The sequence below is a fragment of the Pseudomonas sp. St316 genome (assembly GCF_018325905.1).
Taxonomy (GTDB): Bacteria; Pseudomonadota; Gammaproteobacteria; order Pseudomonadales; family Pseudomonadaceae; genus Aquipseudomonas.
Genome location: NZ_AP021901.1, coordinates 4684879 through 4742549 on the forward strand (window position 1 = coordinate 4684879; position 57671 = coordinate 4742549).

At 61.6% G+C, this 57671-nt stretch carries 49 protein-coding genes (2 of these 49 only partly in view); 14 read left to right on the plus strand and 35 right to left on the minus strand.

The window, feature by feature from the left end; all coding sequences use genetic code 11:
• The 20 genes from KI237_RS20855 to KI237_RS20950 form a co-directional block, all read right to left on the minus strand.
• Positions 1–1094, minus strand: the 5' portion of a protein-coding gene (locus tag KI237_RS20855) for a winged helix-turn-helix domain-containing protein (protein WP_212796860.1). 166 nt of this gene lie to the left of the window's left edge; only the first 1094 of its 1260 coding nucleotides appear in the window; the start codon lies at positions 1092–1094; its stop codon lies beyond the left edge, outside the window.
• Positions 1095–1447: 353 nt separating this feature from the next.
• Positions 1448–2500 (minus strand): hypothetical protein, encoded by a 1053-nt coding sequence (locus tag KI237_RS20860; protein ID WP_212796861.1) that lies wholly within the window; start codon positions 2498–2500, stop codon positions 1448–1450.
• A gap of 150 nt (positions 2501–2650) precedes the next feature.
• Positions 2651–2911, minus strand: a complete 261-nt coding sequence (locus KI237_RS20865; protein WP_212796862.1) for a phosphopantetheine-binding protein — start codon at positions 2909–2911, stop codon at positions 2651–2653.
• A 59-nt stretch (positions 2912–2970) separates the two neighbouring features.
• Entirely contained in the window at positions 2971–3930 is a 960-nt protein-coding gene (locus tag KI237_RS20870; RefSeq protein ID WP_249410653.1) for an IpaD/SipD/SspD family type III secretion system needle tip protein, read from the minus strand.
• A 151-nt stretch (positions 3931–4081) separates the two neighbouring features.
• Positions 4082–5188 carry an IpaC/SipC family type III secretion system effector gene (locus KI237_RS20875; protein WP_212796864.1) on the minus strand — a complete coding sequence of 369 codons (1107 nt, stop codon included), beginning with the start codon at positions 5186–5188 and terminating at the stop codon, positions 4082–4084.
• 25 nt (positions 5189–5213) lie between these two features.
• A complete protein-coding gene (gene sctE / locus KI237_RS20880) occupies positions 5214–6983 on the minus strand; it encodes a type III secretion system translocon subunit SseC family protein (protein ID WP_212796865.1) in 1770 nt (589 codons plus the stop codon).
• A gap of 2 nt (positions 6984–6985) precedes the next feature.
• Positions 6986–7468 (minus strand): type III secretion system translocator chaperone SicA, encoded by a 483-nt coding sequence (gene sicA / locus KI237_RS20885; RefSeq protein ID WP_212796866.1) that lies wholly within the window; start codon positions 7466–7468, stop codon positions 6986–6988.
• 185 nt (positions 7469–7653) lie between these two features.
• A complete protein-coding gene (locus KI237_RS20890) occupies positions 7654–8688 on the minus strand; it encodes an EscU/YscU/HrcU family type III secretion system export apparatus switch protein (RefSeq protein WP_212796868.1) in 1035 nt (344 codons plus the stop codon).
• On the minus strand, positions 8663–9466 hold the full coding sequence (gene sctT / locus KI237_RS20895) for a type III secretion system export apparatus subunit SctT (protein WP_212796869.1): 804 nt from the start codon (positions 9464–9466) through the stop codon (positions 8663–8665). The genes KI237_RS20890 and sctT overlap by 26 nt, the downstream gene beginning before the upstream one ends.
• A 4-nt stretch (positions 9467–9470) precedes the next feature.
• A complete protein-coding gene (locus tag KI237_RS20900) occupies positions 9471–9725 on the minus strand; it encodes an EscS/YscS/HrcS family type III secretion system export apparatus protein (RefSeq protein ID WP_212796871.1) in 255 nt (84 codons plus the stop codon).
• An 8-nt stretch (positions 9726–9733) separates the two neighbouring features.
• Positions 9734–10393: an EscR/YscR/HrcR family type III secretion system export apparatus protein gene (locus tag KI237_RS20905; RefSeq protein ID WP_212796872.1), complete on the minus strand. Its 660-nt coding sequence runs from the start codon at positions 10391–10393 to the stop codon at positions 9734–9736.
• Positions 10386–11309, minus strand: a complete 924-nt coding sequence (locus KI237_RS20910) for a FliM/FliN family flagellar motor switch protein (protein WP_212796873.1) — start codon at positions 11307–11309, stop codon at positions 10386–10388. Before KI237_RS20910 ends, KI237_RS20905 begins: the two co-directional genes overlap by 8 nt.
• The gene (locus KI237_RS20915; protein ID WP_212796874.1) at positions 11306–12199 is read right to left on the minus strand and encodes a SpaN/EivJ family type III secretion system needle length determinant; all 894 of its coding nucleotides are present in this window, start codon (positions 12197–12199) and stop codon (positions 11306–11308) included. The genes KI237_RS20910 and KI237_RS20915 overlap by 4 nt, the downstream gene beginning before the upstream one ends.
• Positions 12196–12651: a SpaM family type III secretion system protein gene (locus KI237_RS20920; RefSeq protein ID WP_212796875.1), complete on the minus strand. Its 456-nt coding sequence runs from the start codon at positions 12649–12651 to the stop codon at positions 12196–12198. Before KI237_RS20920 ends, KI237_RS20915 begins: the two co-directional genes overlap by 4 nt.
• Positions 12635–13921 carry a type III secretion system ATPase SctN gene (gene sctN / locus KI237_RS20925; RefSeq protein ID WP_212796876.1) on the minus strand — a complete coding sequence of 429 codons (1287 nt, stop codon included), beginning with the start codon at positions 13919–13921 and terminating at the stop codon, positions 12635–12637. Before sctN ends, KI237_RS20920 begins: the two co-directional genes overlap by 17 nt.
• The gene (locus KI237_RS20930) at positions 13918–14325 is read right to left on the minus strand and encodes an InvB/SpaK family type III secretion system chaperone (RefSeq protein ID WP_212796877.1); all 408 of its coding nucleotides are present in this window, start codon (positions 14323–14325) and stop codon (positions 13918–13920) included. Before KI237_RS20930 ends, sctN begins: the two co-directional genes overlap by 4 nt.
• Positions 14326–14338: 13 nt before the next feature.
• Positions 14339–16390, minus strand: coding sequence for an EscV/YscV/HrcV family type III secretion system export apparatus protein (locus KI237_RS20935; RefSeq protein ID WP_212796878.1), 2052 nt, complete (start codon positions 16388–16390; stop codon positions 14339–14341).
• Between the two features lie 23 nt (positions 16391–16413).
• The gene (gene sctW / locus KI237_RS20940; protein ID WP_212796879.1) at positions 16414–17520 is read right to left on the minus strand and encodes a type III secretion system gatekeeper subunit SctW; all 1107 of its coding nucleotides are present in this window, start codon (positions 17518–17520) and stop codon (positions 16414–16416) included.
• Positions 17517–19124 carry a type III secretion system outer membrane ring subunit SctC gene (gene sctC / locus KI237_RS20945; protein ID WP_502937134.1) on the minus strand — a complete coding sequence of 536 codons (1608 nt, stop codon included), beginning with the start codon at positions 19122–19124 and terminating at the stop codon, positions 17517–17519. Before sctC ends, sctW begins: the two co-directional genes overlap by 4 nt.
• Positions 19125–19170: 46 nt before the next feature.
• Positions 19171–19902: a helix-turn-helix domain-containing protein gene (locus KI237_RS20950; protein ID WP_212796881.1), complete on the minus strand. Its 732-nt coding sequence runs from the start codon at positions 19900–19902 to the stop codon at positions 19171–19173.
• 245 nt (positions 19903–20147) lie between these two features.
• Here KI237_RS20950 and KI237_RS20955 point away from each other — a divergent pair, with 245 nt between their 5' ends.
• The 9 genes from KI237_RS20955 (at position 20148) to cobA (ending at position 32194) form a co-directional block, all read left to right on the plus strand.
• Positions 20148–21359, plus strand: a complete 1212-nt coding sequence (locus KI237_RS20955; RefSeq protein WP_212796882.1) for a CmpA/NrtA family ABC transporter substrate-binding protein — start codon at positions 20148–20150, stop codon at positions 21357–21359.
• Positions 21360–21373: 14 nt separating this feature from the next.
• Positions 21374–21949, plus strand: coding sequence for an ANTAR domain-containing response regulator (locus tag KI237_RS20960; protein ID WP_003199539.1), 576 nt, complete (start codon positions 21374–21376; stop codon positions 21947–21949).
• 57 nt (positions 21950–22006) lie between these two features.
• Entirely contained in the window at positions 22007–22132 is a 126-nt protein-coding gene (locus KI237_RS20965) for an ANTAR domain-containing protein (RefSeq protein WP_502937067.1), read from the plus strand.
• 470 nt (positions 22133–22602) lie between these two features.
• Positions 22603–23814, plus strand: coding sequence for a nitrate/nitrite transporter (locus tag KI237_RS20970; RefSeq protein WP_212796883.1), 1212 nt, complete (start codon positions 22603–22605; stop codon positions 23812–23814).
• 9 nt (positions 23815–23823) lie between these two features.
• Positions 23824–25494, plus strand: coding sequence for a bifunctional protein-serine/threonine kinase/phosphatase (locus KI237_RS20975; RefSeq protein WP_212796884.1), 1671 nt, complete (start codon positions 23824–23826; stop codon positions 25492–25494).
• Positions 25495–25943: 449 nt separating this feature from the next.
• Entirely contained in the window at positions 25944–28397 is a 2454-nt protein-coding gene (gene nirB / locus KI237_RS20980) for a nitrite reductase large subunit NirB (RefSeq protein ID WP_212796885.1), read from the plus strand.
• Positions 28394–28711 (plus strand): nitrite reductase small subunit NirD, encoded by a 318-nt coding sequence (nirD, locus tag KI237_RS20985; RefSeq protein WP_212796886.1) that lies wholly within the window; start codon positions 28394–28396, stop codon positions 28709–28711. Before nirB ends, nirD begins: the two co-directional genes overlap by 4 nt.
• On the plus strand, positions 28711–31428 hold the full coding sequence (locus KI237_RS20990) for a nitrate reductase (protein WP_212796887.1): 2718 nt from the start codon (positions 28711–28713) through the stop codon (positions 31426–31428). The genes nirD and KI237_RS20990 overlap by 1 nt, the downstream gene beginning before the upstream one ends.
• Positions 31429–31438: 10 nt before the next feature.
• Positions 31439–32194: a uroporphyrinogen-III C-methyltransferase gene (gene cobA / locus KI237_RS20995; protein ID WP_212796888.1), complete on the plus strand. Its 756-nt coding sequence runs from the start codon at positions 31439–31441 to the stop codon at positions 32192–32194.
• A 675-nt stretch (positions 32195–32869) separates the two neighbouring features.
• Here the strand turns inward: cobA and KI237_RS21000 are convergent.
• From KI237_RS21000 to ppsA, 8 genes are all read right to left on the minus strand, one after another.
• Positions 32870–33904, minus strand: a complete 1035-nt coding sequence (locus KI237_RS21000; protein WP_212796889.1) for an OmpA family protein — start codon at positions 33902–33904, stop codon at positions 32870–32872.
• Between the two features lie 108 nt (positions 33905–34012).
• Positions 34013–34603, minus strand: coding sequence for an RNA polymerase sigma factor SigX (gene sigX / locus KI237_RS21005; protein WP_025212681.1), 591 nt, complete (start codon positions 34601–34603; stop codon positions 34013–34015).
• A gap of 91 nt (positions 34604–34694) precedes the next feature.
• The gene (locus KI237_RS21010; RefSeq protein ID WP_003199523.1) at positions 34695–35519 is read right to left on the minus strand and encodes a mechanosensitive ion channel family protein; all 825 of its coding nucleotides are present in this window, start codon (positions 35517–35519) and stop codon (positions 34695–34697) included.
• A 2-nt stretch (positions 35520–35521) separates the two neighbouring features.
• Positions 35522–35767, minus strand: a complete 246-nt coding sequence (locus KI237_RS21015; protein WP_212796890.1) for a CrfX protein — start codon at positions 35765–35767, stop codon at positions 35522–35524.
• 63 nt (positions 35768–35830) lie between these two features.
• Positions 35831–36826, minus strand: coding sequence for a divalent cation transporter CmaX (cmaX, locus tag KI237_RS21020; protein WP_212796891.1), 996 nt, complete (start codon positions 36824–36826; stop codon positions 35831–35833).
• Positions 36827–36851: 25 nt separating this feature from the next.
• Positions 36852–37343, minus strand: a complete 492-nt coding sequence (gene rraA, locus KI237_RS21025) for a ribonuclease E activity regulator RraA (protein WP_003199517.1) — start codon at positions 37341–37343, stop codon at positions 36852–36854.
• A gap of 126 nt (positions 37344–37469) precedes the next feature.
• A complete protein-coding gene (locus KI237_RS21030) occupies positions 37470–38459 on the minus strand; it encodes an alpha/beta fold hydrolase (RefSeq protein ID WP_212796892.1) in 990 nt (329 codons plus the stop codon).
• 220 nt (positions 38460–38679) lie between these two features.
• Positions 38680–41055 carry a phosphoenolpyruvate synthase gene (gene ppsA / locus KI237_RS21035; RefSeq protein ID WP_212796893.1) on the minus strand — a complete coding sequence of 792 codons (2376 nt, stop codon included), beginning with the start codon at positions 41053–41055 and terminating at the stop codon, positions 38680–38682.
• Between the two features lie 184 nt (positions 41056–41239).
• Here ppsA and ppsR point away from each other — a divergent pair, with 184 nt between their 5' ends.
• Positions 41240–42058 (plus strand): posphoenolpyruvate synthetase regulatory kinase/phosphorylase PpsR, encoded by an 819-nt coding sequence (gene ppsR / locus KI237_RS21040; protein WP_003199510.1) that lies wholly within the window; start codon positions 41240–41242, stop codon positions 42056–42058.
• A gap of 132 nt (positions 42059–42190) precedes the next feature.
• Here the strand turns inward: ppsR and KI237_RS21045 are convergent, their stop codons facing one another.
• Positions 42191–43036 carry a type 1 glutamine amidotransferase domain-containing protein gene (locus KI237_RS21045; protein WP_212796894.1) on the minus strand — a complete coding sequence of 282 codons (846 nt, stop codon included), beginning with the start codon at positions 43034–43036 and terminating at the stop codon, positions 42191–42193.
• A 103-nt stretch (positions 43037–43139) separates the two neighbouring features.
• On the opposite strand from KI237_RS21045, the gene KI237_RS21050 reads away from it, so the two are divergent.
• Positions 43140–44087: a LysR family transcriptional regulator gene (locus tag KI237_RS21050; RefSeq protein WP_212796895.1), complete on the plus strand. Its 948-nt coding sequence runs from the start codon at positions 43140–43142 to the stop codon at positions 44085–44087.
• A gap of 53 nt (positions 44088–44140) precedes the next feature.
• Here KI237_RS21050 and KI237_RS21055 read toward each other — a convergent pair whose 3' ends face one another.
• The 4 genes from KI237_RS21055 to KI237_RS21070 form a co-directional block, all read right to left on the minus strand.
• Entirely contained in the window at positions 44141–44368 is a 228-nt protein-coding gene (locus tag KI237_RS21055; protein WP_212796896.1) for an MbtH family protein, read from the minus strand.
• Between the two features lie 84 nt (positions 44369–44452).
• On the minus strand, positions 44453–45865 hold the full coding sequence (locus KI237_RS21060) for an aspartate aminotransferase family protein (RefSeq protein WP_212796897.1): 1413 nt from the start codon (positions 45863–45865) through the stop codon (positions 44453–44455).
• A 103-nt stretch (positions 45866–45968) separates the two neighbouring features.
• Complete coding sequence (locus KI237_RS21065) at positions 45969–47300, minus strand: ATP-binding protein (RefSeq protein ID WP_212796898.1); 1332 nt, start codon at positions 47298–47300, stop codon at positions 45969–45971.
• The gene (locus KI237_RS21070; protein ID WP_212796899.1) at positions 47297–47977 is read right to left on the minus strand and encodes a response regulator; all 681 of its coding nucleotides are present in this window, start codon (positions 47975–47977) and stop codon (positions 47297–47299) included. Before KI237_RS21070 ends, KI237_RS21065 begins: the two co-directional genes overlap by 4 nt.
• Positions 47978–48153: 176 nt before the next feature.
• Here KI237_RS21070 and dsbD point away from each other — a divergent pair, with 176 nt between their 5' ends.
• From dsbD to dsbG, 3 genes are read left to right on the plus strand one after another with little or no spacing between them, the layout of a single operon-like run.
• Positions 48154–49881 (plus strand): protein-disulfide reductase DsbD, encoded by a 1728-nt coding sequence (dsbD, locus tag KI237_RS21075; RefSeq protein WP_212796900.1) that lies wholly within the window; start codon positions 48154–48156, stop codon positions 49879–49881.
• Positions 49881–50750 (plus strand): TlpA family protein disulfide reductase, encoded by an 870-nt coding sequence (locus KI237_RS21080; protein WP_212796901.1) that lies wholly within the window; start codon positions 49881–49883, stop codon positions 50748–50750. The genes dsbD and KI237_RS21080 overlap by 1 nt, the downstream gene beginning before the upstream one ends.
• Positions 50726–51493: a thiol:disulfide interchange protein DsbG gene (gene dsbG, locus KI237_RS21085; RefSeq protein ID WP_212796902.1), complete on the plus strand. Its 768-nt coding sequence runs from the start codon at positions 50726–50728 to the stop codon at positions 51491–51493. The genes KI237_RS21080 and dsbG overlap by 25 nt, the downstream gene beginning before the upstream one ends.
• A 164-nt stretch (positions 51494–51657) precedes the next feature.
• Here dsbG and KI237_RS21090 read toward each other — a convergent pair whose 3' ends face one another.
• A complete protein-coding gene (locus KI237_RS21090) occupies positions 51658–52464 on the minus strand; it encodes an alpha/beta fold hydrolase (protein ID WP_212796903.1) in 807 nt (268 codons plus the stop codon).
• Positions 52465–52660: 196 nt separating this feature from the next.
• Positions 52661–57671, minus strand: partial view of a non-ribosomal peptide synthetase gene (locus tag KI237_RS21095; RefSeq protein WP_212796904.1) — the final stretch only. It continues 7976 nt past the right edge of the window; only the last 5011 of its 12987 coding nucleotides appear in the window; its start codon lies off the right edge, out of view; its stop codon occupies positions 52661–52663.

A 57671-nucleotide genomic window follows, 5' to 3' on the forward strand; every position in this document is an offset into this window, starting at 1 on the left:
ACATCGGCCGGATCGGCCGACAACAAGCAGCGCCGAAACAACACCTGCGCCGCCTGCTCGCAGCCGCGCAAACTGGTCAGCAACGCCAAACGTGTCAGTGCCGCAATGCTGCCGGGGTCCAGCGCCAAGGCATTGGAAACTGCCGAATGCGCCTCCTCGATGGCACGTTCCGTGTCACCCAGGCCCATCATCGCCTGCCCCAGCCAAACATCCGCCAAACCGCACCAGGGCGGCGCATAGCCGGCATCGAGTTTCAAACACTGCCTGAACAGCACCAGGGCATCGCGCAGGCTTTGTACCGTGTGCTGCTGCACACTGCACAGCCCATTGAGATACGCCACCGCCACGGCATAAGACCCACAACGCTCACCGACCGGCCGCAGCCCAGGCACGCGCTGGGCCACCAGACACGTCAACTCGCCCAGCGCTTCCCCAGCGTCACAGGCATCCAACGTTTGCCCATGCACCAGGGCCTGGTCACGACCACGAATCAGTTCCACCGACCAATGTCGCTGCTCGCCCGCGCCGATAAAACGCCCGCTCAAACAGTAATCCGCCGACAACTGCCCGACCAACGCGCGTACATCGCTCGACACACAATGAGCCGCAATCAATCCCGTTGGCATGACATGCAACGCCTCGCCGAACGCCATGGACAATTGACGGATCATCACATCCTGCAGATCCAGCGCCGCCGTCTCGTCCAGGTTACGAAAGGGCAACACCGCCAGCGAGGGCCCCACGGTTCTCGCCTGGTTCGGTGCATCAAGCTCAACCACCGGACAGGTGAATCGATAACCCTGGCCATACACCGTGGCAATGAAATCCTTGTGCTCCTTGAACAACTTGCGCAGTGCGTAGATACAACGGGTCAACGACTCCTCCGCGGTATCCATTCGCGGCCAGACCTGGTCCAGCAGATAATCCTTACTCACGACCACGCCCGCCGATTTCAGCAACAGGCGCAGTACGTGCAGTTCTTTAGGTGGTACATGAACTCCTTGTCCATCTCGCAGCAGCGTTCCATCGCTTTGCAATAGCCAGTGGTCAAAAACGAATGACTTCACCGGCGTTTGATCAGTGGCACTGTCCATACTCTGGGATTTCTCTATAGAAAGTTACTGAAGCGCGATTGAGCCTGCCGGGTGGGCAGGCTCGGGATGGCGAGCTGCGTGACTATAGGAATTTGATTAAGAACATGCCGTAGGAAAACCAACTTATGCGGAGACGAAAATACAACCAGCGCCGTAGGATATTTTCCACCCCTTATAACAGCCTTACTTCCTCCAACCGATTAAACCTTGTCACTCCAAAGCAACAACATAAGGATTATCCACCTGCCCCAAGTTCGAAATCCCCTTGATAGATCCTATGCTATCGCCTACCGGCACGTAATACTGCCCATTATTTCTACCCAAAATTATATCATTCATGTCTTTGCCTTTTCTCAAGCCTTCAAGAACCTCATCAAGTTCGAATGATCTCGCGGTATTGAGCGGATGTTCGGCCTTATTAACCCATACATGCAAATGCAGTGTCGCGGTTTTTTCAGCAACAGGAAAATGAAAAAAAGCTTAATCTTATCACTTTCACCTTCCACACCATAAAAACCCGATAAATTATCAAGCACATCCTTCTTTAATTTTTCCAGCATAGGCACATCACTTGCGTCGAGATCTAAAATTGACGAAAGGTACTTAACGCCAGTCCCTGACTCTATCTCATACAACGTCCGACCATTATCAAAGCAATTATCCTTCTGGGCATTATCCTGCCAAGCGGATCGCTGCAGCCCCAGCGTCTCGGCAAACGCCAAATTTTGATTGGGATGAAGAGCCCAAACACCCAGAGTAATACCTGACTTCCTTTCTTTTAAAACCAGAGGCTCCTCTGAGTACTCCTTGAAATCTATATATGGCAGATTTGGATAGATCAGAAAACCATTTGAACTGGCATCGTACGGGGCAAAATAAGAAAATCGGCCTTGTTGAATTTCATACCCTGAAAGATCCCTGCAGGGCACCCTATCAAGAAGCTCCCTCAAAAACTGTGTTACGCCCGTGACACAATGGTAAGTATCCTTTAACTGGCGAAGATTCTCCGCATCAAAAACCAAAAGATTACAAGCAGGCGTTTGATACTTCACGGCGCCCACACCAGAATAAAATCTAAACTTACCGTAGCTGTCGCTTTCGTCCGAGATAAACAACCCTGACGTAAGCCTGTACTCTCCAGAAGCGTCTCTATGCGCAAATACTGTGGTAGCACGCGAATCAAACTTGCCCGCCATTTCATCAATAGAAGCGTCCACTCCCAATTTGTCGAGATTGTGCTGCAATACGCTTGAAGAGTTAGCCGTCCTGGCAAGATATGTTTGAATCACTCCTCTACCCTGAAGGACGTCGATACTTTGACGACGAATGGCATCCACGACCGAAGGGTTACTTATCTGAAATCCCATCAACTCAGCCTTACATAAAGATATAAGTTCAAACAACACCAAGCCGACATCCGAGGAAAATCGCCCCCCAGGTTTCACTGATCACTCGCGGCGAGTTTCGAATGCAATACTTACAACTCCCTATACGAACTTACAGCAACACCCGGCCACTGATGAATTTCACCTCGACATGCCCGCCCCCCTACAATATCACTTCAGAGCATTCTGACTCTCGACAAGCGAATTAACAATATCAGCCACAGATCTCCACTGCGCCACTTGTCGCGAAGACAACTCTACATTAAAGGTCTCATCGATCATCATGACAATCTCCACTACATCTACCGAATCAGCACACAAGTCTTCAACCAAGCGGGAACATCCACTTATACTTCGACTCGCTGAAAAATAACCGGACAGCAACTTTATTATTTGAAACTCAACACACCCTTCAACAGCAGGCAGACTCATTTCTTACCCAACCTTTAAAAAACCAACCAAAAACACCACTCCACCACACACTCAAACCATTAAAAACTCAACATCGCCCGCAACATGTCCGCAAACTGATTCAAATGCGCCGACAACGTCTTATTGAAGTTGTCATGGTACGAATTGGCATTCGAATACTTCTGCGTCAATGATTGCAGCATGTTCTTCAGGCGATCTTCCTGCGCATTGAAGCCGGTTTGCCATTGGTTGTATTGGGCGGTGTTCCAAGTCACAGTCCCACCGCTCGACGGCAGGCTGTTTTTCATGATTGTCAGCGGGCCCAGGTCGATGACGACGCACCAGGTGCCGTCGGCGTTCTCTTTGAGGCAACTGTCAGGCAGGCCCAGTGCCTTGCGCCACTTCTCAGCCTCTTCCTTGTTGGCGCCAGGATCGCCGGGTTTCGGAAAAAGAACCGAGGCCGACTTGGGATGGGTGTACTTGGCGATCAGGTTAGTCAAGGCGGCGCGCAACGCGCCTGCATTCAACTTGACATCCTTACCGTCGTTCGCGCCATTGACCCAGTCCTTCATCTTCGCGGTAATTTCAGCATTGAAATCGGCAAAGAAGTCTGTATAGGCCCCGATGATGTGCTCATAACCCGCGAGGTAACCGTTCTTGATCATGTCGATCAGTTCGAGCAACTTTTCGAAGAAGTCGTTCGAGGAATTGATCCCGGCCTCCAGCGCATCTGCTACTTCGGGCGGCGGCCCCTGGTCTATGACGTTCTTGAGGCTGCGCAATATTTGATCTTGTTCATCATTGAGCTGACGAAGCCGACTGTCGTCCAGCAGCGTGGTGTTCATGCTGTGGCTCATCACCGCACAACACTGACGGGCGCGCTGGACCCACATTTGCGCGCGGTCACGCTTGGCGTGGATCTGCTCAAGCAGGTCCGGAATAAGCTGTTGCACCAGGGACTCGGTACTCATGCCCTCCAGTGGCTTGGCGTTGAACGGGGCCCGGAGCATATTGGCGAGGCTGCGATTCAGTGCGCTCATGGACCGGTCCAGCAGCTGCGTCAGCGAACCGACCGTTTGAACCTCAACGGGTCTTTGCTCAGCCAAGGGCGTGTCGATCGTGGCGTCAACGCTTGGCAGCAAGACAACGGGCGCCTGTACGAATCTCGTGATTTCCATACGGTTTTCTTCCTTAAGCTGTCAGGGCGCGGATGACATCACTGCGCGATTGAAAAAGCTGCATGACCATCTCCATCAGTTTTTGCAGCAACGCGGCATCGGCCGAGTCTTTTTGCGCAACCTCATCCCCCAGGCTCTTCTGGCTGTTCTGCGCACTTTGTAGCAGCACTTCTTTTTCCCGCGCGGCGTATTCGCCCAGGCGCACCATGCTCGACACCACCTGGCTCAGGTTCATCGACATGGCACTGAGCGCGCGGCCGATTTCCAGTTTCCTTTCAATGCCCTTACTGCCCATTTGGCTCAGCCAGTCGGAGGTCTGCCCGACGTTCTGGGCCCTGAGGATTTCAGCGTCGAACCAGGCCTGCTCCTTGGGCGTCAACGTCGAGCCATTGGGCGTGAAGTCGACCGTTGTTTGGCGACCTAAATCATCGAAGGTGTTGATCTTGTAGGTGGCTTGCGGGTCCCAGGCATCACGGTTGCGATCTGCTTTGAGGTCGCGTTCGAGGTTGCCAGCGTCCATCGCATTACGCTTGTGCAGGTCAATGTCCGCATGCTTCAACTTCTGCCCCTGAAAGGTCTTGAGCAGGGCGAATCCGGCGATGGCACCGGATACCACGGCGCCGGTGATGGCGCTGTTCAGCGCAGCTTTACCAGACTCGACAATCGCCGCGCCTTGAGCCTTGGCCGCATCGGCGGCCATGACGCTGAAGTGACCGCGCAGTTGCGCGTTGGTCACTCGGGCGATGTTCAACGCAATGATCGCGGCCACCAGGACGTTGGCGTGCTTCTCCCAGGCGCCGGGGTCAAAGATCAAGTCGTTGCGCACGTCATCGCTGAGCATCATCAAGGCGTCACCAAAGTCCTGCCAGTCCGACTCAGTGGGTAGGTAGGCGTTGATTTGGCTTTCGAGTTCCGCGGCCGAGGGTGCAGTGATGCCGTCGTTCTTGAGTACTTGCTTGGCGATGCTGCCGTCGGAAATCCGAGAGGCCGGAAGGGATTTGACCTTGAGATCCTTTGCGAACTGCTCTTGAGCGACTAATTCGCTCAACCCTGGGTCGTTGGTCAAATCGTGGCCAATGCCAACCGGGGTGAATCTGATTGGGGCGTGAATAGCATTCATCGTGGATACCTGTCCTCAGGGATGTTCAAACATGCCGAACCATTTGCAGGCCGACGGAATGGCTGCGTTGCATGTCGGCAAACAGCTGCTCGATCTGGCGGGTGCGTTCGTGCATGACCTGGCCGTAGTTCTCAACCACCTGGGTCAGGTACTTGCTGATCTCTTCGCTGATGGCCATGCGCCCCCGCACGTCAGCCAGGTGCACGGCGGCCTGGGCGGTATGCTGGCCGCTTTTTATTTGCAACCCGCCCTGCACCGCCACGTTGCCAAACTCAGTGACAGCCTGGACGATCTCCAGGTTGGCGGCGTAACGGGCCAGGGATACGGCATCGGCGCCGTTGGTCACAAAGCCGCGCAGTTGCGTGAGCGCTTGGGTCAACGTCTTGCCAACAGACGCTGCGACCTGCTTGGCGGCTTGCATCGCGACCGGCGCCACCTGGGAGGCCACTGAAGCCAGGTTCGAGGCGATGGCGCTGATCATCGGGCCGATCACCGACGCCCCGACGATGACCACCAGGGCAACGGCCGCCAGCGTCGAGATAATCCCCTGGATCATGCCGGCGATCTGCGCGATGTCCTTGGCCGTTTCAGGGTCGACACCGAGGTCTATCAGCATCTGCGTGTAGATCTCGGTGAACAGCTTGATGGCCTCCTGCATGACCTTGGTCAGCGGTTTCATCGCTTCGGCCATGAACGAAACGCCGGTTTTTTCCTGGACCACCGCATCGGCGATCATCACCCCCGCGCCAATCACTCCCACCACGACAAGCACTGGGTTGGCAGTCAGTACCCCGGCAACGATGGTCGCAGCGGTCAGGATTGCGCCGACGATCTTGCCGATGCAGCCCATGGTTTTCTGCAAAGCCTCGGCCTTGCGGACTTCCTCCAGGTATTTATCCGATTCGCGCTTCATGTGTTCCTGAAGCTTGGCCTGCAACTCCTGGAACAGCTCCTGACTGAGCTCTTCCTTGTTCTGCGCCGCCTCGCCGAGCAACTCGATGATCTTCAAGCGATTGAGCAACGCCAGCGCGCTGCTGTTGAGGGCTTTTTCGTCGGTTTCCTTGAGGGCGGGGCCGCTGCTGCCGGACACCACCACTTTGGCAACCACGCCACTGAGCGCTGTGGCACAGCCATTGGCGAGCGCGACCAGTTTGAGGTGAGCCTCGGTCGCCGTGCCGAAGGCATGGGTATGGCTCGCCAGTTCGCCTTTGAGCTGGTCGCGCCGGGCCAGCTCCTGGGCATATTCCGGCGACTCGGGGTCCAGTTGCGCCAGGCGCGCTTCGCTTTCGTCCAGCAGGCCCTGGACCCGCTGGACTCGTTCACGCAGCTCTTGGAGGCGTTCCTGGCTGCCGCCGACCTGGCCCTCGGCAGCCTCCAAGGCCTGGACGGCCGAGGCGTATTCAGCCGAGAGGTTCTCATAGCCCTGCTGCTTGGCACTGGCCATGCTCTGCAGCATCGCCAAGCGGTTTTTCAGCTTCTTGACGTCGACCTCACCGATCAGCTCACTGATCATCGCCATCAACAGCGTGAACAGGTCACCGTTGGTTTGCTGTTTGTTGCCATCGGCACGCGGCGCCGGCGCGTGCAGCACGGGCCGGCCAGTAGCGGCGGGGGACGGGCCATTCTGATCGTCGTACTTCACCGACATCAGGTCCGCCAGGGCTCGCTTGCCGGCCTCCTGGAAATCGGCGGTCCTGGCGGCCTTGCTGGCCGCCGCACCGTATTTCTCAAAGGCCTCGCTGCGACTCATTACCCCCTGGAATGCGGGGTTTGGGGTGCTTCTGATTTCACTCATGTTCAGTCCTCCGAACAGTGCTGTTCCATGTGGGCCAAGGTGTCGAGATACACGTTGGCCTGCTCGCGCAGATCGTCTTGCGTGGCTTGCTCAAGTACGTATTCGAAACACAACCGGGCCTTGCCGATCTTGCCCAGGGCCAGATGGCACTGGCCGGTGTACAACATCGGTCGGTAGTCCTCCTTGCCTTGGGCGAACGCGATGGCATACAGGTCGATGGCCTTTTGGTGGTTTTGCTTGAGCTGGTGCACCGCAGCCAGTCCCATCCAGTAATGGCTGTTGTAGAAGTCGTAGATGCACAGGAAATGGAAGAACTTCTCCGCATCGTCCAGCCGCCCTTGTTCATAGAACTCAAAGGCAAAGGCATAGAGGCTGTCCATGTGCTCGTCACCGATGCCCTGCACATCTTTCAATGGGGCACCGCCGAGAACTGCGTCGACGACGTCCAAGGCCACCTGCTCGTCTTGTTTGTTATTGCGACTCATCAGCCACACTCCTGAAAAAACGTCAGCGTCGCTGACCGGTGCCATTGAGCCAAAAGCGTTGCGGGGCACGCTGCCAAATTGCGCTCATGCTGTGATGCCGGCGCCAACACCTCCCAGATCGACAAGATGGCTTTTGTGGCGAGGGGGTGTGCCTGACTTAGGGATCAACGGGAGGCTTACAGGCTTCATGCCTGTTCGACCTGCTCTAGCCAGATCAGCAGGCGCAGCACTTGCTCGATTTCCTGTACCTGGAGGAAGCTGTAGCGCTGGTGGGTCTTGAAGATGCGCCGGGCCAAGGCGATGTCGTTGATCACCGGCACCCCCACCTCCTTGGCGTACGCCCGTACAGCCAGGGCGCGCTGGTTGGTTTCCATCAGGGAAATGAACGGCAGCACGGTGATTTCCGGGCGGAAATACACGCCAATGGCAATGTGGGTGGGATTGGCGATGATCATGCGCGAGCTGCGCACATCGGACTTGACCTGCTCCGACAGCAGTTCCATGTGCAAGTCCCGTCGGCGGCCCTTGATCTGCGGGTTGCCGTCCTGCTCCTTGTGTTCGCGCTTGACCGAGTCCTTGTCCATCATCTGGTCTTTCATGAACAACCAGTACTCGCTGAGCGCATCGAGTACGACGATCAGCAGGACGCAGGCCAGGAACGCCAGCACCAGCACCAGCAACAAATGCCCCCAGATCGCGAACAGGTCCGGTGCCTGGGCGAACAGTTGGGCAAACAACAACTGGCGCTGGGTGATCCAGACCACCCACAGCGCCATGGCGAAGCTGCCCAAGTACAACAGCGCCTTGAACGTGTCCTTGACGGTGCGCAGGCTGAACAGTTTCTTGAAGCCGTTAACCGGGTTCAACGCCCCGAAATTGAGCTTCAACGCTTCGCTGGCCAAGGCGAAGCCGCTTTGCAGCAAGGCCGGCAAGGCACTGGTCAGTACGCACACCAGCAACAAGGGCAGCAACGCCTTGAGGCCGATCTGCACCAGCATCGCCGAATACGCTTGCAGTTCGGTGTCGAAGTTGCTGGCGATGATGCGCCGGTACACCGCCATGATCTCGCCCAGCGAGCTGTTGAAAACCATGTAGCCGATGCCGCACAAAGTCAGGCAGGTGATGACCAGGTCCTTGGCCTTGAACGTCTGCCCTTTGCGCGCGGCATCGCGCAGGCGCTTGGCGGTGGGTTTTTCAGTCTTTGAGGCGCTGGATGACATCACGTCCCTCCCCGTCGCCCAGATACGGCGCCAACCCTTCGGACATCCTGCCCATGCGCAGGACTTCATCTGGCAGGTGCACGCCGAAATACAGCATCAACACCACCAATGCCACCAGGCTCTTGACCGTCAGCGACACCGAGAAAGCGTTCATCTGCGGCGCATAGCGCGAGAGCAAACCGAGCAACGCCTCGCTGATCAACAACGCCGCCACCACCGGCGCACTGATGACCAGCGTCTTGCTCACCAACGCATCCAGCAACCCCATGATGACCGGCCAATGTGCCTCGCAGCCGTGGGTCGGCGCGCAGATGCGATAGCTGTGGCCGACGGTTTCGAGCATCAACAGCATGCCGCCACCTTCGAGATAAACCACCGCCGCGAACAGCTGGAGAAAATTCGCCAACTCCGAGGTGTCGACACCGTTGGCCGGATCCACCGTGCTGCTGAGCATGGCCCCGCGCTGGTTGTCGATCAGGTTACCCATGGCGTGCAATACCCAGAACGGCCAACACAGCAACACACCCAGCAGCATGCCGATACTCGCCTCGCGCAGCATCAGGCCGAGGAAGGCGACACTGTCGAGGGCCGGCGTGGGTACGCCGACGTAGGCCAAAAATCCCAGCGAGACCAGCACAATCACCGTTTGGCGCGCCATGCCTGTCAGCACGCCGCTGTTGAGAAACGGCAACATGAAGAAAATCGGCGCCAGCCGAGCCACACCCAACAGCGCCGCCGCGAACCAGGCGTACAGCTCGAAGAACAACGTCACCGACATCGGCCTAACTCAACGCCAGGCGAATGACTTCACGGCTGAAATCCAACAGGGTTTCGCCGTACCAGCCCGAGAGCAAAAACAGGCACGCGGCAACCGCCAGCAGCTTGAAACCGAACGGCAAGGTCTGTTCCTGCAACTGGGTCACGGTCTGGATCAAGCCGACCACCAGCCCGACCACCGTGGCGACGATGATCGGCCAGGCGACCATCAGCAGGATCAGGTACAGGGTTTTATTACCGGCATAGACCAGCTCATTCATGGGTGCGCCTACGCCAGCAAGGTCAGGTATTGCTTGACCAGCCCGGTGGACAGCAGCGCCCAGCCGTCCAGGGCGACAAACAACACCAGCTTGATCGGCACCGAAATGATCACCGGGCTCATCATCATCATGCCCAGCGCCAGCAGGATGCTGGAGATCACCAGGTCGACGATTACGAAGGGAAGGTACAGGTAGAAACCGATCTTGAAGGCACTCTTGATCTCGCTCAGCGCGTAGGCCGGTAGCAGCGCAAACAACGACGGCGCCAGCTCTTCATCGGCGGGCCAGTCGGCATCGGTTTCCTCCTGGACCGCCTGCGCCCGCTCGAAAAACAGCGCCAACTCCGGGTCGGTGTACTTGCGCAGATAATCCTTGTAGCTGCCCAGACCGTTCTCGGCAAAATCAACCACCGACTCGATATCGGTGAACGCCACCGCCTCGCGCTTGTAGTAATCATGGCCCTGCTTCATGACCGGTGTCATGACGAAAATCGCCAGCATCAGCGCAATTGCATTGAGGGCCATGTTCGAGGGCACTTGTTGCAGGCCCAAGGCGTTGCGCACGATGACGAAGACGATGGAGAACTTGAGGTAGCAGGTGCCCGCCGCCACCAAGAACGGCAACAGTGAAGCGAATGCCAACAGTGCGATCAGCGAGATGTCATTCATCGCCGCTGTTCCGATAGACCTTGAGCAATTCAACACCCAACTGACCGTCCAACTGCACCAACTCTCCCTGGGCAATCGGCTTGCCGTTGGCACGCACCTCGATGTGTCGCGCTGCGTCGTCGGCCAACGGAATCAATTGCCCGGCGATGATTTTCGAGAGCGTCGCCAGGTCAGTTTCATGCGTCGCCAGCACGAACTCCAGGCGCACCGGCAGCGCCCCCAGGTCGACCTCCACGTCGCGCTCCGGCGGGCTCTCTGGTTGGGCATCGGCCACGGTCGATTGCATGTGTAAACCCTCTTCGGTAAAGGTGAAAACGCCGAGGCATCGGTCCGCCAAGAAGCAGCGTTGGACCCTCTGGGTAATGCGCAGCACATCGCCTTCACGCAGGCGCAGCCGACTGACAAGGCTCAGGTGACTGACGCCGAGCATCAGCACCAGGCGCAACGGCAAATCGTTCAGCCATGAATCGGGGCCCAACGGCCCCCGCACGGCGGTGCGGGATGGCAATCGGGTCAACCACACGCGCCCCCGCGGTGTTTCGAGCCAGGGCAAGTCGTCCGCTGGCAGTCGCGTCGGGGCCACGCATTCGATGTCCGCCAACGTGTGGTAATGCAATTCGTCCACCTCCAGCTGCAGCGGCCGTGGCACCGACTGGAACAGTTCGATGATGCGCGGCAACGGGCACTCAATCGCCAGCCACGATTGCAAGGTCGGAAGCGTGTGATGCAGCCAGTCGCAGGCGAGAATCAGGCCGCGCCAATCCGCGTCAGCAGCCACTGCGCAAAAACCCAGGTAGCCGGAGCGCACCGGCATCTTGGCCAAACCCGCGTCCCGTCCGGCGCGCCGCCAGCGTTGAATCGCCTGCGCGTGGGCATGGGCTGCAAGGTCAACGCGACGTAGCTTTAAAGCACTCATGCCCCAGACCCGGACTGTTCGTCCTGATCCTCATCCGGCCTCTGCTGCGAACCCTGGCGCTGCTGCTCGCCATCGCTGTCAGCCAACCGCCAGGCAGGTTCCCGGGCCAGTTCGAAAGGCGCCTTGAGTTGCTCGAACACCAGCGCATTGCTGGGGCTGAGGGTCAGTTGGCGAGTGGTTTCCTCGGGCATCCGACTGATCGTCACTTGCCCACTGACCGCCCCTCTGTTGAAAGGCACTTGCAGCAAGCCCCGGTCCGTACACGACAGGGGCTCGACCATGACCTCGGGCATTGGCAGCGCTGCCGATGTTGCCGGTGACGGAATTGATGCAGCAGCAACCCGTGGTGCATGGCGCGTGCCCTGAAGGCTCTGCGGCGCTTGGGGCAACGATTCATCAAAGCGCGGTATCGGGCGCGCCTCGGGAATGGTGAAAGGGTCGAGCGCCATGGGTTCGATCGACGCAGGAAATGTCGGCGCTGCCAGGGGATCGCGGACAGAAGCAACAGGCTCCAGGCGTTGGGGTAATGCCTGTTGTATCGCTGTGTCGAACAACAGACCGGCGTGAGGAAAAGACTTCGTGTTGCGGGCTGTCGGTCGTGCTCTATCAGGTTCAACGTCCGTCCTTGCCGGAACAATCGACCGTGCTTCATCGTGCTCGACATTCACCGCCCCCTGGGCAATGTTCATCGAATGCCCCATCACTGCCTGGGCGGTGTCCATCGTGGATCGTTGCTGCCGAATCAGCGCAACCATAAGCTCCAGCACGCCTTGCGGCAGCTCATCTTCTTGCACCGTGACGAGCGGGTCTTGCAGCTCATCGATTGGGCCTCCATCGACGGGGTCCAAGATCTGCACCGGTCGAGCAGGAACCACGGATATGTCTTTCATCGCCGCACCCCGATCAGCTCTTCCAACGCTCGTTCTTCCCGACGTGCCGCCTCAAGCCGTTGCGCACGCAACAGTTGCTGGACTGCACGCAGGTACTTGTCGTGCTTGCGCTGGAGCAAACGCAGGTGTTCATGCTGCTCCTGCAACTGTTGCTCGACCTGCCGGCACTGCTGCTCCACGCGGTCGCGCTCGACGCGTAGCAGATCGATTCGCCGTCGGATGACCGCCTGGGTTCGCAACAGCGCCAACAGTTGCCCGTGATCAAGCACACAGTCATTGGCGCGATGGCTGGCCAACAGCCGTTTTAGTGCTGCTTCCTGTTCATCGAAGCCGCAGCGCTCTCCAAACAACGTCTGCAATTGGCGCTGGACACGCAGCACCGCCTGCTCGCCGCGTTGTCGACGAAACTGACTGAAGGCCAACAGGCGCCGCTGATCAGGCAATGACTTCATGCAGGCTCCGCAAGGTTTCGTCCGGTTCACAACACTCGCCCGTCGGCTGGCGCAACCACTGGCTCAGGGCTTCGCGCCGTTGCATGGCGTGGTCATTGGCCGCGTCCGCGCCCGGGCTGTACTCGCCCATGTCGAGAAAAACCTGCAGTTGCTCAAGACGCGCCAGGATTTCCCGGGTCGACGCCGCCAGTTGCTGCACCTGTGGCGTGGTGACTTGCGTCGCCACGCGACTGACGCTGCGCAGTACATCGATGGCCGGGTAGTGCCCCTTGGCCGCCAGGGCACGGCTGAGGTAGACATGGCCATCGAGGATGGAACGAATCTCCTCGGCGATCGGATCCGGCTCGTCATCGCTTTCCAACAACACCGTGTACCAGGCGGTGATGCTGCCGCTCGCCGTCACACCAGGTCGTTCCAGCAAGCGCGGCAAGGCATCGAACACCGAGGCCGGATAGCCGCGCCGCGCCGGCGCTTCACCGGCGGCCAAGGCCAGGTCGCGACGCGCGCGGGCATAGCGGGTCAACGAGTCCAGCAGCAACACCACACGCTTGCCCCGGTCGCGAAAATACTCAGCGATGGCCGTGGCTTGCAGCGCCGAGTTGCAGCGGTCCACCGAGGAAAAATCCGAAGTGGCATACACCACCACGCACCGGGCGCACTTGGGCGACTGGCGCAGATGTTCGATGAACTCGGTCACTTCACGCCCGCGCTCACCAATCAAGCCGATCACAAAGACATCCGCCTCCGTGTGCTCGATCAGCATGTTGATCAAAGTGGTCTTGCCGGAACCGGCGGCGGCGAAAATGCCGATGCGCTGGCCGACACCACAGGTCAGCAAGCCATCGATGACCCGAATGCCGGTACGCAAGGGTTCCACCACCGGGCGCCGCTGCTGGTACGACGGCGGGTCGGCGTCCACCGGACGGTCGTGTTGCGCCACCGCCGACGACGGGGCCAGGCGCTCGACAATCGTACCCTGGGGATCTACGACGCTGCCGAGCAAGGCCTCACTGCAGGTCAATTGCAGCGTCGCGCCCGTGGGCACGATCATCGATTCCCGGGACAAGCCTTTTGCATCGCCCAGCAAACTGAGCAGGACCGCGCCGGGTTTGAAGCCGATGACCTGCGCCCGCGCCGTCACCTCGGGCGAGCGCCAATGCCGGCGCACGTCACAGACTTCGCCGATCACCACCTCGTTCAGTGCCGCTTCGATCAGGGGCCCGCTCAAACGCAAGGGATGGGCAGCGTGCCGTTCCAGCCGCAGCTTCATTGACGCAGAATTTCCAGCAGCGTTTCCACTGCCTGCACAAAGCGATCCAGTGCCTGGGCGAAATGCTCGGCATCGCTCAAGGCCAGCGCATTGGCCATCAAGCGCAACTCCAGTCGCCCCTCGATTTCGCACAGGTGCAATTGCCCGGTGCGGGAAAAAGCGTTGCCTTCGAGCAAAAACCGCATCAGGTCAAAAGCGCAATATTTGAATGTCTGCGGGGTCGCTTCGGTGACCATCGCCCAAATCCACACGTCGCCTTCTACGACCGCCACGCTGATATCGGGCAGCTTCATCATCTGCATTTCTATCGTGCTGTGGTTGTCGAAGTGGCCTATTTGGCTGTCCGCGCAACCACTGTGTCGCAGCGCTTGGCGTAGCAGGCCGGCGATATCCATCGGTACCATTTACAGGGTTTCCTCACAGGGTTTTGATGACATTGACCGAGACCGTCTCGCAGATTTCACCGAACGACATCACGTCCAGCTCTCGGAAGCGTCCCTCGATCAGTTTCTTGATGTAGCGCCGCACATCGACCGAACACAGCAGCACCATGTCCTTGTGGGCGATGTGCACGCTGTCCAGGCCGACGCCGAGACGGTCCATCAGCTCTTCGGACTCGGCAGGTTCCAGGTTGAGGAAACTGCCGCCCGAGGTTTGCCGGATGCCTCGGCGCACCACGTCTTCGAACTCTGCTGACAGCAACAGCACCCGCAGGTCGTTGCCCTGGGCAAACTTGTTGCTGATGTAGCGGGCCATCGCGCCGCGCACGTGTTCGACCAGCGCCAGCACGTCCTTTTCCCGGGAGGCCCAATGGGCGAGCGTTTCGAGGATGAGCTTCATGTTGCGCACGGAAATGCGCTCGCCGATCAGGCGCTGCAGCACTTCGGCGATCTTCTGCACCGTGACGTGGCGATAGACTTCCTTGAGCAGATCGGGGTAACGCGCTTCCATTTCATCGAGCAAGTGCTTGGTTTCCTGCACGCCGAAAAATTCCTGGATGTTGCGCGCCAGCAACGTGACCAGGCATCGATAGCACTCCTCATCCGCCGGGCGCAGGTGATGGCCGAGTTGCTGCACCCGCTCGCGGTCGGCAGCGCTGACCCAGATGCCGCCCTGGCGATTGCTGTCGGTGCCACGCACCAGCGCGAAGCCCAGTGGCTCCAGCTCAGGGGAATAATCCAGCAGGCGCCAGTAATCGAAGTGGATGTCGAACTGCTCGGCGCGCACTTCATTGATTAGCACTGCCACTTGGTGGGCCGGCAGCGCCTCGCTGGCGCGTAGCTGCGGTTCGGGAATGCGCAGGCCGTAATCGACGAAAAACTGGCTGCGAAAGCGCGCGGCCCAACGATCCTTCTCCAGCGTTTGTAGGCGCGCGGAGGGCACCAGCAACATCAAGGCGATGGTTTCGGTGGCAATGTTGTCGACGTCCTCCAGCAGCCCGGAATCGCTCGGCGGCGCGTCCTGCTCGGCGGGCGCGGCACGGCTTTGCGCTGGGCGGGCCTGAGACGAGGACCGGCGATAGCGCACGAACACCACCAGCCCCAGCACGCCGGCGATCGACAGGAAGGTCAACAGCGGAAAACCGGGCAGCAGCCCCACGCCGACCGCCAGCACGGCAGTGACACCCAGGACGAACGGGTTGCCCAGCATCTGCGCGAGCATGTTGCGCCCCAGGTTGCTGTCATCGCCGTTGACCCGGGTGACGATGAAACCGGCGCCGATGGCGATCAACAGCGCGGGGATCTGCGCCACCAGGCCATCGCCGATGGTCAACAGGGTGTAGGTCGACAGGGCCGTGGACAGGTCCATGCCCAATTGCCCGACGCCGATGGCCATGCCGCCGATGAAGTTGACGAAAATAATGATGATGCCGGCGATGGCATCGCCCTTGATGAATTTCATCGCCCCGTCGAACGAGCCGTACAGCTGGCTTTCGCGCTCCAGCACGCTGCGTTTTTCCCGGGCCTGGGCCGCGTCGATGGCACCGGCCTTGAGGTCGCCATCGATACTCATCTGCTTGCCGGGCATGCCGTCCAGGGAGAAACGCGCCGCCACTTCGGCGACCCGTTCCGAACCTTTGGTGATGACGATGAACTGGACAATGGTGACGATGGAGAAAATCACGAAGCCCACCACCAGGCTTTCACCGATCACAAAGTCACCGAACGAGGCGATGATCTCGCCGGCATCGGCCTGGCTGAGAATCAGTCGGCTGGTACTGATCGACAGCGCCAGGCGAAATAACGTCGTCAACAGCAACAACGCCGGGAACGTCGAATAGCTGAGGATGCGCTCGATGTAGAACGAGCCCATGAACACCAACAGCGAGATGACGATGTTCAGGCCGATGAGAAAATCCACCAACATCGTCGGCAGTGGGATGATCAGCATGGCGATGATCATTACCATCAAGGTCAGGATCAGCAGTTCCGGGCGAGCGCCGACGTTGCGCAAAAACACATTGAGCATTCAGGCCTGGCTCCAGGACAACATCATGGATGACCGCCGGCGCGGCGCTGGTCGATGCACTCGTGGGCATAGGCCACGTCTGCCAGGCGGGTGAATTGTGTGGCCAGGCGCAACGGCGCTTGTTCATCGGCAAACAGTGGCGGCGGCAATCGCAGGCTGAGCCGGCGCAGGGTCTGCAGCAGCGCCGAACGCTCGCGGTGGGCACTGAGCAACACCCCCTCCCCCAGCACCCCGAGCAACAGTTGGTCGAGTTCATCGGGGTAGGCCAACACGCCGAACAGGAACACCAGCCAGTCGGCCTCATCAGGGTTGTGCCGGCAGATAAGTGCATCGCCGAGCAGCGCGCCAATGAACAGTTCATCGGCTGAGCGCAGGCGCTTGAGGTCGGTCACCCGGCTCAGCTGTTGGCCGAACTCGACGCGCGAGCAACTGGGGTCCTGGGCGCTGATATCGGTGAGCAGCGCCGCTTCGATGAAGGCCAGCACATTCATGCGCTGTGTCGGCCCGTACAGGGCAATCCAATCCTGGTAGCTACTGAGCGGGCCGTCGTCGGACTCGAGGAAGTCCCGGTAGGTCTCGCGCAGCAGGCCGGCCCTGACCGCCATGCTCTTGCCGAACAGCCTGGCCTTGAGCGCGACGTTGATCCCAGCGTTCATGCGCTTGGGAGAGCCTTGGGCAATCACCGTCTGCAAAAGCGTTTCGAGTCGCTGCCGTGTGCGCGTTTCCAATGTCCTTCGACGCAACAACGCCCGCAGCACCAGCGCCAGATCGCTGTCATCGGGGAACAGCTGTCGCGCCATTTGCAGCAGCCAGGCCACGGGTTTATCCGCCAACCGCGCCAGGCTCAACACCTGCCGAGCCTTGGGCACGGTATCGTCCTCCAGCACCCGCTCGAAGGTGTCGCTCAGCCCCTCGGATTTTTGCTCAAACAAACGCCGGCCACGAAATTGCGTCAGCGCCGCTGACAACTCGTCGCTGATCTGCACGAGGCGTTGCGCCACCGCCGCCGTGGCGCTGTCGTCCAGCCCTGCCTCGGCCTCCATTTGCGGCTGGGGGTGTTCGGCGGCCTTTTCGGCATTCAGGCGGGCCTGGGCCGCTCGACCGGCCAGGGAGATCGGCGGCAGGATCATGGCTCTGACAGTCGAAAATAGGAGCGGCGCAGGCGCTCATACTGCTCCGGGCTCAGCAACTGCGCGCCATGCTCGACGGCAGGTTCATAGCCGTCGCGAATCTCCTTGGGCTGGATCAGGAACACCCGCACCGTGTTGGCCGAGCGGTTCTGGCGATAGCTGAACAAGCGTCCGATCCACGGAATCGAACCCAACACCGGTACGCGTCCGATTTGTTCGCCGTGGTCATCGCGGGTGAAGCCGCCCACCAGCAGGCTCTTGCCTTGGGGCACTCGTGCCACCGTACTGATGCGGGTACGGCCAACCGTCGGCAACGCGCCCTGGCGTTCGTCCTGCCCCGAGTCGACTTCGCTGCCGTCCTCTATATTGAGCGACATTTCGATCTCGTCCCCCTGGGCGAAACGCGGCAGTACGCTCACCAGAGTGCCGTAGGTCACATGGTGCAGGTCGACACTGCGCTCGCCCACCAGCGGGGCATAAAACGTGCGGTTGTTGTCGAAGATAGCCGGCACGTTCTCCTGGGTCAGGATGACCGGGCGCGAGACCACATTCGCTCGCTGGGTCCGTTCCATCGCCATGACCTGGGTCACGAACGACACGCCATCGAGGGTGGTCGCCGAGCCGGCATTGAGCGATGCGCTGAAGGTGCCCCCCGACTTCACGGCGCCTTGCCAGTTGATGCCCAACTGATTGAGTTCATCCTTGTGCAGGTCGATGATCCACAACGACAACTCGACGTGCCGTTTCGGCGTATCCAGGGCATTGACCAGGTTTTCGATGAAACGTACCTGCTCCGGCAGCCCCTTGACCAACAGACTGTTGGTGTCTGGGTAAGCCACCACGCGAATGTTGCCGGCGGCCACCTCACGGGCAATGACCCGCGGCGCCGTCGGGTCTTGTTCCGAGGCGGTGCTCGCCAGGCCCTCCAGGGGAAACACCGGCATCGCTCCTCGCGCTCGCGGCCCGGGGGCTTGTGCCACCGACGGCTCGACCTCGTGCTTTTCGCCGCGCAACAATGCCTCGATCACCGTGGCCAACCCGGGAATGGTTACTTTGTCGTCGCGCAGTTCATATTGTCGGTCGTTGACGAAGGTGTTGCGCACATGGATAACGCCGATCTGTTGCTTGCCGAGCAACAGTTCGGAGCGCTGGTTGTCCATCAACCCCGCCGCTTGCAGCACCAGGTCGACGTAGATGGGCGGCCCGGAGACGTGAAACGTGCGCAAGCCATCATTGCGCAGCGGATAGCGGGCATCATGCAGCCCGGACTGCTTGAGAAACCCCAGCAGCTTGGCCACGGTCAAGGTCTGCAACGAGGCCATGGCGCTTTTGATTTCCGAGGCGTCATACAGATAAATCGCCTGGCCATCGCTGTACCAGATCAGCCCCATCTGCGCGCTGATGCGTTCAAAAGTCTGTTGCGGCGTGCGCAGATCGAACGTACCGCCAATCCGCTTGTTGGCCGCGGCCTTGCTGACAATGACCGGCTTGCCCAAAGAACCGGACAGTTCGCTGAAGAAGGTACGCGCGCTCTGTTCACGGGCTTCGAAGGTATAGACATCGGCCCGCGCGGCAACGGGTACAAGCAGCAACGCAGCGCTCATGCAGACGGATAAAAAGGGCAGGAATATCCGTCGAAGGCTCATCGGATCAATGACCGCAAAGGTAGGTGATGTCGGCGAGATTACTGGGGGCAAAGCCCACCAATTCGCGAACTTCCTTGGAGAAGTGCGAAGAAGAGGCAAAGCCGAACTCCAGTGCCACATCGGTCAGCGAGCCGTCCTGAAGACTCATGTTCAACAGCGCCTGGGCCGTGCGCCAGCCGCGCAGGGCCGGCTTGGCCGCACTGCCCAGGGCTTGTCGGCAGAGCCTGCGAAAATGCGAAACCGATACGCCATAACGCTGTGCCAGGGTATGCAGTTTTTCGCTGTGGGTGCCTTGCGCCAACAAAAACCGCACGAGCCCGTAGCTCTCGTGATGCCGCAACAGGGTGGCGACCGCGTGATAATCCGAGGTACCGCCCATCGCTTGCTCGATGTACCAGCGCTCGAGCCGCTCCCCGGATCGAACGATCTCATCCTCCACCGGCAACACCGCCCACGGCGCAACCTCCGTTCCTTGGCTGGCGAAGGCATCGCTCATGTCGAAAAAAGCCTGCAGCTTCACCAGCGGCGCGGCACAAACGGGCAATACATCCAGCTCGCCGCCCGTGAATGGCAGCGAATCGCGCAGCACGATCAACCCTTGCCAGCCGACCGGCAGGCAGCGATCGAGCCCAAGCCCTGCGGTGCCCAATCGAACCGGGCTTTGAGCGACACGCAGGTGCAGCACGCGCTCGCGCAGGTCAGGCCATGCCGTGGCGCGAATTGATGTGTTTTGCACGGCCTTCTCCTTTGCTACGTGGCGGTGGATGCAGCGACAGGATGAAAGGCCGGGCGCCTTGAATCTTGATGGAAAGGTGATGAGCAACCGCGCTGGCATATGCCTTGCACCATTACTGTTCATCGGCGCCCCTGCCAATGGCGGAATGAGTGCCACACTGTTTTTAGGGACAACGGCGTCGTCATCCGGCCTTGCTCTGGCAACCGTCCGGGTACGGCGCTTTTTTATGTAGAAGGTGATGCGCGATGAATGAAGTTCCAGCCAATCCCCTGGCCTGGGTCAACGGCAGCGATGCCCCGGAAAAGAGCGCGATCAACCTTGGCTTCATGGCCTTGAGCGACTGCGCCCCGGTCGTCGTGGCCGCCACCCAGGGCTTCGCCCAGCCCTACGGCCTGACCCTGAACCTCAAGCGCCAGGCGTCCTGGGCCAACCTGCGGGACAAGCTGGTGAGCGGAGAAATCGATGCCGCCCACAGCCTGTACGGCCTGATCTATGCCGTGCACCTGGGCATTGGCGGCGTCGCGCCGACCGACATGGCGGTGCTGATGGGCCTGAACCAGAACGGCCAGAGCATCAACCTGTCCCATGGCCTCCAGGCCGAAGGCGTGACCAGTCCTGAAGCACTGGAACGGCACGTGCACCAAACTCGCCCGAAACTGACCTTCGCCCAGACCTTCCCCACCGGCACCCATGCCATGTGGCTGTATTACTGGCTCGCCGCCCAGGGCATCCATCCCTTGTCGGATGTCGACAGCGTGGTGGTGCCGCCGCCGCAAATGATTGCGCACTTGCAAGCCGGGCGTATCGACGGGTTTTGCGTCGGCGAGCCTTGGTGCGCCAGCGCGGTGAAGCAGAACCTCGGTTTCACCCTGGCGACCACCCAGACCATCTGGCCCGACCACCCGGAAAAAGTCCTGGGCTGCACCCGCGCGTTCGTCGAGCAAAACCCTAATACCGCCCGGGCCTTGGTCATGGCGATCCTCGAAGCCAGCCGATTCATCGAACAAAGCAACGAAAACCGTCGCAGCACCGCGCAATTGTTGAGCGCGCCCGAGTATCTCGATGCGCCGCTGGACTGCATCGAACCGCGCCTGCTGGGCATCTATGCCGACGGCTTGGGCAACAGCTGGCAGGACCCTCACGCGATGCGCTTTCATGGCAACGGCGAGGTGAACCTGCCGTACCTGTCCGACGGCATGTGGTTCATGACCCAGTTCCGGCGCTGGGGCCTGCTGCGCGAAGACCCGGATTACCTGGCCGTGGCGCAAGAAGTCCAGCAACTCAAGCTGTTCCGCGAAGCCTGCGCGGCACTGGACATCGCGTCCCCGCGCCAGGACATGCGCAGCAGCCAACTGATCGACGGCATCACCTGGGACGGCTCGGATCCGGCCGGGTATGCCAAGAGCTTCAAACTGCACGCCTTGAGCGATGCGGCTCCCCTTCTCGCCAGCCGCTGACAGGAGCCACGACCATGCTGCGTATCCTGCTGATCAACGACACCGCGAAAAAAGTCGGCCGCCTCAAGGCTGCCCTGATTGAAGCCGGGTTCGAAGTCATTGACGAATCCGGCTTGACCATCGACCTGCCGGCGCGCGTCGAAACGGTGCGTCCGGACGTGATCCTGATCGATACCGAGTCACCGGGGCGCGATGTGATGGAGCAAGTGGTGCTGGTCAGTCGCGACCAGCCACGACCGATCGTCATGTTTACCGACGAGCACGACCCCAATGTGATGCGCCAGGCGATCAAGTCGGGGGTGAGCGCCTACATCGTCGAAGGCATCCACGCCGCGCGCCTGCAACCGATCCTCGACGTGGCCATGGCCCGCTTCGAAAGCGACCAGGCCCTGCGTGCCCAACTCCTGGCCCGGGACCAGCAACTGGCCGAACGCAAGCGCATCGAACTGGCCAAGGGCATGCTGATGAAGATGAAGGAATGCAACGAGGAGCAGGCCTACACCCTGATGCGCCGCCAGGCCATGAGCCGCCAGCAGAAACTGATCCAGGTGGCGGAACAGATCATTGCCATGAATGAGCTGCTGGGCTGAAGGCCTTGCAGCGCCTGGCTGGGCGCCATCGCGAGCAAGCTCGCTCCCACAGGTTTTATGGCCACTGAAAATCCATTGTGGGAGCAGGCCTACACCCTGATGCGCCGCCAGGCCATGAGCCGCCAGCAGAAGCTGATCCAGGTGGCGGAGCAGATCATTGCCATGAATGAGCTGCTGGGCTGAAGGCCTTGCAGCGCCTGGCTGGGCGCCATCGCGAGCAAGCTCGCTCCCACAGGTTTTATGGCCACTGAAAATCCATTGTGGGAGCGAGCTTGCTCGCGATAGCAATCTAACCGCCAACATCACTATCGACTGCCCCACCGTCATCGCGAGCAAGCTCGCGCCCACATGGGCTCCGGGGTGAACTTCATATTTATGAACGCCACCGATCAACTGTGGGAGCGAGCCTGCTCGCGATAAGCCTCCCCCCAATCTCCCGGGTTGGCATAGATCTCGCTTAAGCAAACCCACAGGTAACCAACGGCGGTTGCCCCACCTACGACAAAGACGTCGCACACCCTTCTTGCCTCTCTGGCGATCCGGGTTGCGGCGTTTTTTTGTTTTGGCCCTTCGGGACCGGTGGTGCGACCACAGACGGCGCACTGCTCAAAGCACTGACTCATTTCTCGAGACTTTTACAGCTGAGGTGCGCGATGAATTCAAGCTTCTGGAAATCCGGCCATACCCCGACCCTGTTCGCGGCCTTCCTCTACTTCGACCTGAGCTTCATGGTCTGGTACCTGCTCGGTCCACTGGCCGTGCAGATCTCTGCAGACCTGCACCTGACCACCCAGCAACGCGGCCTGATGGTCGCGACGCCGATCCTGGCTGGCGCCGTGCTGCGCTTGTTCATGGGCCTGCTGGCCGACCGGATCTCGCCAAAAACCGCCGGTATGGTGGGCCAGGTGATCGTGATCAGTGCGCTGTTCTGCGCCTGGAAACTGGGCATCCACAGCTACGAACAAGCGTTGCTGCTGGGCCTGTTCCTCGGCGTGGCCGGCGCTTCGTTCGCCGTGGCACTGCCGCTGGCCTCCCAGTGGTATCCGCCACAGCATCAAGGCAAGGCCATGGGCATTGCCGGCGCCGGTAACTCGGGCACCGTGCTCGCTGCACTGATCGCACCGATCATGGCAGTGGCGTTCGGCTGGACCAACGTGTTCGGCTTCGCGCTGATCCCGCTGGTACTGACCCTGGTGCTCTTCGCCTGGCTGGCCCAGAACGCCCCCGAGCGCCCCAAAGCCAAATCCATGGCCGACTACCTCAAGGCCCTGGGCGACCGCGACAGCTGGTGGTTCATGTTCTTCTACAGCGTGACCTTCGGCGGCTTCATCGGCCTGGCCAGCGCCCTGCCCGGCTACTTCAACGATCAATATGGCCTGAGCCCGGTCACCGCCGGCTACTACACCGCCGCCTGCGTCTTCGGTGGCAGCCTGATGCGTCCGTTGGGCGGCGCCCTGGCGGACCGGTTCGGCGGCATCCGCACCTTGCTGGGCATGTACACCGTAGCGGCCATCTGCATCGCCGCGGTGGGCTTCAACCTGCCAAGCTCCTACGCTGCCCTGGCCCTGTTCGTCTGCACCATGCTCGGCTTGGGTGCAGGCAACGGCGCGGTGTTCCAACTGGTGCCACAGCGCTTCCGGCGCGAGATCGGCGTAATGACCGGGCTGATCGGCATGGCCGGCGGCATCGGCGGCTTCGCCCTGGCGGCGGGCATGGGCGCGATCAAGCAGAGCACTGGCAGCTATCAACTGGCCCTGTGGTTGTTTGCCAGCCTCGGTGTCCTGGCTTGGTTCGGCCTGTACGGCGTCAAGCGTCGCTGGAGAACCACTTGGGGTTCGGCAGCTGTCACCGCTGCTCGGGTGTAACCTGCGACCATGAGCCTGCAATTGAGCTTCGCCGAAGCCAGCGCCATCGGCCCGCGGGAGGAAAACCAGGACGCCCTGCGCCTGGTCACACCCGCCCCGGCCCTGGCCGCCAGCAAGGGTTACCTGTTCGCCATCGCCGACGGCGTGAGCCAATGCGCCGATGGCGGACTGGCCGCCCGTTCGACCTTGCAGGCGCTGGCCCTGGACTACTATTCCACGCCGCAAACCTGGGGCGTGGCCCAGGCACTGGACCGGCTGTTGCTGGCGCAGAATCGCTGGCTGCAGGCCAACGGTGGCGGGCAACCGCTGCTCACCACCGTCAGCGCCCTGGTCCTGCGGGGCCGGCGCTTTACCCTCGCGCATGTCGGCGATTGCCGGGTCTACCGCTGGCACGCCGATCACCTGCAACGGGTCAGTGAGGATCACGTCTGGGAACAGCAAGGCATGCAACATGTGCTCAAGCGCGCCCTGGGATTGGATCAACACCTGATCCTCGACTTTCTCGATGGCGAACTGCGCACCGACGAAACCTTCGTGCTGCTCAGCGACGGCGTCTGGGCGGTCCTGGGGGACACGGCCATCGCCGGCATCCTGCGCGACCAGCCGGACCTGGACCTGGCCGCGCAAACGCTGGTCAACGCCGCGCACCTGGCCGGCAGCCAGGACAACGCCAGCGCCTTGCTGGTGCGGGTCGATGCGGTGGGCGAAGCCAGCATCGGCGATGCCCTGATCCAGCTGCAGCAATGGCCGCTGCCACCTGCGCTGAAACCGGGCCAGGTGTTCGAGGCCTGGCAGATCGAAAGCCTGCTCGGCCACAGCCAGCAATCGCTGCTCTACCGGGTACGCGACGGCCAGGGTCAACCCTGGTTGCTGAAAACCCTGCCCATGCAGCTACGGGACGATAGCCGCGCTGGGCAGGCATTACTCTCGGAAGAGTGGTTTCTCAAGCGCGTTGCCGGGCGGCAGTTTCCCGAGGTCCATGGTGTTCCCCAACGCCAGCATTTGTACTACGTGATGCGGGAATATCCGGGGGCGACCCTGGCCGAGCTGTTCAACCAGGGCGGGCCGCTACCTCTGGCCCAGTGGTTGGACTTGGCGCAACGGCTGGTACGGGCGGTAGGCCTGTTGCATCGAAGGCAGATCTACCACCGCGACATCAAGCCGGAAAACCTGCACCTGGGCGACGATGGGGAATTGCGCTTGCTGGATTTCGGCCTGGCGTACTGCCCGGGCCTGTCCGAGGACCAGGCCAACGTCTTGCCCGGCACCCCCAGCTACATCGCCCCGGAAGCCTTCGGCGGCACCGCGCCCACGGCGCAACAGGATTTGTATGCCGTCGGCGTGACCTTGTATTTCCTGCTGACCGGGCACTATCCCTACGGCGAAATCGAAGCCTTCCAACGCCCGCGCTTTGGCGTACCGGTCAATGCCAACCGCTATCGGCCGGACCTGGCCGAATGGCTCGGGCAAAGCCTGGATCGCGCCGTCGCGGCCGATCCGCAGCAGCGGTTTGAGACGGCCGAGGAATGGTTGTTGCTGCTGGAACAGGGCGAGCGCCGCAGCTTGAGCGTCAGGCCCCGGCCGTTGCTGGAAAGAGAGCCGCTGAAGGTCTGGCGGACGTTGGCGCTGGTGTCGTTGGTAGTGAATATTGTGCTGTTGTTCCTAGTGTTTCACGGCTGAGATCCGGTCGCGCCTATCGCGAGCAAGCTTTGCTCCCACAGGGGATTTGTTTCCACAGGAAATCTGCTGTAAGGAGCAGATTCTCTGTGGGAGCAAAGCTTGCTCGCGATAGCGGCTTGGCTGCCACTACACATCCACCGCTACCACGCTCCATTACCGGGCAACACGCTTTGATTCGGTGCAACAAATCCCTCCCCCATTCGTGCAATCAGCCGTTCCCTCAATAAATCCGCACCTTCAAGCCACTTGGCACAACCACTGCATAACCTCTCTCACCATACATAAAGCAACGCCTCCAACGATGAAGGCGGTGCTTCCCGAGAGAACGGGACCAGGACAAAGGCGTCCTCGCTAGCTTGCTAGCGGGACGCCTTTTTTTGTTTTCGTAAAAATGACCGAGCCAGTCCGACCACCGTGATGAAACGGACATGAGCTTGCGGAGAACCCTGATGAAAAAACTCAAACTGGTGATGATCGGCAACGGCATGGCCGGGGTTCGAACCCTCGAGGAACTGCTCAAGCTGAGCAACGAGCTGTACGACATCACGGTGTTCGGCGCCGAGCCCCACACCAACTACAACCGCATCCTGCTCTCGCCGGTGCTGGCCGGTGAGCAGACGTTCGAAGAGATCGTGCTCAACGACCTGAGCTGGTACCTGGACAACAACATCAAACTGCTGCTCAACCGTAAAGTGGTGGAAATCGACCGGGTCAAGCGCCGGGTCATCGCCCAAGACGGCAGCGAAGCCGAATACGACCGCCTGCTGATCGCCACCGGCTCCACACCCTTCATCCTGCCGATTCCTGGCAACACGCTCGAAGGCGTGATCGGTTACCGCGACATCGCCGATACCCAGGCGATGATCAACACCGCCAAGACCCACAAGCACGCCGTGGTGATCGGCGGCGGCCTGCTCGGCCTGGAAGCGGCCAACGGCTTGAAGCTGCGGGGCATGGACGTGACCGTCGTCCACATCGGTGAATGGTTGCTGGAACGGCAACTGGACAAGACCAGCGGCCAACTGCTGCAGACCGCCCTGGAAAACCGTGGCCTGAAATTCCGCCTCAGCGAACAGACCCAGGCCCTGCACGACGCCGGCAATGGCCGGGTCGGCTCGGTGCAGTTCAAGAACGGCGACATCATCCCCGCCGACTTGGTGGTGATGGCCGCCGGCATCCGTCCCAATACCGAACTGGCGGAAAAATCCGGCATCCCGTGCAACCGCGGGATCCTGGTCAACGACACGATGCAAACCTACGACCCGCGCATCTACGCCATCGGTGAATGCGCCAGCCACCGCGGCACTGCCTACGGTCTGGTGGCGCCGTTGTTCGAACAAGCCAAGGTCTGCGCCAACCACCTCGCACAACTGGGTTTTGCCACTTACAAAGGCTCGGTCACCTCGACCAAGTTGAAGGTCACCGGCATCGACCTGTTCTCCGCCGGCGACTTCATGGGCGGCGAAGGCACCGAAACCATCACCCTTTCCGACCCGATTGGCGGGGTCTACAAAAAGCTGGTCATCAAGGATGACGTTCTGGTCGGTGCCTGCCTGTACGGCGATACCGCGGATGGCGGCTGGTACTTCCGCCAGATCCGCGAGAACCACGCTATCAGTGAGATCCGCGATCACCTGATGTTCGGTGAGAATGCACTAGGCGACGTCGGCCACCAGGGCCAGGACAAAGCCATGAGCATGGCCGACAGCGCCGAAGTCTGCGGCTGCAACGGCGTGTGCAAGGGCACCATCGTCAAGGCGATCCAGGAGCACGGGCTGTTCAGCGTCGATGACGTGAAAAAACACACCAAGGCCGCCAGTTCCTGCGGCTCCTGCGCCGGCCTGGTGGAGCAGATCCTGATCAACACCGTCGGCGGTGCGGCGGACGTCAAGCCCAAAAGCGAAAAAGCCATCTGCGGTTGCAGCGACCTCAACCACGGCCAGATCCGCCAGGCGATCCGCGACCAGCACCTGCTGACCATCGCCGGAACCATGAGCTACCTGAACTGGCGCACCCCCAATGGCTGCGCCACCTGCCGCCCGGCGTTGAATTACTACCTGATTTCCACCTGGCCCGGCGAAGCCCACGACGACCCGCAATCGCGCCTGATCAACGAACGCGCCCACGCCAACATCCAGAAAGACGGCACCTACTCGGTCGTCCCACGGATGTGGGGTGGCGTGACCAACCCTTCGGAACTGCGGCGCATCGCCGACGTGGCCGACAAGTACAACGTGCCCATGGTCAAGGTCACCGGCGGGCAGCGCATCGATTTGCTGGGGATCAAGAAGCAGGACCTGCCCGGCGTATGGAAAGACCTCGACATGCCGTCCGGCCACGCCTACGGCAAGTCCATCCGCACCGTGAAGACCTGCGTGGGCAGCGAATTCTGCCGCTTCGGCACACAAAACTCGACCCAATTGGGCATCGAGCTGGAGCACGACCTGTTCAACATGTGGTCGCCGCACAAAGTGAAACTGGCCGTCTCCGGTTGCCCACGCAACTGCTCGGAAGCCGGCATCAAGGACGTCGGCATTATCGGTGTCGACTCCGGTTGGGAGATGTACATCGGCGGCAACGGCGGGATCAAGACCGAAGTCGCCGAGTTTTTCGTCAAGCTCAAGACCGCCGAACAAGTGCGTGAATACAACGGTGCCTTCCTGCAGCTGTACCGCGAGGAAGCCTTCTACCTCGAACGCACCGTGCACTACATGCAGCGGGTCGGCATGGAGCACATCAAGAAAGCCGTGCTCGAAGACCCGGAGCGGCGCAAGGCCCTTCATGAGCGCCTGAAGTTTTCCCTGTCGCTGGAGCAAGACCCATGGAAACAGCGCCTGGAAGAGCCTCTGCTGAAAAAAGAGTTTGAAGTCATCCCCGTGAAAAACCTGGAGGTGCCGGCATGAACTGGTTGGATATCTGCGCGCTGGAAGAAATCAATATCCTCGGTTCGCGCATCATCAATAGCCCAAAAGGCGACATCGCGATTTTCCGCACCAGCGATGATGAGGTGTTTGCACTGGACGACCGTTGCCCGCACAAGGGAGGCCCGTTGTCCCAAGGGTTGGTCTACGGCAAGCGCGTGGCCTGCCCCTTGCACAACTGGCAGATCGACCTGGAAACCGGCCAGGCCCAGGCCCCGGATGTGGGCTGCGCCCATCATCATTCGGCCCGGGTCGAAAACGGCCGCGTGCAGCTGGCACTGCGGGACGCAAGCTGATGAACCGCCAGATCACTGCCTCGACCTGCTGTTATTGCGGGGTCGGTTGCGGCGTCCTGATCGAGCATGACGGCGAGCGCATCCTCGGCGTCAGTGGCGATCCCGCCCATCCGGCCAACTTCGGCAAACTGTGCAGCAAGGGCTCCACGCTGCACCTGACCGGCGACCTCGCCGCGCGCGCCCTCTATCCAGAATTGCGCCTGGGCAAAGGCCTGGCCCGGGCACGCACAGACTGGAACAGCGCCCTGGATCACGCCGCCAGCGTCTTCGCCGAGACCATCGCCGAGCACGGCCCGGACAGCGTGGCGTTCTACATCTCCGGCCAATTGCTGACCGAGGACTACTACGCCTTCAACAAGCTCGCCCGGGCATTGGTGGGCACCAACAACATCGACAGCAATTCGCGGCTGTGCATGTCTTCCGCCGTGGTGGGCTACAAGCGCAGCCTCGGCGCCGACGCCCCGCCCTGCAGCTACGAAGACTTGGATTTGAGCGACTGCGTGATGATCGTCGGCAGTAACATGGCCTACGCCCATCCCATCCTCTTTCGCCGCCTCGAAGAGGCAAAATCCCGCCGGCCACAGATGAAAATCATCGTCATCGACCCCCGGCGCACCGACACCTGTGACCTGGCAGACCTGCACCTGGCGATCCTGCCCGGTACCGATGTCGCCTTGTTCCATGGGATTTTGCACCTGCTGCTGTGGGAAGACTGGGTCGACCGCGACTTCATCAAGGCCCATACCGAAGGCCTGGCGGACCTGAAGAACCTGGTACGCGACTACACTCCGGCGATGGTCGCGCAGTTGTGCGGCATCAGCGTCGAACAACTGCACCAGTGCGCCGAATGGGTCGGCACGTCACCGAGCTTCCTGTCCTTGTGGTGCATGGGCCTGAACCAGTCCACCGCCGGCAGCGCCAAGAACAGCGCACTGATCAACCTGCACCTGGCCACCGGACAAATCGGCCGGCCCGGCGCGGGTCCCTTCTCGCTGACTGGCCAACCCAATGCCATGGGCGGACGGGAAACCGGCAGCCTGTCGAACCTGCTGCCGGGCCATCGTGAAGCGGCCAACCCGGAGCATCGCGCCGAAGTCGCCCGCTATTGGGGTGTCGAGCAGTTGCCGGCCACCACGGGTTTGAGCGCCATCGAGCTGTTCGAGCAGGTTCGCAGCGGCAAGATCAAGGCCTTGTGGATCGCCTGCACCAACCCGGCCCAGTCGATGCCAGACCAGACGGCGGTACGTGAAGCGCTGCAAGCCTGCCCATTCGTGGTGTTGCAGGAAGCCTTCCGGACCACCGAGACCGCGGCCTTTGCCGACCTGCTGCTGCCGGCGGCCAGTTGGGGCGAGAAAGAAGGCTCGGTGACCAACTCCGAACGGCGTATTTCCCACGTCCGTCGGGCCGTCGACGCGCCGGGGCAAGCGCGTCCGGACTGGGCAATCACCGTGGATTTCGCCCAGCGCCTGGAGAAACACCTGCGCCCGGGGCATCCCAGCCTGTTTGCCTTTGAAACCCCGGCCCAACTGTTCGATGAATACAAACAGCTGACCCGTGGCCGCGACCTGGACTTGTCCGGCATCAGCCATGCCCTGATCGATCGACTCGGCCCTCAGCAATGGCCCTTCCCGGACGGCGCCACCGTCGGGACGGCTCGCCTGTACGTGGACGGGATTTTTCCTACCGACAGCGGCCGAGCACACTTTGTGGCCGACCCCTATCGCGCCGCCAAGGAACTGCGTGACGCCCGCTACCCATTGACCCTGAACACCGGCCGCTTGCGTGACCAGTGGCACGGCATGAGCCGCACCGGTACCGCCGCGCAGTTGTTTGGTCATGTGAACGAAGCGGTACTCAGCCTGCATCCCGACGAACTGCTCCGGCATCGCCTGCAGGCGGGCGACCTGGTCAGCCTCAAGAGCCGTCGCGGCAGCGTGATCGTGGCCGTGGACAGCGACGACAGCGTACGCCCCGGCCAGGCGTTCCTGCCCATGCACTGGGGCGACCGGTTCCTCAAGGGCGGGGTCAATACCCTGACTCAACCGGCCTTCGATCCGTTGTCGAAACAACCGGAACTCAAGCACAGCGGCGTGCGGCTGGAACCGGTGAACCTGCCTTGGCAGCTTTTCGCCCTGATCGAAGGTGATGTTCAACAGCATCTGGAGGCGCTTCGCCCACTGTGTGAGGCGTTTTCCTACGTCAGCCTGAGCCTGACTGGCCGTGAGCGCCCCGCGTTGCTGATTCGCGCGGCCAGCGCCGTCGCGCCCGAGCCGCAACTGCTCCAGGCCATCGACGAGCAATTGGGCCTGATCGATGGGCCGGTGCTGGCCTATGACGATCCGCGTCGCTCTATCGGCAAACGGGTTCGAATCGAAAACGGCCGCATCACCGCCATTCGCCTGGCTGGCGAAACCCTGGCTCGGCACTGGCTGCAGAACCTGTGGCTGGAAGGGCGTGCCGATGAACAACTGCGACGCTGGCTGCTGGCGCCTTTAAGTGCGCCGCCGGGCAATGTCGGCACCACGACGGGTGGCAGCAAAACGCTGTGCAACTGCATGAACGTCAGCCAGCGTGCGATCTGCGCAGGCATTGAACGTGGCCTGGACTTGCAGGGGCTCAAACAGGAACTGGGCTGTGGCACGCAATGCGGCTCCTGCGTACCGGAAATCAAGCGCCTGCTGGTTGCCACTGCGCAACCGCTGGCGGCTATCTCGTGAGGAAAACACTATGAACGCAAAAGTCTGGCTGGTGGGTGCAGGTCCCGGTGACCCTGAATTGCTGACCCTCAAAGCCGTGCGCGCCTTGAGTGAAGCCGACGTGGTGTTGATCGATGACCTGGTCAATGCCGCGGTGCTGGAACACTGCCCCGCTGCGCGCATCATTGCCGTGGGCAAGCGCGGCGGCTGCCGCTCCACGCCCCAGGCCTTCATTCATCGGCTGATGCTGCGTTATGCCCGCCAGGGCAAATGCGTGGTGCGTCTCAAGGGCGGCGACCCCTGCATCTTCGGCCGCGGCGGTGAAGAGGCACAGTGGCTGCGCGAACATGGTGTTGAAGTGGAGATGGTCAATGGCATCACCGCCGGCCTCGCGGGGGCGACCCAGTGCGATATTCCACTGACCCTGCGCGGGATTGCCCGGGGCGTGACGCTGGTGACGGCCCACACCCAGGACGGCAGCAGCCTCAACTGGCAAGCCCTGGCCCAAAGCGGCACGACGCTGGTGGTGTACATGGGTGTGGCGAAACTGAGCGAGATCCGTGAGCAACTGCTGGCCGGTGGCCTGGCCGCGGATACGCCAGTGGCCATGATCGAAAACGCGTCCCTGCCCCACCAACGTGACTGCCGCAGCGACCTGGCTTCGATGGAAGCCGATGCAGGCGCCTTTCAACTCAAGAGCCCGGCGATCCTGGTGATTGGCGCGGTGGCAGCGGCCGCTGAACTGGCCGTCGCCCCGACTGCCTGGGCTCAGGCTTCAACCCGCTAACAGACAACACCGACCCACTGTGGGAGCGAGCCTGCTCGCGATTGCAATGTATCAGCAACCTGGATGGTGACTGACCCACCGCAATCGCGAGCAGGCTCGCTCCCACAATTGGATTGGAGTACGACCGGGAGAACCAGGCCGGCTGTTAGGCCGCCTCGCGAGCAAGCTTTGCTCCCACAGATCGGATGGGTGTACGACCGCGAGAGCCAGGTCGGCTATAAGGCCGCCTCGCGGTGGACGTTGATCTCGGGCGCCCCGTTAACCACGATGGCCGAACGCAGGTATTGCGTAGTGGGTATCCCGGCATGGATGCCGGGATAGCCGCGCTGGACCATGGATGGTCCTTCGCGGCGGGCCCACGGAGCAATGCCGGAGTGAGGGCACACCGAGCCTAAGCGAGGTGCCGAGTGGTGGGGCAAAAGCGCTTTGGTTACTTTCGCCTGGGCCGGCATTCCGGCTTTTCGAAAGTGACCCGCCGTCAGGGCGGAACCATAAGTAGCCGTTACCGCGAAAACGGATATGTACTCAGTCAACAAGAGCAAGGTCGGCTGTAAGGCCGCCTTCGCGAGCAAGCTCGCTCCCACCGGTTTTGCATGGTCTGGCACAGACTGCCTCATAAATCGCACGCAAAGAAAAGCCCGGCCTAGGCCGGGCTTTTCCAAAGCTGTGGGCTAATTACTTAGCTTGGGCTTCAACCTGCGCTTCTACGCGACGGTTAACTGCACGACCAGCTTCAGTGGCGTTGTCAGCCACTGGGCGGGATTCGCCGTAGCCAACAGACTGAACGCGGGACGATTCAACACCGTACTGGTTGGTCAGAACTTGCTTAACGGCGTTTGCACGACGCTCAGACAGTTTCTGGTTGTAAGCGTCAGGACCGACGGAGTCAGTGTGACCTTCAACAGTAGTGCTGGTGGATGGGTACTGCTTCATGAAGTCAGCCAGGTTCTTGATGTCGCCGTAGCTGTTAGGCTTGACGACCGACTTGTCGAAGTCGAACTTGACGTCCAGCTCAACACGAACGACTTCAGCAACAGCTGGGCAGCCATCAGCGTCAACGGTTACGTTGGCTGGGGTGTCAGGGCACTTGTCGACGTTGTCGCACACGCCATCGTTGTCGCTGTCGGAGCAGACTTCAGCCGGAGCTGGAACTGGAGCAGCGGCAGGCTTGGAACCGCCACCGAAGTTCACACCGATACCGACGCTTGGAGCCCACTCGGTGTCGCCCTGGTCGATGTTGTACTGAGCTTCAACGCCAGCACGGGCGTAGAAGTTCTCGGTGAAGTACAGCTTGGCGCCGCCGCCAACGTTGGCGAAGGTGGAACGGTTGCGACCGCCGGAGCCGTTCTGACCGATGCTTTGGTCGGAGAAGCCAGCCGATACGTACGGACGCAGCATGTCACCTGGGTTGTTGAAGTGGTACAGAGCATCCAGAGCGGTGTTGGCGCCCTTGATGTTACGACCATCATCGGAACGTGCGTTGTGCACTTCGTCGTAGGCCAGACGCAGTTCAACGTCGTCGGTCAGGAAGTAACCAACCGAACCGCCGAACAGGTTGCCGTTGTTCTTGAAGTTACGAGCGCTGTCGAATTGTTCTTTCTTGGCGAAGCCTTCGATTTCAACTGCGCCTTGGCCTTGTGCCAGAGCGCCGAACGAAGTGGCAGCAATCAAAGAACCAATGGCAAAGCCCAAGGTGTTTTTCAGTTTCATCCGTTAAATCCCCATCTGGTGATTGTGAAGCAGTCCCGCAAACCGGGGGACAACTCGGCGGCAAGTCTAACAGAACTTGCCTACACGTAAGAGATATTTGCGCCGAACTTAAGTTTCAGCAATGCCCGCAAATTTCTCACGTAATTTGTCAAGCGCGCGCTTGTAACGCATTTTCGTCGCGCTCAAACCCATATGCATTATGTCTGCGATCTCCTGGAATTCCAGCTCTGCGACAAATCGTAGCACCAGAATTTCCCTGTCGATCGGGTTCACATAGACCAGCCAACGATCGAGTCCCCCCTTTTCCTCGGGCTTGGGCGCCTTTTCTTCCGACGCTTCCTCCAGAGGATCCAGGCTCAAAGCGTCCATCAAGCGACGCTTTCGCCGTTCCTTGCGATACTGCGTGATGCATTCGTTGTAGGTGATGCTGTAGAGCCAGGTTTTGAACTTCGATTTCCCCTCGAAGTTCTTCAGGCCATACAGCACCTTCAACATCACCTCCTGACAGACATCGTCAGCATCGCGATCGTTCCCAAGATACCGTGCACAAACGTTAAATAATGTTCTCTGGTAACGGCGCATCAACTCTTCATAGGCACGCGTTACGTGAAACAGCTCGGTATGCGCGCGCGCGACCAACTCCTCATCGGAGAGATCACGGGGGTCGTAGCGCGTAGATAGCGATTGGGGTTTGTTCAAAACAAGTCGGGCCGACAGTCTAGGTCAATGTGCGCCGCAGCCTGCGATAGCAGGCATTTTGCGGCGGCATACATTAGCAGGGTTTGCCGGGTTAGCGGCTACTCACATGCTGTTCCAGCAGGATCCGATTGGAAAGCGACACCAGCTCGCCCTCCTCGGTCAGCAATGTGGTCTTCACCGTGCCAATCTCTTCAATCTGGCCTTCGACCTCGCCAACACGCACTTGTTGCCCAACCTCATACAACTCACGCACATAGATTCCCGCCAGGATCTGACCGGCGATTTCACGACTCCCCAACCCCATTGCCAGCGCAACCGCCAGACCAACGGTAATCAAAACGATCACGATCACGTGGTTGAGCAGGTCAGTCTTGACCTCCAACTGGCTGATCGCAACCGAAATACTGATGATGATCACCAGGCCCTGGGCAATGCGCCCCACGCCAGCGGCGTAGTCCAGCCCAACGCCCTCGGCCGCACCGCGCACCAGCCCATTGGCCAGTTGCGCCAGCAGGACGCCGACCAGCAATACCAGCGCGGCACCAAAAACCTTCGGCAAATACAATGCAAGCATATCGAGCGTAGCTGAAACTCGCTCAAGGCCAAGGGATTCTGCTGCGGAAACCAGGAAAATCAGCAATACGAACCAATACACGATCTTGCCGACCAGGGTCGAGATCGGTACCTGGATGCCGCCACGGGACAGCAACTTGGTCAGGCCGGTGCCGCCCATCAAGCGATCGAGGCCCAGCTTGGCGAGCAGCTTGGACAGCAACGTGTCCAGGAGCTTGGCCACGACAAAACCGAGCAACAGCACCACCAGCGCGCCGAAGAGGTTCGGGATGAAGTTAGCTACTTTGGTCCACAACGCAGTCATTGCCGTGACGAGGCTCTGGGTCCAGAGATCAAGTTCCATATTCAATCAGCCTTATCAGCGGTGCGAGTAACAGGTTTACGACGGGAAACCGGCGAGACATGGGCCGATCCGTTATTCAGGGCGATCATCAGCGCGGGCAACCAGCGGCCCAGCAGGCTGAACAGATCACCCGCGCCGACCTGGCGGTTGGCGGTTTTCAGTACACGTCCCAGGCAGGCATCGTCGTCCCGGGTGGACGGCGAAGCCTTGAGCATGTCGCGCAAAGACTGTTCAAACGGATCGTGCATACGCACCTCTCGTGATGTCTGTGGAAGACGCGATCAAATTTCGTCGGGTCACATGAAACCCCATCACACCCAGCGCAAACGACGGAACAACCACCACTGCCCCAGCGCCACGCAGATCATCAGCAGGCAGGCGACCATGAAACCGTAGGGGCTAGCGGAAAACGGAATGCCGCCGACATTTATACCCAGAAGGCCGGTGAGAAAACTCATCGGCAGGAAAATCCCGGTGACGATACCGAAGCGGTACATGGTGCGGTTCATGCGCACCGAAAGGCGCCGGTCTTCGGCCTCCAGCACAAGCCCCACGCGCTCTCGGGTCAATTCCAGCTCCTCGAGGTAACGGGTCAGGCTGTTGTTCAATTCGTTCCAGTAGTCGCCGTCATCGTCACAAAACCATGGCAGCTTGAGCCGCGTCATCTGGCCGAAGATATCCCGCTGTGGCGCCAGGAATCGCTTGAGCCCGGCAGCCCTTCGACGGATGTGCAAAATGGCGTCGTGCTCGGGCGTATACCGTTCGTCGGTATCGAGTTTTTCTTCCTCGTCATCGACGATTTCGGAGAGACAGGTGACCAGGTCCTGCACCTTGTTGGTGAGGTATTGCGCCATGTAGAGGATGAGTTCGGACGCCGTCTTCGGGCCCTTGCCCTCGGCCAGTTGCGCCAACAGCTCATCGGTGGCGCGCAACGGACGCAGGCGCAGGGAGATCACCCGCTGGGCGGACGCAAAGATCCGTACCGACACCATGTCTTCAGGTTCGGCGCCCGGGTTGAGATTGATCCCCCGCAGGAACAGCAGCAGCTCGGCGTTGGGCAACGGCAACAAGCGCGGCCGGGTGTTCTCTTCGAGCAACAGGTCGCAGTTGAACTCGCTCAGGCCACTGGATTTGCGCAACCAGGTGTGGGTTTGCGGATGACTGCGATCCCAGTGCAGCCACAGGCTTTCATCGGCCTGCAACTGCAAATCGTCGAGTTCGGTCCGGGCTATGGAACGCGCGCCGCCTTTACCGTCCAGCACCAGGGCATGCACCAGCCCCCACTGCGCGTTTTCTTCCTCGAACATCCTCATCCCTTATGGCTGTACTGCTTCATTCAGGCATTTTCAGCGGGCTTGGCGAGACGATCACGCCGTTATTGTCCGCATAGACATACTCGCCCGGGCGAAACGTCACGCCGGCAAAGGTCACCGGCACATTGAGTTCGCCGACACCGCGCCGGTCGGTCTTCATCGGGTGACTGGCCAGGGCCTGGACCCCGAGGTCCGTCTGGGCAATGATGTCGACGTCGCGGATGCAACCGTAGACCACCAACCCTTCCCAGCCGTTTTTCGCGGCCTTCTCCGCCAACATGTCCCCCAGCAGCGCCCGACGCAGGGAACCGCCGCCATCAACCACCAGCACCTTGCCGTTACCCTTGAGTTCAACCTGCTCCTTGACCCGCGAGTTGTCCTCGAAGCACTTGATGGTCACGATTTCGCCGCCGAAGGAATCGCGGCCACCGAAATTGCTGAACATCGGTTCCAACACCTGCACCAGTTCCGGGTAGGCGTCGCACAGGTCGGGCGTGAGGTAATGGTTCATCGAACAACTCCTGAAAGGCTGGAACGTCAGACTGAATGAGCAACCGTTTGTGACTGGAACCGTGTCGAGCGTCATATCTTAGCCGCAAGCCGACCAGAGCGAAATGCCCTTGTCAGAGCCTTCGCCTCAAACCGCCTCGGCCAGGGCGGGCAGGCTTTCCAGCAACGGTGCCCGCTGATCTTGCAGCCAACGCGCTACCAGCGGCCAGACTTCAGCCTGTGCCGCTTTGCTGACCAACATCTCGACGTGGCCGAAATTGCCTTTGAAACCCTGCTCCTGGCCCAGGCAGACAAACTGCTTGTGCTCTGAGCCGATCTGCTCGAAGAGCTTGCGGCAAGCCCAAGTCGGGTCCTGGTGATCGCCTGCGGCACTCACTGCCAACACCGGCAACTGAATATCGGCCAACCCAGCCCACCAGTTTTTCTCCGCATCGCCGAAACGTCCGAACAGGCCGTACCAGCGCATGCTTTCCAAGGCCAGGCCGATGGGTTCGTCCTCGGGGCCGCGCTTGAGCCTTGAACCAGACAATTGGGCAAAGCGCTTGAGGATGAACCGACCACTCCACTCCACCGGCGGAATCTTCAACGGCCAGTAGGTGCGGCTGACCTGGGTACCAAAGAACGCCGCAGAAGCCACCGCAGGCTCGCCCAGGTAATGGCCGCCCAACGCTGCCGCAAGGGTAATGCCACCCAAGGAGTGACCGATCCAGTGAGGCACTTGCCCGCTCTGCTCACGCACGAAGGCGCCGATGGCCGGCAAGTCGTAACGGGCGTAGTCGGCTACCCGATTGTTGCGGTAGCCAAGGTTGCGCTGGGACAGTCCATGACCCCGCATCTCGGGAATCCAGACATCGAACCCCAGGCGTGCCAGGTAGGCTCCCAGCCCCAGGCCCTTGGGCGAATACCAGAAGCGTCGATTGGAAAAACTGCCGTGCAACAGGATCACCGGGACGCCACGGGTTTCGCTGGCGTCGGCCATGCCCAGCCGGGTGACAGCCAGTTCGACGCTGGCGTCCGGGCTGTTGCCGGGTTTCAGGCGATAGACATCTTCGCTCAGATCACCGCGCCGCTCGGCGCTGATCAGGGCGACAGGAAAGAGGTTGCTGCTGCTTTGCATAATGCTCTTGCACAAAAAAGGGCGGCATCCATCAGGAGCCCGCCCTACTTCAATCAAAAGGGACCGGAAAGACTGATAACCATCGACCTGTGGGAGCGAGCTTGCTCGCGATGGCGGCGCAACAGTCAACATTGATGTTGTCTGGCACGCCGCCATCGCGAGCAAGCTCGCTCCAACAAGGTTACCCGGCTTACATTACCGGCGAGGCCCCTTCACTCGATCAGACCGCTGCCTGACCCTCAGCCAGGAAGAACCAGGTTTCCAGCACGGAGTCCGGGTTCAACGAAACGCTTTCGATGCCCTGCTCCATCAGCCACTTGGCCAGGTCCGGGTGGTCCGAAGGGCCCTGGCCGCAGATGCCGATGTACTTGCCAGCCTTGTTGCAGGCGGCAATGGCGTTGGCCAGCAGCTTCTTGACCGCCGGGTTCCGCTCATCGAACAGGTGCGCGATGATCCCGGAGTCGCGGTCCAGGCCCAGGGTCAGCTGGGTCAGGTCGTTGGAACCGATGGAGAAACCGTCGAAAAACTCGAGGAATTCTTCAGCCAGGATCGCGTTGGACGGCAGCTCGCACATCATGATCACGCGCAGGCCGTTGTCACCACGGGCCAGGCCGTTTTCCGCCAGCAGATCGACGACCTGGCTCGCTTCGCCCAGGGTCCGGACGAACGGCACCATGATCTCGACGTTGGTCAGGCCCATCACGTTACGCACACGCTTGAGCGCACGGCACTCGAGTTCGAAGCAGTCACGGAACGATTCGCTGATGTAGCGCGAAGCACCACGGAAGCCCAGCATCGGGTTTTCTTCTTCCGGTTCGTAAAGCTTGCCGCCGATCAGGTTGGCGTATTCGTTGGACTTGAAGTCCGACAGGCGCACGATGACCTTTTTCGGCCAGAATGCCGCCGCCAGGGTGCTGATGCCTTCCACCAGTTTCTCGACGTAGAAACCGACCGGATCGTTGTAACCGGCAATGCGCTTGTCGACGCTGTCCTTGATGTCCTGCGGCAGGCCGTCGTAGTTGAGCAGCGCCTTGGGGTGCACGCCGATCATGCGGTTGATGATGAACTCCAGGCGGGCCAGGCCCACGCCGGCATTCGGCAATTGTGCGAAATCAAAGGCACGGTCCGGGTTGCCGACGTTCATCATGATCTTGAACGGCAGCTCCGGCATGGCGTCCACGGAGTTCTTCTTGATGTCGAAGCCCAGTTCGCCTTCGAAGATGTAGCCGGTATCGCCTTCGGCGCAGGAAACGGTCACGCCCTGGCCGTCCTTGAGCAGTTGGGTGGCGTTGCCGCAACCGACCACTGCCGGGATGCCCAGTTCACGGGCGATGATCGCCGCGTGGCAGGTGCGCCCGCCGCGGTTGGTGACGATGGCGCTGGCGCGCTTCATCACTGGTTCCCAGTCCGGGTCGGTCATGTCGGAGACCAGTACGTCGCCGGCCTGGACCTTGTCCATCTCGGAGACGTCCTTGATGATCCGCACCTTGCCCGCGCCGATGCGCTGGCCGATGGCACGGCCTTCCACCAGCACGGTGCCGGTTTCCTTGAGCAAGTAGCGCTCCATGACGTTGGCCTGGGTGCGGCTCTTCACGGTTTCCGGACGAGCCTGCACGATGTACAGCTTGCCGTCGTCACCGTCCTTGGCCCATTCGATGTCCATCGGGCACTTGTAGTGCTGCTCGATGATCATCGCCTGCTTGGCCAGCTCGCTGACTTCGGCGTCGCTCAGGCAGAAACGCGCGCGCTCGGCCTTGTCCACGTCGACGGTCTTCACCGAACGACCGGCCTTGGCTTCGTCGCCGTAGATCATCTTGATGGCCTTGCTGCCCAGGTTACGGCGCAGGATGGCCGGGCGACCGGCTTGCAGCGTGCCTTTGTGGACGTAGAACTCATCCGGGTTCACCGCGCCCTGGACGACGGTTTCACCCAGGCCGTAGGCGCCGGTGATGAACACCACGTCACGGAAACCCGACTCGGTGTCGAGGGTGAACATCACGCCGGCGGTGCCGGTTTCGGAGCGAACCATGCGCTGCACACCGGCGGACAGGGCAACCAGCTTGTGGTCGAAGCCCTGGTGCACGCGGTAGGAAATGGCACGGTCGTTGAAAAGGGAGGCGAAGACTTCCTTGGCGGCACGGATGACGTTTTCCACGCCACGGATGTTCAGGAAGGTTTCCTGCTGGCCGGCGAAGGAGGCATCCGGCAGGTCTTCGGCGGTGGCCGAGGAGCGTACGGCAACGGCAATGTCGGGATTGCCTTCGGACAGTTTGGCGAAAGCGGTACGGATTTCAGCGTTGAGCTTCTCGGGGAACTCGGCCTCCATGATCCATTGGCGGATCTGGGCACCGGTCTTGGCCAAGGCATTGACGTCGTCGACGTCCAGGGCATCGAGCGCATCGTGGATCTGCTTGTTCAGGCCGCTCAGTTCCAGGAAATCACGATAAGCCTGGGCGGTCGTGGCGAAGCCACCTGGCACCGATACGCCGGCACCGGCGAGGTTGCTGATCATCTCGCCCAGGGATGCGTTCTTGCCCCCCACATGCTCCACATCATGGACGCCGAGCTTATCGAGGGAAACTACGTACTCTACCAAGGTGATCTCTCCACTAACTGTGTTGGAAAAGCTCAAGGCACCGGTGGCTCCAGGGGAGCGCTTGCCGGCGATATGGCCTGGACCTGGAAAATAAGTGAGAATGCTGGCCACTGGCGGCCAGCAAATCGCGCCTATCATATCCAAGAATCGTCACTAGCTCACTAGCTTAAGGCCCAAGGCGCAAATGAAACGATCTGCTTTCTTTATCTCCGACGGCACCGGCATTACGGCCGAAACGCTAGGCCAAAGCCTGTTGGCACAGTTCGAAAACATTACCTTCGCCAAGTTCATACGTCCGTACATCGACAGTGTCGACAAGGCGCGGGCCATGGTACAGCAAATCAATAAAGCCGCCGAAACCGACGGTTTCCGCCCGATTATCTTCGATACCATCGTCAATCAAGACATCCGTGAGATTCTCGCGACGTCCAATGGTTTCATGATCGACATTTTTTCCACGTTCCTGGCGCCCCTGGAGCAGGAGCTGAGCGAGCACTCGTCCTATTCGGTCGGCAAGTCCCATTCCATTGGCCACAACTCCAACTACATGGAGCGGATCGAGGCGGTCAACTTCGCCCTGGACAACGATGACGGCGCCCGCACGCATTATTACGACAAGGCCGACCTGATCCTGGTGGGCGTGTCGCGTTGTGGCAAGACACCGACGTGCCTGTACATGGCGATGCAATTTGGCATCCGCGCGGCCAACTATCCGTTGACCGAAGACGACATGGAGCGCCTGCAACTGCCCAGCGCCCTGCGCGCCCACCAGCACAAGCTGTTCGGCCTGACCATCGACCCGGACCGCCTCACCGCGATCCGCAACGAGCGCAAGCCCAACAGCCGCTATTCGAGCTATGCCCAGTGCGAGTTCGAAGTGCGCGAGGTGGAAAACCTGTTCCGGCGGGAGAACATTCCCCATATCAACTCCACGCATTTTTCCGTGGAAGAGATTTCGGCGAAGATCCTGGTGGAGAAAGGGGTCGAGCGGCGGTTCAAATAAACCGCAGGCATACCCTGAAACCTGTGGGAGCGTGCTTGCTCGCGATTGCGGCGGGTCAGTAACGTTGAAGTTGGCTGACACTCCGCTATCGGGAGCAGGCTCGCTCCCACAAGGGATTTGTAGTGCTGCTGGCTACTGTGCCATGCGCTTGACCAACGCCTGCCCCACCTCCAGCGCCGATGCAGGGTTCTGGCCCGTGATCAACTCACGATCGGTTACCACATGGGACGTCCACGGCGAGGTGTTGCTGTTGTAGTGCCCACCCGCCTGTTCCAACGCGGTTTGCGGATAGAACTTCATGCTCCCGCCGCCCAGCAGCCCCTTCGCCAGTTCTTCTTCCTGATTGCTGATCACCGTCATCTTGTACCCCGCGTAGATCCAGTCGGCCTGGGCCGAGGCCTGGCCCTTGGCGGCCAACTGGCCAACGAAGCCCTTGGCGTCAGGCAAGGTCGACAGCAGCGCTATCGGCCCGTGGCAAACCAGCGCGGTGGTCTTGCCCTGGGCGTGGAAGTGCGTCAGCACCCGTCCCAGCGGCGCGCTCGTGAGCAAATCCTGCATCGGTGCATGCCCGCCGGGGATGTACAGGGCGTCGAAGTGCTCCAGGCCGATCTGCTCGACACGGGCCAGGCTGATCACCGGTGAGTCCTTCGCCGAGGTGATGTTCAATTGCGCCAGCAACGCCTGGTAGCGCTCCAGCTCCGTCGAATCGTTATTGAAGTACATCTTGTCCACCGAGGACCGGTCCAGCGTCGGCGCCTTGCCCTCGGGCGTTGCGAACGTCACCTGATGGCCGGCATCCAGCAACAGTTTTACCGGTTGCAGCAGTTCGTTGAGGTAAAACCCGGTGGAGAAGACCTTGCCATTTTTCAGATCCAGATGATCGGAATCGGACAGGACCACCAGCACGTTATCGGCATGGGCCGCGACACTGATGCCTGCCAGAACGACAGATGTTGCCAAGGTCGTGAGCTTTTTCATGATGACTCCAGGACGCTGCGATAAAAGATGCGCCCACTGTATTGATGCGCTTACCGGCGATAAACTGGCGCCCTGGAACATCACCTGGTCTCTGGAGGCAACAATGCCCCGTCGATTCGATTACCTGGCCGACGTGGAAGCCTTCGTCACGGTCGTGGAAAAAGGCACCCTCAGCGCTGGCGCCGTGGCGCTGGGGACCACGCCCTCGGTCTTGAGCCGCGCCATCTCCCGCCTCGAAGCCCGGCTCGGGGTGCAACTGCTACGACGCACAACCCGACGGCTGAACCTGACCGATGCCGGTGCCTTGTACCTGGAACAGTCGCGCTCGGCCTTTGCCCTGATTGACGACGCCGAACGGCAGATCCAGGGCCAGGACGGTGTCCTGACCGGTCGCGTGCGCCTGAGCGTACCGACCACCTACGGCCATTACCGCCTGCCGACGCTGCTGTCGCGCTTCGCCCGGGCTTGCCCGCAAGTTCGGGTCGAGTTGAGCATCACCAACCGCAATGTCGACCTGGTGGCCGAAGGGTATGACCTGGCGATCCGCCTCGGGCCGCTGCCAGACAGCGGTTTGGTCGGTCGCAAGCTCGAAGACGCTCGCCTCTGCCTGGTGGCTGCGCCGCAGTACCTGGAACGCGCCGGAACACCCCGGCACGTCGATGAACTGGCCAACCACGCCTGCCTGCCCTTCGTGATGCCCAGCAGCGGACGCATCGCGCCCTGGCTGTTTCGCGTGAACCATGAAGATCGGGAATGGCTGCCGGCGGGCAATGTCCAGGTGTCGGACGATGTGCTGGGTATCGTGTCCCTGGCCCAGGCCGGGATGGGGATCTGCCAGACCTATGACTTCATCGTCCGGGAGCGAATCGAGCGTGGGGAGCTGGTGGCGTTGCTGGAGGACGTTGGCGGGCGCAGCCGACCGTTTTCAATCATCTACCCGCCCCATCGACAATTGCCGGCGGCGGCACGGGCATTGATTGATTTTATAGCGAGAGCGGACGCCACCTGTGGGAGCGAGCCTGCTCGCGATAGCATCACCTTGGCTGACTGACAGACCGAGTTGCCTGCATCGCGAGCAGGCTCGCTCCCACAACAATCCCCGGCCTACTGTGCCAATGTCGCTTGCTCTTCCATCTTCTTGCGCAGGCTCAGCGGGCGCATGTCGGTCCAGACTTCTTCGATATAGGCCAGGCATTCCTTTTTGAACCCGCTTTTGCCAACGGTGCGCCAGCCCTCGGGGACGGCCTTGTAGTCTGGCCAGATCGAATACTGTTCTTCGTGGTTGACCACGACCTGAAAGACGATGTCCTCGCGGTCGAATACTGAAGTCATGGGTGTCTCTCCATCTTTGCTCGAGGTTCACTGCGTCACATGCGCAGCCAGGATATGAAAGGAACGTACGGGGCCGGATGAAAATTAGGCCTGGGCGAGCGCCGCAGGCAAGGCTCGCCCGAAAATCTCGGCAACCTGGTCGATTTCCGCCCGGGTGATGATCAGCGGTGGCAGGAACCGCACCACGCCGCCCTGCCGACCGCCCAGCTCCAGGATCAGCCCGCGCTTGAGGCATTCGCGTTGCAGCCGTGGCGCCAGCTGTGCATGCACCGGCGGATGGCCCAGGGCATCTGGCTTGCCCGCCGGGTCCACCAGTTCGACCCCGAGCATCAACCCGCGACCGCGAATATCGCCCAGTTGCGGGAAGTCCCGCTGCAGGATGTGCAGGTGCTCGCTCAAGCGCTCGCCCATGGCGGCGGCATGGGCCGGCAGGTCGTGCTCGCGCAGGTAGCGCATGACCGCGGAACCGGCGGCCATGGCCATCTGGTTGCCACGGAAGGTCCCGGCGTGGGCGCCCGGCAGCCAGGTGTCGAGCCAGTCGCGGTAAACCACCACCGCCAGCGGCAGGCTGCCGCCGATGGCCTTGGACAGCACCACCACGTCCGGGATGATCCCGGCATGCTCGAAGGCAAACATTTTGCCGGTACGGCCGAAGCCGCTCTGGATTTCGTCGACGATCAATGCCACCCCTGCCTGCTCGGTGATCCGCCGCAAGCCGCGTAACCAATCCAGATCAGCCGGAATCACCCCGCCCTCGCCCTGCACCACTTCGACGATAACGGCCGCTGGCAATTGCACGCCGGCCTCCGGATCGTTCAGCAGGTTTTCCAGGTAATGCAGATTGGCCTTCACGCCCTCGACACCGCCCAACCCGAACGGGCAGCGGTAATCGTAGGGGTATGGCATGAACTGCACGCCGCTGCTGAGCAGGGCACCCAAGGGCTTCTTCGGCCCCAGACTGCCCATCAGGCTCAATGCCCCCTGGCTCATGCCGTGATAACCGCCCTGGAACGACAACACGGTGCTGCGTCCGGTGGCGGTGCGCACCAGCTTGAGGGCGGCTTCCACCGCGTCGGTGCCGGTGGGGCCGCAGAACTGGATCTTCGCCTCGGCGGCCAATTGCGTCGGCAACAGGCCGAACAGGTCCTGGACGAACCGGTCCTTGACCGGCGTGGTCAAGTCCAGAGTGTGCAACGGCAGCTCATCGGCCAGCACCTGCTGGATCGCGTCGATCACCACCGGGTGGTTATGCCCCAGCGCCAGGGTACCGGCGCCGGCCAGGCAATCGATGAAGGTGCGGCCCTCGACATCCTCGACATACAACCCCTTGGCACGCTTGAGGGCCAGGGGGATGCGCCGAGGATAACTGCGGGCATTGGACTCCTGCCGACTCTGGCGGGCCAGCAGCGGCGACTCGTTGAATTGATAGAGCGTCTCGGCCGGTTCCGGGCTGAGCCGAGCCGTTGGTGCTTCGATAAGGCTGTTGGCGACTGGCATCTCTCGACCTCGCTGTGCACATATGTGCAGGTTTCCTGTTGTGGAAACGCATCAGCGAGGCCGGGATTTAGCCCCTGGGGAAAAAGCTTGCTCCCACAGAGGATCAGCCCGGCAGCGATTGCACCGGCATCGTCAATTCAACCCGCAGCCCATCCGGGCGGCTGTCGAAATGCAGCCCGCAGCCGCAACGCTGGACGATGGCCTGGACGATCGCCAACCCCAGTCCGCAACCGGTGCTCTGGCCGTTGCGCCAGAAGCGCTGAGTCAGGTGCTGGATGTCGTCGGCAGCAATGCCGGGGCCGTGGTCGCGGACCTGGAAGCGCACGCGCTGGCCGACCATTTCCAGGCTCAGCTCCACGTCGGTATCGTCCGGGGTATGGCGCAGGGCGTTATCCAGCAGGTTGCGCAAGGCGGCGATGGAGAGCACCGCCGGCATCTGCACCGGTGCATCGGACAAGCCTGGGGATACGTGCAGCCTGATCCGCCGGGAGTCGCTGCTGGCGGCATCCTGGATCGCCAGCCGGGCGACCTGCTCGGCGTTGCATTGCACGCCATCGTCGAAGGACAGGCTACCTTCTACCCGCGCCAGCAGCAGCAACTGTTCGAGTGTGCGATGCATGCGATCGGCGCCCTCCTCGGCCCGAGCCAGGGACTGGTCGCGGGCAGCGCCCTCGGTCATCCGCGCCACTTGCAGGTGCGTCTTGATCGCGGTCAGCGGGCTGCGCAGCTCGTGGGCGGCGTCGCCGGTCAGCCGTCGCTCGCGCTCGATGGTCTTGCCGATGCGCTGGAACAACTGGTTCTGGGTCTCCAGCAGCGGTCGCAATTCGCTGGGCAGTGGATGGATCTGCAAGGGTTCCAGGGAATCGGCACTGCGCCGCATCAGCGCATCGCGAATGCGATTGAGCGGTGCCAGGCCTTGGCCGATGCCGAGCCACAACAAGCACAAGCAACCAAGCAACGCCACCCCCACCGGCACCGAAGCGGCCAGCAGTATCGACATGTTCAGGGCTTCACGCTCTATCTGGCGGTCGGCGGTGGTGATACGCAAGTCACCCCGGGCCAGGGTGAAGCTGCGCCAGGGCGCGCCGTCGATCATCTGGTCGTGGAAGCCCATTTTCTCGGCTTCCAGGGTTTGCTCTGGGGTGCCGTGGCTGCGGGCCAGAATCTCGCCGCGCAAGGAACTGACCTGACAGGCCATGCCCCCAGGAATGCTCAATTGCTCGGCGCTCAAATGCGTGCCCTCGCCCTTGCTGGGCAACGGCGGCATCTGTTCCAGCAGTCCGGCGACCATCCGCGCCGAAGCCACCAGGCGCTGATCGAGGGAAAACATCATCTGGTTGCGCAGGTCACTGAGCATCCATGCCGCAGCCAAGGCCCAGATCAGGGCAAAGGCCGCGCCGAGGGTCAGGCTCAGGCGCAGTCGCAGGCTCATCACTTGGAGGACTCTCCACCTTCGGCCGGCCCCAGGCGATAGCCCAGGCCGCGCACAGTCTCGACAATCCCGTTGCCCAACTTGCGCCGCAGGTGATGGATATGGACGTTGAGGGCGTTGCTTTCCAATTCGTCGTTGAACCCGTAGACGCTGTCCTTGAGCTGCTCGGTGGACAGCACCCGGCCGCGACTGTGCAGCAGCGCCTGCAACAGCGATTGCTCGCGCCGGGACAGATCCACCGGCTGGCCGTCCAGGGTAGTTTCCCGACTGCTGGGGTCGTAGGTCAGGCGACCGTGCTCGATCAGGTTGACGCTGCGCCCCGCCACGCGCCGCAGCAATGTGTGCAGGCGCGCCGCAAGTTCGCGCAGGTCGAAGGGTTTAAGCAGGTAGTCATCGGCGCCGGCCTGCAAACCCTCGACCCGGTCGGTTACCGAGTCTCGGGCAGTGAGGATCAGCACCGGCGTCTCCAACCCCTGCTGACGCAGCTGCCTGAGCAGCTTGAGACCATCCTCGTCGGGCAATCCCAAGTCCAGCACCATGACGTCGAATTCCGCCACGCCGACCATCGCCCGCGCCGCCGATGCGGTGGCAACGTGCTCGACAGTCAGGCCCTGCGCTGTAAGGCCGGCAACGATCCCGCTGGCAATCAACTCATCGTCTTCGCAGACCAGTACGCGCATGGGTAAGCCCCGTGGAAAAAGGTACATTAGGCCGCCGGCCGATTAAGCCGACATTATGCGACGAGTACGGCCAACATGGGCGATCATTGCTGCCTGCCAGTCGGCGCCGGGTTAATCGACGGTTAATCGCCAGCCGCCATTGTGTTTTCCACTTGCTTCGTTCTAAGGCTTTATCCATGCGTCGATTGTTTTTGCTGTGGCTGTTCCTGATCTCGGGCCTGGCCCAGGCCGCCAATCCCTTCGAAACCAAACCCGATTTCCTGCCGGTGGAAAAGGCGTTCGTGTTTACCTCCGAACGCCTGGACTCCGGTGAAACCCAGCTGTTCTGGCAGATAGCCGATGGGTACTACCTGTATCAGCAGCGGCTCAAGTTCGATGGCCTGGCCGAGGCACAAAAACCCAAGCTGCCTGAGGGTGAGGCCCACAGCGACGAGTTCTTCGGCGACCAGCAAGTTTATCGCCAGGCGCTGGAGCTGAAGATACCCGCCGGTGCCACGGGCAAGATCAAAGTCGGCTTCCAGGGCTGCGCCGACGCGGGCCTGTGCTACCCACCCCAGACCCAAGTGGTCGACCTGGGTGGCAGCGCATCGGTGGCGGCCACCGGCCAGGCGCCGGACCAGGCCCTGGCCAGCGGCCTGCAACAACGGGCCTTGGGCTGGAGCCTGCTGGTGTTCTTCGGCCTTGGCCTGCTGCTGGCGTTCACCCCCTGTTCGCTGCCGATGCTGCCGATCCTGGCCGGGCTGGTGGTGGGCAGCGGCGCCGGGCCGAGACGCGGCCTGGCCTTGGCTGGCAGCTACGTGATCAGCATGGCCCTGGTGTACGCCGCCATGGGCGTGCTCGCCGCGCTGCTGGGTGCCAACCTCCAGGCGCTGCTGCAACAACCGTGGCTGCTGGGCAGCTTCGCGGCCGTATTCGTGTTGCTGGCGCTGCCCATGTTCGGCTTCTTCGAACTGCAATTGCCGGCCGCCCTGCGTGACCGCCTGGAAAACGCCGGGCGCCAGCGGCGTGGTGGCAGCCTCGTGGGTGCCGGCATTCTCGGGGCACTGTCCGGCCTCTTGGTGGGTCCCTGCATGACCGCGCCGCTGGCCGGCGCGCTGCTGTACATCGCCCAGAGCGGCAATGCGCTGCACGGTGGGCTGATCCTGTTCACCATGGGCATCGGCATGGGCTTGCCACTGTTGCTGTTGGTGACCGTGGGCAATCGCTTCCTGCCCAAGCCCGGCGCCTGGATGAACCTGCTCAAGGGCGTGTTCGGCTTCCTGTTCCTGGGCACCGCGTTGCTGATGATTCGCCCGATCATCGACGGTTCGTTGTGGGTCGGCCTGTGGGGCGTGCTGTTGTTGATCGCCGCCTACAGCGCCTGGCGCCAGACCGAAGGGTTTGGCCGCATCGCCTATGTCTGCGGCAGCGCCTCATTGCTGTTCGGCCTGTGGGGCAGCCTGCTGGTGATTGGCGCAGCGGGCGGCGGCGATGATTTCTTCCAGCCCCTGAAGGTCTACACCGGCACCGAGGGCCGCGCGACCGTCAGTGCCCACGATGCCTTCGTCACGGTCAGCGAGCCCGCCGCCCTGCAACGGGAACTGGACGCCGCCCAGACCCAGGGCCAGTGGGTGTTACTGGACTACTACGCCGACTGGTGCGTGTCCTGCAAGATCATGGAAAAACAGGTCTTCGGCCGCAGCGAGGTGCTGGACGCCCTGAGCGGTGTGCGCCTGCTGCGCCTGGACGTCACCGCCGACAACCCCGCCAGCCGCGAACTGCTGAGCCGTTACCAGGTGCCGGGGCCGCCGAGCCTGCTGTGGATCGGCGCCGACGGTGAAGAGCGCCGCAGCCAGCGGATCACCGGGGAAGTCGACGCCAAGGCGTTCCTGGAGCGCTGGAACCTCACCCGGGACGCGCGCTGATGCTGACGTTTACCTTGGGCACCTTTGCCATCGCCCTCAATCACCTGTTGCTCATCAGCGCCCTGGCGCTGGCGACCTTCGTAGGCTGGCGGGTGGCCAAGCGCGGTGGCGAAAACCCCGAGTCGGTGCTGTTCGTGCTGTTTCTACTGGGCCTGCTGGCTGCACGGATCGGCTTCGTCGTCGCCTATTGGCAGCATTACCGGGACGATCCGTGGCAGATCGTCGACCTGCGCGACGGTGGCTTCCTGGCCTGGCCGGGCATCGTGGCGCTGCTGATTGGCGCCTTGTTGTGGGCCCGTCGCCGTCCGCCCCTGCGCCGGCCATTGGGCTTCGGCGTCGGCAGCGGCTTGCTGTTCTGGCTGGTGGCGACCCTGTCGTTGACGATCTATGAACAAGGTACCCGGCTGCCGGACATCACCCTGCGCACCGCCGACGGCCAGACCGTGAAACTCACCGATTACCAGGGCGGTCCCCTGGTGATCAATCTATGGGCCACCTGGTGCCCGCCCTGCCGACGTGAAATGCCAGTGCTCGAAGAAGCCCAGCAACAGCGTCCTGACCTGACCTTCCTGTTCGTCAATCAGGCCGAAAGCATGCAAAGCGTCAGCACCTACCTCGCCACCCAAGGCCTGAGCCTGGACAACGTGTTGTTCGATGGCAGCGGCCGCCTCGGCCAGGCTGTCGGCTCCATGGCCCTGCCAACCACTCTGTTCTACAGCGCCGATGGCCGCCTGCTGGGCAGCCACCTGGGGGAATTGTCGCAAGCGAGCCTGGCTCGCGCCCTGGAAAACTTCGAAACACCGGACTCGTCCACGACGCCCCACTCCGCCACAAGGAAAACGCCATGCCCCGCCTCCGCCACCTGCTGACCCTGGCCGTCGTCGCCGCACTGTCGCAGGCCCCGCTGCTGCAGGCCGAAGAATTGCCCGCCGCCATCAAGAAGATCGAAGCCAAGGGCGCAAAAATCATCGACACCTTCGACGCGCCGGACGGCCTGCGCGGTTACGCGGCGCAATACCAGAACCGTGGCATGGCGCTGTACCTGACCCCGGATGGGCAACACGTCCTGATGGGTAACCTGTACGACGCCGACGGCAAGGACCTGAGCGCCGAGCCACTGCAAAAACTGGTTTATGCACCGATGGCCAAGGCCATCTGGGCGAAGATGGAGGCCAGCCACTGGATCGCCGACGGCAACAAGGACGCACCGCGCACGGTGTACCTGTTCAGTGACCCGAATTGCCCGTACTGCAACATGTTCTGGGAACAGGCACGGCCCTGGGTCAAGGCCGGCAAGGTGCAGTTGCGCCACATCATGGTAGGCATCATCCGCGAAGACAGCCCGGGTAAATCCGCCGCCTTGCTGGCGGCCAAGGACCCGGAAAAAACCCTGGCCGAGCATGAAAAGGCCGGCAAGGGCAGCCCGCTCAAACCGCTCAAGGACATACCGCCGGCCATCCAGGCAAAGCTGGACGCCAACCAGCAACTGATGGACGAGCTGGAACTGTCCGCCACCCCGGCGATTTTCTATCTGGATGAAAAAGGCGACCTGCAACAGCAGCAAGGCGCGCCGTCGCCGGACAAGCTGGTGAAGATTCTCGGGCCGAAGTGATTCGGCCCGGTAAGCTGGGTGTAGCCCCGAAAACTAATGTGGGAGCGAGCTTGCTCGCGATGGCGGTATTTCTGCCAGATCAATGCTGACTGATCCGCCGCCATCGCGAGCAAGCTCGCTCCCACATTGTGCTGTATTCGCAGGTTTCGGCTCGCGATGGCGGCTCAGCGACGCAGGAACGCCAGCACCGCCTCAGTCACGAACTGTGGATTCTCCAGGTTGGAGATATGCCCTGCCTCCGGGATCAATGTATGGGGGCAACCGATCAGCTCAGCCATTTCCAATGCCTCGGACGGTGGACGTGGCTTGTCCTGGTCGCCGCACATCACCAAAGTGCTACCGGCATCGAGGCCGGCCAGTCGTGGCAGGATATCGTCGCGGCCAAAGATGATCCGCCCCAAAGGCACGATGCTGTCGCGCAGACGATCGGTCGGCAGGGCAGCCAATGTGGCGCGAAACTGCTGGTAGAGCGCCGATTGCGGGTCGATTCCCGGTCGGAAGAAGATTGGCACGATGATGTCCAACAACGGTTCGGGAATGCTGCCACTGGCTTCGATCTTGTCGAACAGCGAGAAGTAATACTGGCGGGTCGGCTCCGGCTCGACGCCCACGTAGGTGTCCATCAGGACCAGCGACTGCACGCGCTCAGGTGCTGCCAGCGCCAGCCGCGCGCCCCACATCCCGCCCACCGAGAGCCCGACCAGGTTGAAGCAGTCGACGTCCAAGTGATCCATCAATGCCAATGCCTGACGAGCCAGGTCGTCCAGGGAGGTCATGCCCTCGGGCAAACGTCCGGACTGGCCATGCCCCCACAAGTCCAGGGTGATGACCCGATAATGCTGGGACAACACCTCGATCTGCGGCGTCCACATGGCGTGGTCCCACAGATAGCTGCTGCCCAGCAGCACCACTGGGCCCTGGCCTTGGTCGAGGTAGTGAAGCGGTTGTCCGTCGATGATTGCAAAGGGCATGGATGACCTCCTTGTTTGTGTCTGGAAAAAAGCCTTGGGGAGACTGAGCTGTGCAGGCTGAGCAGTCAACCTTTGGGCCAGCTGTACCTGTGCAGCCCCCATCGCGGGCAAGCCTTGCTCCCACAGGGTTGATTCACAGCTGATCCCTGTGGGAGCAAGGCTTGCCCGCGATGGGGCCTTGATAGACGCCGCAAAACTACATGCCTTCCAACTCCGCCATCAAATCGTTCAATCGGTCCACCTTCTCCTCGGTGACCTCACTGGCCGCCAGCCCATCGATGTAGCCGGCCAGTTCCTGCACCGTGCTGCACTCGAACATCGCCCGCAGCGGCACGTTGCGTTGCAGGGTCTTTTGCACCCGTGAGGCGATTTGCGTCGCCAGCAAGGAATGCCCGCCCAATTCGAAGAAGTTGTCCCGCACGCCCACCCGCTCGACTTTCAGCACCTGGGCCCAGATGTCTGCCAGGGTCTGTTCCAGCGCATTACCGGGGGCTTGGAAGTTCTGGCTTTGCAATTGGCCGATCTCCAGGGCCGGCAAGGCCTTGCGGTCGAGCTTGCCGTTGGTGTTGAGCGGCAGGCGGTCGAGCCACAGCCAGTGCAGCGGCACCATGTATTCCGGCAGTTCGGCACGCAGGCGCTGCTTGATGCGCTCCAGGCATTCGGCGGGTTCCAGCGCAGAATCGGTGGCCACGAGGTAGCCCACCAGATGCTTGCCATTGGCGCCTTCCTGCACACCCACCGCCCCATCACGCACCTCCGGCTGTTCGTGCAAGCGTGCCTCGATTTCCCCCAGTTCGATGCGGTAGCCGCGGATTTTCACCTGATGGTCGATGCGCCCGACGTACTCCAAGATCCCGTCGCCGCGCCGTCGCGCCAGGTCACCGGTGCGGTACAGCCGCTCCCCCGGCGCCCCAAACGGGTTCGGTACAAAGACCGGGGCGGTGCGCAACGGATCGCTGACATAACCACGCCCAACCCCGGTGCCCGCCACGCACAACTCACCCACCGCGCCCAGAGGCACCAGGTCCAGCGCGCCGTCGAGCAGGTACAGACGATTGTTGTCGGTGGGCGTGCCAATCGGCAGGTACGTGCCACGGGTCGAGGCCAGGTCGACCCGGAAGAACGCCACGTCGTCGGAGCATTCCGCCGGGCCGTAGGCGTTGACCAGGCCGATGTCCGGGTAACGCAACAACCATTGGTGGGCCAGTTCCGGCGGCATCGCTTCGCCGGTGGGCAGCATCCAACGCAGGCCGTCCAGACCGATGCGCTCTTGGGCAAGCATGCCCTGGATCAGCGACGGCACGCTTTCCAGCACGCTAATGCCCTGCTGCTGTACGTGCTCCAGCAGCCCTTGCGGGTCGTGGGCAACGGCGTTGGGCACGATGTCGACCCGGGCACCGAACAACGGGGCGGCCAGGAACTGCCAGACCGAAATATCGAAACTCTGGGACGCCGTCTGGGCGATCACATCCGCCTCGCTCAGCGCCAGATACGGCACTTTGCTCAGTTGGTTATTGAGCATGCCGCGCTGCTCCACCATCACGCCTTTGGGCAGGCCGGTGGAACCGGAGGTGTAGATCACGTAGGCGAGATTATCCGGTCCGCTGTAGACACCCGGGTTTTGCCGCGAAAAATCGCTGGCCTGGACGCTTTCCCATACCAGCAACTTCGGCCGTCCGGAACAGGCGAATTCGTCCAGCAACGCCTGCGCCTGGGCCTGGCAGGCCTGGGTGCAGACCAGCAACGGCGTGCGGCTCAATTCGATGATGCGGCTCAGGCGCTGGCTCGGCAGGCCGGGATCCAGCGGCAGGTAGCCGGCACCGGCCTTGAAGCTGCCGATGATCATGCCCAGCAGCTCGGCATCCCGCTCGGCCAGCAGCGCCACGGGCTGATCCAGGCCGACACCGGCAGCGATCAGGGCGTGACCGAGGCGGTTGCTGCGCGCATTCAACTCGGCGTAGCTGTAGCTCGCGTCCAGGCAACTGACCGCAGGGCGGTGGGGATGGGCCGCGACCCGCGCCTCGAACAGCTCGGCGTAGCTCTGATCCAACGGATAGGCATGCTCGCTCTGGTTGCAACCTTCGATCAGGAAATCCTGTTCTTCAACACCGATCAGCGGCAGCTCGCTCATGTCGCCGTGCAAGCCCTCCATCAACGCCAGCAGCAACCGCTTGAACTCGCCCAACAGCCCTTGGACGGTGCTTTCATCGAAGTAGCGCCGGTCGTACGAAAGGTGCAGTCCCAGGTCATCCCCCGGATAGCAGACCGCCGTCAGCGGGAAATTGGTGTGGGTACGGCCCGAGTCCGAAGTGGCGTTGAGACGTTGGGCGCGGTCCAGCACCGAGACCTCCACCGGAGCGTTCTCGAACACGAACAAACTGTCGAACAGCGGTTGGCCCTTGGGCAGTTCGCTGACTTCCTGGATGCTCACCAGCGGCAGGTATTCGTACTCGCGCAGTTGCATGTTGCTGTCCAGCAAATCGCTGAGCCACTGGCGCACGCTGCAACGCTGATGGTCCTCAGGCATCTGCACACGCAAGGCGATGCTGTTGATGAACAACCCCACGGTGCGTTGCATTTGCGGCAGCTCCACCGGGCGCCCGGCCACGGTGACGCCGAACACCACGTCGCGGTCGCCGCTGACCCGCCGCAGCACCAGGGCCCACGCCGCCTGGGCGAACGTGTTGACCGTCAGTTGATGGGCCTGGGCCAGTTCCCGCAGCCGCGCACCGTCCCGGGCATCGAGACGGGTGTAGCAGTCGCCGACGACCATGCCGCCACTGTTACCGGCGTGCTCACGCAAAAACGGCCGGTCGCCAGGGATCGGCGTGGTCCGCTCGAAACCTTGCAGGTTGCGCTGCCACCATTGGCGGGCTTCGGCCAGGCTCTGGTGCTGCAACCAGCCGATGTAGTCGCGATAGCGCGGTGGCACGGCCAACTGCGGTTCGCGGTTTTCACCCAAAGCGGTGTAGATCTCGAAGAAGTCGTCCATCAGCAGCGAACGGCACCACGCATCGATGAGGATGTGGTGGTTACTCATCATGAACCAGTAGCGTGCCGCGCCGACCCGAATCAGTCGCAGGTGGAACGGCGCCTGGTTCAACAGATCGAAACCGGCCTCGCGCTCGGTCTTGAGCAGCGCCTGGAGCTTGGTTTCCTGGGCGTCTTCGGACACCTCGGACCAGTCGAGATAATCCACCGGCGTGCTACCGGGCCTGTGGATAATTTGCAGCATGTCTTCGCCAACGTTCCAGCAGAACGACGCGCGCAGGGCTTCATGCCGGGCGATGACCGCTTGCCAGGCCTGGGCAAAACGTTGCGGGTCCAGTTCGCTGTTGATGCGATAGCGATCCTGCATGTAGTACAGGCCGGTGCCCGGTTCCAGCAAGGTGTGCAACAGCATGCCTTCCTGCATCGGCGTCAACGGGTAGACGTCTTCGATCTGCCCGGCCGGCACCGGCAGGCTGTCGAGCTGGCCTTGGGTCAGCTTCGCCAGGGGGAAATCCGATGGCGTCAGGCCGCCCGCCTCGTCCGTCAGGCAGTGCTCGATCAGGTGTTGCAACTCATCGAGGTAGGCTTCGGCCAGGGTGGCGATGGCCTGACGATCATGACGTTCACGGCTGAACGTCCAGCGCAGCACCAACTCGCCACCGCTGACCTGGCTGTCGACACTCAGCTCATTGGGCAGCGGCGCATCGGGATCGTGGATCGCACCCAGCGGCGCATCCAGCGGCTGGAACAGCGCATCCTGACCCAGGGTCTGGTCGAGCTGGCCCAGGTAGTTGAAGGTGATCGCCGGGTGCGGCAGGTTGGCCATCGTCTGGCGAGTCGCCGCGTCGGCCAGGTAGCGCAATACGCCATGGCCGAGGCCTTTGTGGGGCACCGCGCGCAGTTGTTCCTTGATGCCCTTGATCGACGTTGCGAAGCCTTCGGCCGCCGGGCTCAGGCGCACGGGATAGACGCTGGTGAACCAGCCGACGGTGCGGGTCAGGTCGATGTCATCGAACAGCGCTTCGCGGCCGTGGCCTTCAAGCTGGACCAAGGCCGAGGCATGGCCGCTCCAACGGCACAGCACGCGGGCCAGCGCGGTAAGCAGCAGGTCGTTGACCTGGGTGCGATAGGCGCTCGGCGCCTGTTGCAACAGTTGCCGGGTACGCTCGGCGTCCAGGCGCACGCTGACGGTTTCAGCATGACGTTCTTGCAGCCCGCCCCCGGGATTCCCACAGGGCAGCTGCACCTGCGCACCGCTCAACTGCGCTTGCCACCACTGCAGTTCTTCGCGCAGGGATTCGCTGCCGGCGTAAGCCTGCAAGCGCGCGGCCCAGTCCCGCAATGGGCTGGTCTTGGCCGGCAGTTGCGCTTGCTGCCCAGTGGTGAGCTGACGATAGACAGTTTGCAAATCGTCCATCAGCACCCGCCACGACACACCGTCGACCACCAGGTGATGGATGACGATCAGCAATCGTTGCTGGCCATCGGGTAACTGCGCCAGCACTGCACGCAGCAATGGCCCGGTTGATAGATTGAAACGGCTCTGCGTCTCGGCAAACAACGCTTCGCAATCCTGCGTGGTGTCCACGGACACATGCTGCACCAGCCCCGCGCCAGACCACGGCTGGTGCTCGGCACGCCAGTGCCCGGTGCTTTCGTCGAAGCCCAGGCGCAAGGCATCGTGGTGCTGGAAGACGCTGAGCAACGCCTGTTCCAGCGGGTGCGGCGCCAGGGCTGTGGTCGGCGCCAGCACCAGTGCCTGGTTCCAGTGGTGCTGGTTGGAGATCCGGCGCTCGAAGAACCAGTGCTGGATCGGCGTCAGCCCGGACTCACCCTGCAACAGGCCCTGCTCGGCGCGCACCTGCTGGCTGCGCGTGGCAACGGCAGCCAAGGTCTGTACGCTCTGGTGCTGGAACAAGTCCCGGGGCGTGAAATGAATGCCCTGCTGCCGGGCGCGGCTGACCACCTGGATGGACAGGATCGAATCGCCGCCCAGCTCGAAGAAGTTATCGTTGAGACCCACTTGCCCGACGTTCAGCACGTCGCACCAGATCGCTGCCAGTGTCTGCTCCAAGGCATTGCTCGGCGCCACGTAGTGTTGGCGATTGAGTTCGGGATCGGGCAGCGGCAAGGCGCGGCGGTCGAGCTTGCCATTGGCGGTCAGCGGCATGTTCGCCAACAGGATCAGGTGCATGGGCACCATGTAGTCCGGCAGT

What these genes read in the sequence shown, in the direction of transcription:
- KI237_RS20865 (WP_212796862.1), bottom strand. Translation starts at nt 2,911, where the DNA reads ATGAGTCTGCCTGCTGTTGAAGGGTGTGTTGAGTTTCAAATAATAAAG.
- KI237_RS20870 (WP_249410653.1), bottom strand. Translation starts at nt 3,930, where the DNA reads ATGAGCGCACTGAATCGCAGCCTCGCCAATATGCTCCGGGCCCCGTTC.
- KI237_RS20875 (WP_212796864.1), bottom strand. Translation starts at nt 5,188, where the DNA reads ATGAATGCTATTCACGCCCCAATCAGATTCACCCCGGTTGGCATTGGC.
- sctE (WP_212796865.1), bottom strand. Translation starts at nt 6,983, where the DNA reads ATGAGTGAAATCAGAAGCACCCCAAACCCCGCATTCCAGGGGGTAATG.
- sicA (WP_212796866.1), bottom strand. Translation starts at nt 7,468, where the DNA reads ATGAGTCGCAATAACAAACAAGACGAGCAGGTGGCCTTGGACGTCGTC.
- KI237_RS20890 (WP_212796868.1), bottom strand. Translation starts at nt 8,688, where the DNA reads ATGTCATCCAGCGCCTCAAAGACTGAAAAACCCACCGCCAAGCGCCTG.
- sctT (WP_212796869.1), bottom strand. Translation starts at nt 9,466, where the DNA reads ATGTCGGTGACGTTGTTCTTCGAGCTGTACGCCTGGTTCGCGGCGGCG.
- KI237_RS20900 (WP_212796871.1), bottom strand. Translation starts at nt 9,725, where the DNA reads ATGAATGAGCTGGTCTATGCCGGTAATAAAACCCTGTACCTGATCCTG.
- KI237_RS20905 (WP_212796872.1), bottom strand. Translation starts at nt 10,393, where the DNA reads ATGAATGACATCTCGCTGATCGCACTGTTGGCATTCGCTTCACTGTTG.
- KI237_RS20910 (WP_212796873.1), bottom strand. Translation starts at nt 11,309, where the DNA reads ATGAGTGCTTTAAAGCTACGTCGCGTTGACCTTGCAGCCCATGCCCAC.
- KI237_RS20915 (WP_212796874.1), bottom strand. Translation starts at nt 12,199, where the DNA reads ATGAAAGACATATCCGTGGTTCCTGCTCGACCGGTGCAGATCTTGGAC.
- KI237_RS20920 (WP_212796875.1), bottom strand. Translation starts at nt 12,651, where the DNA reads ATGAAGTCATTGCCTGATCAGCGGCGCCTGTTGGCCTTCAGTCAGTTT.
- sctN (WP_212796876.1), bottom strand. Translation starts at nt 13,921, where the DNA reads ATGAAGCTGCGGCTGGAACGGCACGCTGCCCATCCCTTGCGTTTGAGC.
- KI237_RS20930 (WP_212796877.1), bottom strand. Translation starts at nt 14,325, where the DNA reads ATGGTACCGATGGATATCGCCGGCCTGCTACGCCAAGCGCTGCGACAC.
- KI237_RS20935 (WP_212796878.1), bottom strand. Translation starts at nt 16,390, where the DNA reads ATGCTCAATGTGTTTTTGCGCAACGTCGGCGCTCGCCCGGAACTGCTG.
- sctW (WP_212796879.1), bottom strand. Translation starts at nt 17,520, where the DNA reads ATGATCCTGCCGCCGATCTCCCTGGCCGGTCGAGCGGCCCAGGCCCGC.
- sctC (WP_502937134.1), bottom strand. Translation starts at nt 19,124, where the DNA reads ATGAGCGCTGCGTTGCTGCTTGTACCCGTTGCCGCGCGGGCCGATGTC.
- KI237_RS20955 (WP_212796882.1), top strand. Translation starts at nt 20,148, where the DNA reads ATGAATGAAGTTCCAGCCAATCCCCTGGCCTGGGTCAACGGCAGCGAT.
- KI237_RS20960 (WP_003199539.1), top strand. Translation starts at nt 21,374, where the DNA reads ATGCTGCGTATCCTGCTGATCAACGACACCGCGAAAAAAGTCGGCCGC.
- KI237_RS20965 (WP_502937067.1), top strand. Translation starts at nt 22,007, where the DNA reads ATGGCCACTGAAAATCCATTGTGGGAGCAGGCCTACACCCTGATGCGC.
- KI237_RS20970 (WP_212796883.1), top strand. Translation starts at nt 22,603, where the DNA reads ATGAATTCAAGCTTCTGGAAATCCGGCCATACCCCGACCCTGTTCGCG.
- KI237_RS20975 (WP_212796884.1), top strand. Translation starts at nt 23,824, where the DNA reads ATGAGCCTGCAATTGAGCTTCGCCGAAGCCAGCGCCATCGGCCCGCGG.
- nirB (WP_212796885.1), top strand. Translation starts at nt 25,944, where the DNA reads ATGAAAAAACTCAAACTGGTGATGATCGGCAACGGCATGGCCGGGGTT.
- nirD (WP_212796886.1), top strand. Translation starts at nt 28,394, where the DNA reads ATGAACTGGTTGGATATCTGCGCGCTGGAAGAAATCAATATCCTCGGT.
- KI237_RS20990 (WP_212796887.1), top strand. Translation starts at nt 28,711, where the DNA reads ATGAACCGCCAGATCACTGCCTCGACCTGCTGTTATTGCGGGGTCGGT.
- cobA (WP_212796888.1), top strand. Translation starts at nt 31,439, where the DNA reads ATGAACGCAAAAGTCTGGCTGGTGGGTGCAGGTCCCGGTGACCCTGAA.
- KI237_RS21000 (WP_212796889.1), bottom strand. Translation starts at nt 33,904, where the DNA reads ATGAAACTGAAAAACACCTTGGGCTTTGCCATTGGTTCTTTGATTGCT.
- KI237_RS21010 (WP_003199523.1), bottom strand. Translation starts at nt 35,519, where the DNA reads ATGGAACTTGATCTCTGGACCCAGAGCCTCGTCACGGCAATGACTGCG.
- KI237_RS21015 (WP_212796890.1), bottom strand. Translation starts at nt 35,767, where the DNA reads ATGCACGATCCGTTTGAACAGTCTTTGCGCGACATGCTCAAGGCTTCG.
- cmaX (WP_212796891.1), bottom strand. Translation starts at nt 36,826, where the DNA reads ATGTTCGAGGAAGAAAACGCGCAGTGGGGGCTGGTGCATGCCCTGGTG.
- rraA (WP_003199517.1), bottom strand. Translation starts at nt 37,343, where the DNA reads ATGAACCATTACCTCACGCCCGACCTGTGCGACGCCTACCCGGAACTG.
- KI237_RS21030 (WP_212796892.1), bottom strand. Translation starts at nt 38,459, where the DNA reads ATGCAAAGCAGCAGCAACCTCTTTCCTGTCGCCCTGATCAGCGCCGAG.
- ppsR (WP_003199510.1), top strand. Translation starts at nt 41,240, where the DNA reads ATGAAACGATCTGCTTTCTTTATCTCCGACGGCACCGGCATTACGGCC.
- KI237_RS21045 (WP_212796894.1), bottom strand. Translation starts at nt 43,036, where the DNA reads ATGAAAAAGCTCACGACCTTGGCAACATCTGTCGTTCTGGCAGGCATC.
- KI237_RS21050 (WP_212796895.1), top strand. Translation starts at nt 43,140, where the DNA reads ATGCCCCGTCGATTCGATTACCTGGCCGACGTGGAAGCCTTCGTCACG.
- KI237_RS21055 (WP_212796896.1), bottom strand. Translation starts at nt 44,368, where the DNA reads ATGACTTCAGTATTCGACCGCGAGGACATCGTCTTTCAGGTCGTGGTC.
- KI237_RS21060 (WP_212796897.1), bottom strand. Translation starts at nt 45,865, where the DNA reads ATGCCAGTCGCCAACAGCCTTATCGAAGCACCAACGGCTCGGCTCAGC.
- KI237_RS21070 (WP_212796899.1), bottom strand. Translation starts at nt 47,977, where the DNA reads ATGCGCGTACTGGTCTGCGAAGACGATGAGTTGATTGCCAGCGGGATC.
- dsbD (WP_212796900.1), top strand. Translation starts at nt 48,154, where the DNA reads ATGCGTCGATTGTTTTTGCTGTGGCTGTTCCTGATCTCGGGCCTGGCC.
- KI237_RS21080 (WP_212796901.1), top strand. Translation starts at nt 49,881, where the DNA reads ATGCTGACGTTTACCTTGGGCACCTTTGCCATCGCCCTCAATCACCTG.
- dsbG (WP_212796902.1), top strand. Translation starts at nt 50,726, where the DNA reads ATGCCCCGCCTCCGCCACCTGCTGACCCTGGCCGTCGTCGCCGCACTG.
- KI237_RS21090 (WP_212796903.1), bottom strand. Translation starts at nt 52,464, where the DNA reads ATGCCCTTTGCAATCATCGACGGACAACCGCTTCACTACCTCGACCAA.